At 58.2% G+C, this 56,130-nt stretch carries 61 protein-coding genes (1 of these 61 running past the window's edge); 16 read left to right on the top strand and 45 right to left on the bottom strand.

Annotated features, from left to right (window positions below):
- The 4 genes from DXA43_RS10190 to DXA43_RS05480 form a co-directional block, all read right to left on the bottom strand.
- Positions 1–455, bottom strand: the 5' portion of a protein-coding gene (locus tag DXA43_RS10190; RefSeq protein ID WP_147344724.1) for a hypothetical protein. Its footprint begins 673 nt before the window's first position; the window shows 455 of its 1,128 coding nt (coding positions 1–455); its start codon is at positions 453–455; its stop codon lies beyond the left edge, outside the window.
- Positions 456–735: 280 nt separating this feature from the next.
- Complete coding sequence (ettA, locus tag DXA43_RS05490; protein ID WP_055251458.1) at positions 736–2,415, bottom strand: energy-dependent translational throttle protein EttA; 1,680 nt, start codon at positions 2,413–2,415, stop codon at positions 736–738.
- 184 nt (positions 2,416–2,599) lie between these two features.
- Positions 2,600–3,304, bottom strand: coding sequence for an SdpI family protein (locus DXA43_RS05485; protein ID WP_117806490.1), 705 nt, complete (start codon positions 3,302–3,304; stop codon positions 2,600–2,602).
- A complete protein-coding gene (locus DXA43_RS05480) occupies positions 3,297–3,575 on the bottom strand; it encodes an autorepressor SdpR family transcription factor (RefSeq protein ID WP_117794490.1) in 279 nt (92 codons plus the stop codon). Before DXA43_RS05480 ends, DXA43_RS05485 begins: the two co-directional genes overlap by 8 nt.
- Positions 3,576–3,875: 300 nt before the next feature.
- Between DXA43_RS05480 and DXA43_RS05475 the strand changes: the two genes are divergently transcribed.
- Positions 3,876–4,673 carry a ThiF family adenylyltransferase gene (locus DXA43_RS05475; RefSeq protein WP_117806489.1) on the top strand — a complete coding sequence of 266 codons (798 nt, stop codon included), beginning with the start codon at positions 3,876–3,878 and terminating at the stop codon, positions 4,671–4,673.
- Positions 4,674–4,687: 14 nt separating this feature from the next.
- Entirely contained in the window at positions 4,688–5,470 is a 783-nt protein-coding gene (locus DXA43_RS05470; RefSeq protein WP_117806488.1) for a TatD family hydrolase, read from the top strand.
- A gap of 80 nt (positions 5,471–5,550) precedes the next feature.
- On the opposite strand, the gene DXA43_RS05465 is transcribed toward DXA43_RS05470, so the two are convergent.
- From DXA43_RS05465 to DXA43_RS05395, 15 genes are all read right to left on the bottom strand, one after another.
- A complete protein-coding gene (locus DXA43_RS05465) occupies positions 5,551–7,068 on the bottom strand; it encodes an FGGY-family carbohydrate kinase (protein ID WP_117806487.1) in 1,518 nt (505 codons plus the stop codon).
- Between the two features lie 6 nt (positions 7,069–7,074).
- Positions 7,075–7,884, bottom strand: a complete 810-nt coding sequence (locus DXA43_RS05460) for a BtpA/SgcQ family protein (RefSeq protein WP_233540026.1) — start codon at positions 7,882–7,884, stop codon at positions 7,075–7,077.
- Positions 7,885–7,917: 33 nt separating this feature from the next.
- Positions 7,918–8,346, bottom strand: coding sequence for a secondary thiamine-phosphate synthase enzyme YjbQ (locus tag DXA43_RS05455; RefSeq protein WP_006234356.1), 429 nt, complete (start codon positions 8,344–8,346; stop codon positions 7,918–7,920).
- 2 nt (positions 8,347–8,348) lie between these two features.
- Positions 8,349–9,209 (bottom strand): amidohydrolase family protein, encoded by an 861-nt coding sequence (locus tag DXA43_RS05450; protein WP_233540025.1) that lies wholly within the window; start codon positions 9,207–9,209, stop codon positions 8,349–8,351.
- Between the two features lie 27 nt (positions 9,210–9,236).
- Positions 9,237–10,037, bottom strand: coding sequence for a fructoselysine 6-kinase (gene frlD / locus DXA43_RS05445; RefSeq protein ID WP_117806516.1), 801 nt, complete (start codon positions 10,035–10,037; stop codon positions 9,237–9,239).
- A 121-nt stretch (positions 10,038–10,158) separates the two neighbouring features.
- Positions 10,159–11,022: a PfkB family carbohydrate kinase gene (locus DXA43_RS05440; RefSeq protein WP_117806484.1), complete on the bottom strand. Its 864-nt coding sequence runs from the start codon at positions 11,020–11,022 to the stop codon at positions 10,159–10,161.
- Between the two features lie 14 nt (positions 11,023–11,036).
- Complete coding sequence (locus DXA43_RS05435) at positions 11,037–12,005, bottom strand: SIS domain-containing protein (protein ID WP_022094440.1); 969 nt, start codon at positions 12,003–12,005, stop codon at positions 11,037–11,039.
- A gap of 62 nt (positions 12,006–12,067) precedes the next feature.
- Positions 12,068–12,919, bottom strand: coding sequence for a sugar phosphate isomerase/epimerase (locus DXA43_RS05430; protein ID WP_117629752.1), 852 nt, complete (start codon positions 12,917–12,919; stop codon positions 12,068–12,070).
- A gap of 1 nt (position 12,920) precedes the next feature.
- The gene (locus tag DXA43_RS05425; protein WP_117806483.1) at positions 12,921–14,504 is read right to left on the bottom strand and encodes an amidohydrolase; all 1,584 of its coding nucleotides are present in this window, start codon (positions 14,502–14,504) and stop codon (positions 12,921–12,923) included.
- A 9-nt stretch (positions 14,505–14,513) separates the two neighbouring features.
- Positions 14,514–15,977: a YfcC family protein gene (locus DXA43_RS05420; protein WP_117716559.1), complete on the bottom strand. Its 1,464-nt coding sequence runs from the start codon at positions 15,975–15,977 to the stop codon at positions 14,514–14,516.
- Between the two features lie 218 nt (positions 15,978–16,195).
- Complete coding sequence (locus tag DXA43_RS05415) at positions 16,196–16,939, bottom strand: GntR family transcriptional regulator (RefSeq protein ID WP_117806482.1); 744 nt, start codon at positions 16,937–16,939, stop codon at positions 16,196–16,198.
- 150 nt (positions 16,940–17,089) lie between these two features.
- Positions 17,090–17,749, bottom strand: coding sequence for an HAD family hydrolase (locus DXA43_RS05410; protein WP_370448006.1), 660 nt, complete (start codon positions 17,747–17,749; stop codon positions 17,090–17,092).
- 63 nt (positions 17,750–17,812) lie between these two features.
- Entirely contained in the window at positions 17,813–18,655 is an 843-nt protein-coding gene (locus DXA43_RS05405) for a Cof-type HAD-IIB family hydrolase (RefSeq protein WP_117806480.1), read from the bottom strand.
- A 237-nt stretch (positions 18,656–18,892) separates the two neighbouring features.
- On the bottom strand, positions 18,893–20,587 hold the full coding sequence (gene pgi / locus DXA43_RS05400; RefSeq protein WP_117806479.1) for a glucose-6-phosphate isomerase: 1,695 nt from the start codon (positions 20,585–20,587) through the stop codon (positions 18,893–18,895).
- Between the two features lie 199 nt (positions 20,588–20,786).
- Positions 20,787–21,311 carry an iron-containing alcohol dehydrogenase gene (locus DXA43_RS05395; RefSeq protein WP_099431475.1) on the bottom strand — a complete coding sequence of 175 codons (525 nt, stop codon included), beginning with the start codon at positions 21,309–21,311 and terminating at the stop codon, positions 20,787–20,789.
- Positions 21,312–21,534: 223 nt separating this feature from the next.
- Between DXA43_RS05395 and DXA43_RS05390 the strand changes: the two genes are divergently transcribed.
- Complete coding sequence (locus tag DXA43_RS05390) at positions 21,535–23,040, top strand: DNA repair protein (protein WP_117806478.1); 1,506 nt, start codon at positions 21,535–21,537, stop codon at positions 23,038–23,040.
- Complete coding sequence (locus tag DXA43_RS05385) at positions 23,033–23,458, top strand: hypothetical protein (protein WP_233540024.1); 426 nt, start codon at positions 23,033–23,035, stop codon at positions 23,456–23,458. The genes DXA43_RS05390 and DXA43_RS05385 overlap by 8 nt, the downstream gene beginning before the upstream one ends.
- Positions 23,459–23,484: 26 nt before the next feature.
- Here DXA43_RS05385 and DXA43_RS05380 read toward each other — a convergent pair whose 3' ends face one another.
- A complete protein-coding gene (locus tag DXA43_RS05380) occupies positions 23,485–23,868 on the bottom strand; it encodes a heavy-metal-associated domain-containing protein (protein WP_089573009.1) in 384 nt (127 codons plus the stop codon).
- Between the two features lie 174 nt (positions 23,869–24,042).
- On the opposite strand from DXA43_RS05380, the gene DXA43_RS05375 reads away from it, so the two are divergent.
- Complete coding sequence (locus tag DXA43_RS05375; protein WP_117640804.1) at positions 24,043–24,747, top strand: DUF3793 family protein; 705 nt, start codon at positions 24,043–24,045, stop codon at positions 24,745–24,747.
- Between the two features lie 45 nt (positions 24,748–24,792).
- Positions 24,793–25,212, top strand: a complete 420-nt coding sequence (locus DXA43_RS05370) for a flavodoxin (RefSeq protein WP_117806476.1) — start codon at positions 24,793–24,795, stop codon at positions 25,210–25,212.
- Between the two features lie 115 nt (positions 25,213–25,327).
- Here the strand turns inward: DXA43_RS05370 and DXA43_RS05365 are convergent, their stop codons facing one another.
- The 5 genes from DXA43_RS05365 to DXA43_RS05345 form a co-directional block, all read right to left on the bottom strand.
- Complete coding sequence (locus DXA43_RS05365; protein ID WP_055251428.1) at positions 25,328–26,080, bottom strand: amino acid ABC transporter ATP-binding protein; 753 nt, start codon at positions 26,078–26,080, stop codon at positions 25,328–25,330.
- 12 nt (positions 26,081–26,092) lie between these two features.
- Positions 26,093–27,454 carry an ABC transporter permease subunit gene (locus DXA43_RS05360; protein WP_231501583.1) on the bottom strand — a complete coding sequence of 454 codons (1,362 nt, stop codon included), beginning with the start codon at positions 27,452–27,454 and terminating at the stop codon, positions 26,093–26,095.
- 117 nt (positions 27,455–27,571) lie between these two features.
- Positions 27,572–28,432, bottom strand: a complete 861-nt coding sequence (locus tag DXA43_RS05355) for an ABC transporter substrate-binding protein (protein ID WP_117773776.1) — start codon at positions 28,430–28,432, stop codon at positions 27,572–27,574.
- Between the two features lie 147 nt (positions 28,433–28,579).
- The gene (locus DXA43_RS05350; RefSeq protein ID WP_117806475.1) at positions 28,580–29,446 is read right to left on the bottom strand and encodes a deoxyribonuclease IV; all 867 of its coding nucleotides are present in this window, start codon (positions 29,444–29,446) and stop codon (positions 28,580–28,582) included.
- A 95-nt stretch (positions 29,447–29,541) separates the two neighbouring features.
- Complete coding sequence (locus DXA43_RS05345) at positions 29,542–30,732, bottom strand: aldo/keto reductase (protein ID WP_117806474.1); 1,191 nt, start codon at positions 30,730–30,732, stop codon at positions 29,542–29,544.
- 163 nt (positions 30,733–30,895) lie between these two features.
- Here DXA43_RS05345 and DXA43_RS05340 point away from each other — a divergent pair, with 163 nt between their 5' ends.
- The 3 genes from DXA43_RS05340 (at position 30,896) to DXA43_RS10440 (ending at position 32,126) form a co-directional block, all read left to right on the top strand.
- Complete coding sequence (locus DXA43_RS05340) at positions 30,896–31,090, top strand: hypothetical protein (protein WP_117735789.1); 195 nt, start codon at positions 30,896–30,898, stop codon at positions 31,088–31,090.
- 121 nt (positions 31,091–31,211) lie between these two features.
- Complete coding sequence (locus DXA43_RS10445; RefSeq protein WP_233540023.1) at positions 31,212–31,757, top strand: ketopantoate reductase family protein; 546 nt, start codon at positions 31,212–31,214, stop codon at positions 31,755–31,757.
- Positions 31,758–31,766: 9 nt separating this feature from the next.
- Complete coding sequence (locus tag DXA43_RS10440) at positions 31,767–32,126, top strand: ketopantoate reductase family protein (protein ID WP_233540022.1); 360 nt, start codon at positions 31,767–31,769, stop codon at positions 32,124–32,126.
- 108 nt (positions 32,127–32,234) lie between these two features.
- Here the strand turns inward: DXA43_RS10440 and DXA43_RS05330 are convergent, their stop codons facing one another.
- The 3 genes from DXA43_RS05330 to DXA43_RS05320 form a co-directional block, all read right to left on the bottom strand.
- Entirely contained in the window at positions 32,235–32,441 is a 207-nt protein-coding gene (locus tag DXA43_RS05330) for a hypothetical protein (RefSeq protein ID WP_117735791.1), read from the bottom strand.
- 191 nt (positions 32,442–32,632) lie between these two features.
- Complete coding sequence (locus DXA43_RS05325) at positions 32,633–33,409, bottom strand: hypothetical protein (protein ID WP_117735792.1); 777 nt, start codon at positions 33,407–33,409, stop codon at positions 32,633–32,635.
- Positions 33,410–33,720: 311 nt separating this feature from the next.
- Entirely contained in the window at positions 33,721–35,031 is a 1,311-nt protein-coding gene (locus DXA43_RS05320; RefSeq protein ID WP_117806473.1) for an O-acetylhomoserine aminocarboxypropyltransferase/cysteine synthase family protein, read from the bottom strand.
- A gap of 275 nt (positions 35,032–35,306) precedes the next feature.
- Between DXA43_RS05320 and DXA43_RS05315 the strand changes: the two genes are divergently transcribed.
- The 5 genes from DXA43_RS05315 (at position 35,307) to DXA43_RS05295 (ending at position 38,831) form a co-directional block, all read left to right on the top strand.
- Entirely contained in the window at positions 35,307–36,245 is a 939-nt protein-coding gene (locus DXA43_RS05315; RefSeq protein ID WP_117786325.1) for a LysR family transcriptional regulator, read from the top strand.
- Positions 36,246–36,308: 63 nt separating this feature from the next.
- On the top strand, positions 36,309–36,794 hold the full coding sequence (rnhA, locus tag DXA43_RS05310; protein ID WP_117786324.1) for a ribonuclease HI: 486 nt from the start codon (positions 36,309–36,311) through the stop codon (positions 36,792–36,794).
- A 75-nt stretch (positions 36,795–36,869) separates the two neighbouring features.
- Positions 36,870–37,976, top strand: coding sequence for a Gfo/Idh/MocA family protein (locus tag DXA43_RS05305; RefSeq protein WP_117806472.1), 1,107 nt, complete (start codon positions 36,870–36,872; stop codon positions 37,974–37,976).
- Positions 37,977–37,978: 2 nt separating this feature from the next.
- Positions 37,979–38,389, top strand: coding sequence for an acylphosphatase (locus DXA43_RS05300; protein ID WP_117786322.1), 411 nt, complete (start codon positions 37,979–37,981; stop codon positions 38,387–38,389).
- Positions 38,390–38,450: 61 nt separating this feature from the next.
- Positions 38,451–38,831 carry a Fur family transcriptional regulator gene (locus DXA43_RS05295; RefSeq protein WP_199580532.1) on the top strand — a complete coding sequence of 127 codons (381 nt, stop codon included), beginning with the start codon at positions 38,451–38,453 and terminating at the stop codon, positions 38,829–38,831.
- A 77-nt stretch (positions 38,832–38,908) separates the two neighbouring features.
- Here DXA43_RS05295 and DXA43_RS05290 read toward each other — a convergent pair whose 3' ends face one another.
- The 3 genes from DXA43_RS05290 to DXA43_RS05280 all read right to left on the bottom strand — a co-directional run bounded on the left by DXA43_RS05290 (position 38,909) and on the right by DXA43_RS05280 (position 40,799).
- On the bottom strand, positions 38,909–39,706 hold the full coding sequence (locus DXA43_RS05290; RefSeq protein WP_117806471.1) for an HAD-IIB family hydrolase: 798 nt from the start codon (positions 39,704–39,706) through the stop codon (positions 38,909–38,911).
- Positions 39,707–39,788: 82 nt separating this feature from the next.
- Positions 39,789–40,367, bottom strand: coding sequence for an urease accessory protein UreE (locus DXA43_RS05285; protein ID WP_089572974.1), 579 nt, complete (start codon positions 40,365–40,367; stop codon positions 39,789–39,791).
- A gap of 3 nt (positions 40,368–40,370) precedes the next feature.
- The gene (locus DXA43_RS05280; protein ID WP_035138874.1) at positions 40,371–40,799 is read right to left on the bottom strand and encodes a peptidylprolyl isomerase; all 429 of its coding nucleotides are present in this window, start codon (positions 40,797–40,799) and stop codon (positions 40,371–40,373) included.
- A gap of 120 nt (positions 40,800–40,919) precedes the next feature.
- On the opposite strand from DXA43_RS05280, the gene DXA43_RS05275 reads away from it, so the two are divergent.
- A complete protein-coding gene (locus tag DXA43_RS05275; RefSeq protein WP_117773764.1) occupies positions 40,920–41,933 on the top strand; it encodes a dipeptidase in 1,014 nt (337 codons plus the stop codon).
- Positions 41,934–42,007: 74 nt separating this feature from the next.
- Entirely contained in the window at positions 42,008–42,784 is a 777-nt protein-coding gene (locus DXA43_RS05270) for a M48 family metallopeptidase (RefSeq protein ID WP_231501581.1), read from the top strand.
- Positions 42,785–42,790: 6 nt separating this feature from the next.
- Here the strand turns inward: DXA43_RS05270 and folB are convergent, their stop codons facing one another.
- The 14 genes from folB to DXA43_RS05200 all read right to left on the bottom strand — a co-directional run bounded on the left by folB (position 42,791) and on the right by DXA43_RS05200 (position 55,852).
- Positions 42,791–43,276, bottom strand: a complete 486-nt coding sequence (folB, locus tag DXA43_RS05265; protein ID WP_055251396.1) for a dihydroneopterin aldolase — start codon at positions 43,274–43,276, stop codon at positions 42,791–42,793.
- Positions 43,277–43,319: 43 nt separating this feature from the next.
- On the bottom strand, positions 43,320–43,901 hold the full coding sequence (locus DXA43_RS05260; protein ID WP_172622418.1) for an HD domain-containing protein: 582 nt from the start codon (positions 43,899–43,901) through the stop codon (positions 43,320–43,322).
- A 2-nt stretch (positions 43,902–43,903) separates the two neighbouring features.
- Positions 43,904–44,461 carry a GTP cyclohydrolase I FolE gene (gene folE, locus DXA43_RS05255; RefSeq protein WP_117800884.1) on the bottom strand — a complete coding sequence of 186 codons (558 nt, stop codon included), beginning with the start codon at positions 44,459–44,461 and terminating at the stop codon, positions 43,904–43,906.
- 66 nt (positions 44,462–44,527) lie between these two features.
- Positions 44,528–45,109 carry an anaerobic ribonucleoside-triphosphate reductase activating protein gene (gene nrdG / locus DXA43_RS05250; protein WP_117735798.1) on the bottom strand — a complete coding sequence of 194 codons (582 nt, stop codon included), beginning with the start codon at positions 45,107–45,109 and terminating at the stop codon, positions 44,528–44,530.
- A gap of 426 nt (positions 45,110–45,535) precedes the next feature.
- Positions 45,536–47,758, bottom strand: coding sequence for an anaerobic ribonucleoside-triphosphate reductase (gene nrdD / locus DXA43_RS05245; protein ID WP_117806470.1), 2,223 nt, complete (start codon positions 47,756–47,758; stop codon positions 45,536–45,538).
- Positions 47,759–48,326: 568 nt separating this feature from the next.
- Positions 48,327–48,794, bottom strand: coding sequence for a hypothetical protein (locus DXA43_RS05240; RefSeq protein ID WP_118449081.1), 468 nt, complete (start codon positions 48,792–48,794; stop codon positions 48,327–48,329).
- Positions 48,795–48,894: 100 nt separating this feature from the next.
- A complete protein-coding gene (locus DXA43_RS05235) occupies positions 48,895–50,094 on the bottom strand; it encodes an MFS transporter (protein ID WP_117806468.1) in 1,200 nt (399 codons plus the stop codon).
- A 74-nt stretch (positions 50,095–50,168) separates the two neighbouring features.
- On the bottom strand, positions 50,169–51,281 hold the full coding sequence (gene buk, locus DXA43_RS05230) for a butyrate kinase (RefSeq protein WP_117806467.1): 1,113 nt from the start codon (positions 51,279–51,281) through the stop codon (positions 50,169–50,171).
- Between the two features lie 3 nt (positions 51,282–51,284).
- Positions 51,285–52,292, bottom strand: a complete 1,008-nt coding sequence (locus DXA43_RS05225) for a phosphate acyltransferase (RefSeq protein WP_117806466.1) — start codon at positions 52,290–52,292, stop codon at positions 51,285–51,287.
- Between the two features lie 5 nt (positions 52,293–52,297).
- Positions 52,298–52,531, bottom strand: a complete 234-nt coding sequence (locus DXA43_RS05220; protein ID WP_117806465.1) for an acyl carrier protein — start codon at positions 52,529–52,531, stop codon at positions 52,298–52,300.
- A 116-nt stretch (positions 52,532–52,647) separates the two neighbouring features.
- On the bottom strand, positions 52,648–53,070 hold the full coding sequence (locus DXA43_RS05215; protein WP_117583871.1) for a Zn-ribbon domain-containing OB-fold protein: 423 nt from the start codon (positions 53,068–53,070) through the stop codon (positions 52,648–52,650).
- A gap of 38 nt (positions 53,071–53,108) precedes the next feature.
- Positions 53,109–54,395: a thiolase family protein gene (locus DXA43_RS05210; protein WP_233503833.1), complete on the bottom strand. Its 1,287-nt coding sequence runs from the start codon at positions 54,393–54,395 to the stop codon at positions 53,109–53,111.
- Positions 54,396–54,716: 321 nt separating this feature from the next.
- Positions 54,717–55,334 (bottom strand): TetR/AcrR family transcriptional regulator C-terminal domain-containing protein, encoded by a 618-nt coding sequence (locus DXA43_RS05205; RefSeq protein WP_117806464.1) that lies wholly within the window; start codon positions 55,332–55,334, stop codon positions 54,717–54,719.
- 29 nt (positions 55,335–55,363) lie between these two features.
- On the bottom strand, positions 55,364–55,852 hold the full coding sequence (locus DXA43_RS05200; RefSeq protein WP_158564942.1) for a 4'-phosphopantetheinyl transferase superfamily protein: 489 nt from the start codon (positions 55,850–55,852) through the stop codon (positions 55,364–55,366).
- Between the last annotated feature and the right edge of the window lie 278 nt (positions 55,853–56,130).

Raw genomic sequence — 56,130 nt, 5'->3', positions numbered from 1 at the left:
TTTGTTGTTATTGAACCGTCCAAAGATTGCACACCGAATTCGAATGGATTGATCATTACGACTGGGTTATTGAAAGAATAAGACTCAACACCAAGATCTCCTCCCCGATCCATAGGGCTGACTAAGCCGTCTCCAAAACGATATCCCGTAAGTATTTCATCATCTGAAGCATCTAAAACCAAATAGCCCGCGGCTCTATTGAATGTCACAACCGGAACAATGTAGCCAAGCGGGGACCCATCAACGTCTACAAAAGGAATAGGGTCAGAAGGCGTATACGAAGAGCCGAGGAGTCCCTTTATATATTTATCGGCAAGCTCTTGCGCAATTTCTGAAGTAAATTGTATCTGCTCACCATCAATATTGCCCGTCGAAGCAAAAACCTCTTTCGGACGTGCGGCTAAGGCGACAATTGAAGACGCGACAAGTTGCAGAAAACGACGACGCGAAAGCATATGTTCTTCTTTCTAGAGGAGCGACTTATAAGATACTCCTATTCTATAACCTTTTTTGTAACGTTACAGCACTGGTTATATTTCAATTCGATTTGCTTATGTCCTTGTAACCCAATACGTCTTTACGTTTTAAACGGAATTAGAAAATCACTCATAGCAAAAACGGGCTTTAATCCCAAAGAGATGACTTTGATTATGAATCAAACCAGCAGCCAGGGCATAGCTGCAGTGCAATTGCTACAAGAAAGGCCGCCCTTGCTGGCGGCCTTTCTACTTGCTACTAGTCACGCGTGAGCTTGCGGTGAATACGATGCGGCTGGGCTGCGTCCTCGCCCAAGCGCTCGATACGGTTGGCCTGATAGGCCTCGAAATTGCCCTCGAACCAATACCAGTTGCCCGGATTCTCGTCGGTGCCCTCCCACGCCAGAATGTGCGTGGCGACGCGGTCCAGGAACATACGATCGTGGCTAATGACCACCGAGCAGCCCGGGAACTCGAGCAGCGCCGCTTCGAGCGAGGACAGCGTCTCGACGTCGAGGTCGTTCGTAGGCTCGTCGAGGAGCAGCAGGTTGCCGCCCTGCTTGAGCGTAAGCGCCAAGTTCAGACGGTTGCGCTCGCCGCCGGAGAGCACGCCAGCGCGCTTCTGCTGGTCCTGGCCCTTAAAGCCAAAGCTCGCCACATAAGCGCGGCTCGGAACCTCGGTCTCGCCCACCATCATGTGGTCCAGGCCGTCCGAGACGACCTCCCATAGGTTCTTATCGGGGTCGATGCCGGAACGGTTCTGGTCGACGTAAGAAATCTTGACGGTCTCGCCCACCTCGAGCTCGCCCGAAGTCAGCGGCTCCAGACCCACAATCGTCTTGAACAGTGTGGTCTTGCCCACGCCGTTGGGACCGATCACGCCCACGATGCCGTTGCGCGGCAGCGTAAACGAAAGATCGTCGATGAGCACACGGCCATCGAACTCCTTGTGCAGGTGATGGGCCTCGAGCACCTTGTTGCCCAGACGCGGGCCCACAGGGATGCGGATGTCGGTCCAGTCGAGCTTCTGGCTTGCGCGGGCCTCGGCCTCCATCTCCTCGTAGCGAGCCAGACGGGCCTTGTTCTTGGCCTGGCGAGCCTTGGGCGAGCTGCGTACCCACTCGAGCTCGGCCTCCATGCGCTTGGCGAGCTTGGCGTCACGGTTGCCCTGGGCCTCGATACGCGCGGCCTTGGTCTCCAGATACGTGGAGTAATTGCCCTTGTAGGGATAAAGGTGACCGCGGTCGACCTCGCAGATCCACTCGGCAACGTTATCCAGGAAGTAGCGATCGTGTGTGACGGCAAGCACCGCGCCCTGGTAGTTGTGCAGGAAGTGCTCGAGCCACAGGATCGACTCGGCGTCCAGGTGGTTCGTGGGCTCGTCGAGCAGCAGCAGGTCGGGAGCCTCGAGCAGCAGCTTGCACAGGGCCACGCGACGGCGCTCGCCGCCAGAGAGCACGTTGACCGGCATGTCGGAATCGGGCAGCTGCAGGGCGTCCATGGCCTGGCCGAGCTTGGAATCGATATCCCAGCCGTCGGCGGCATCGATCTCGTCCTGGAGCTTGCCCATCTCGGCCATAAGGGCGTCCATGTCGCAATCCGGGTCGCACATCTCCTCGCCGATCTTATTGAAGCGATCGACCTTGGCGATCATATCGCCAAACGCCATGCGCACGTTCTCGATGACAGTCTTGTCGTCGTCGAGCGGCGGCTCCTGCTGCAGGATACCCACGGTGTAGCCGGGGGTGAGCCTGGCATCGCCGTTGGAGACCTCCTCAATGCCGGCCATGATCTTGAGCAGGGTCGACTTGCCCATGCCGTTGGGACCCACGACGCCGATCTTGGCACCGGGGTAGAAGCTCAGGGTCACGTCGTCAAGGATTACCTTGTCGCCATGGGCCTTGCGAGCCTGATACATCTGGTAGATAAACTCCGCCATATGTCTGTCCTATCCTTTCTACCTGCTGTTTCCCTATTCTTGATTCGCTTTAGTGGAAACGAAATGAGAAAACCAGCTCTGAAACTTAACGAAAAAGGGGCATGGTTGCCCACACCCCCTAATACTACCTGGGAAAAGTCCCCCGGAACATACTATGAACTGCGTACGCTAGTTTTCCGCAACCTTAGCGAACGGCTCGCTGCGATTTACGCCACAGCAGATACGAATAGGCGTAGGCAGCTCCGGCCGAACCAAACGCCAGAGCCGCAATCACCGCGGCGACGACTTCACTCGAAAGCACGCTGCCCGCCACGCCCATCACAATCAGGCCAACACCCAGCACCATAAAGCAGGCACCGCCAAAGCGCTGCGTACGGCGCCAGTTCTCGGGATCGGCAAGCGCCCAGGGCGTCTTGATACCGAGCGTATAGTTCTGCTTCACACGCGGCAAGTAGTTGCCTACGCCGATGAACAGCAAACCGACAGCACCGGAAATCAGCACGTTGACCGAACCGACCGCCGGCACCACGCCCCAGACCGTAAGCTCTCCCAGCCAGCTTATGGCGCACATGAACAAGGTGAAGGCAATTACGAAGCCCTGATAGAACTTACCCGAGGTTCGATATGCCTCACCTTTGGGATCGATGCGCGGCACCACGCAGAACATTGCGAGAAGCGCCAGAGGCAGCACGCCGAGCGCGGAGGCCATCCAGCTAGGACCCCAACCATCGACGGCGCCGTTCGCGCCCCAGTGCGTGGGAATCTGTGCAGGCAAGCTCGGCATCACCATGAGGTGCGCTACGACATTGGCGACGCACAGAACGACCAGCGCAATCCACACGCGCGACGATACCCCCGTGGGGTGAATGCCCTTGTTTTCGTTATTCATCCTTATCACCTTCCGTGTTTGTAAAGCCCATAAACCAGCCAATCAAGTCCTGCATGACGGTGGTGTTTAAGCTGTAAACGATGTTTTGGCCATGGCGCTCGTCGGTCACCAACCCGGCGTTTTTGAGCGTCGCCAAGTGATGGCTCAATGACGGCTTGCTAATGTCAAAATGCTCGGCAAGCTCCCCGGCCGTACAATTGCCCTCGCGCAGCAGTTCCAAAATGTGACGTCGTGTAGGATCGGCCAGCGCTTTAAAACCCTCTCCCGGCATAGGACCTCCTCTCACTATCTCTCACGACGCGCACACTATACTCGTTATTTAGATGTTTGTCTAACTATCTAATCTTGTACTCAAAAAAAATAGCCGCCTCCGCGTAATGCGAAGACGGCCACTTCTCACGCCATAAACGTGTTTCGGAGTTGGCTAACCCGCGGCAACGGGTGCCATCTGCTTCATCTTATGCGAATCCCGATCTCATTTCAACAAGCCCCTAGGGCCCAAATGGAATCGTGATAATCCCTATAATGGCGATAGCCCAAACACGATCCGCTTCCCCATCGGAGGACATCTATGACCGAAACCGCAGCCGCAGCTCCCGCCGAGACACGCGACACCAAGCTCGAGATCATCATGGGCCGCGAGGCGCTCAATAAACTCGCCAACGCCACGGTGCTGGTGCTGGGCTGTGGCGGCGTGGGATCCAACTGCTGCGAAGCGCTCGCGCGCGGCGGCATCGGCCATTTTGTGATCCTGGACAAGGACATCATCGCGCCCAGCAACATCAACCGCCAGGCCATCGCCTTTCATAGCACCATCGGCAAGCGCAAGGTTGACGTGATGGAAGCCATGATCCACGACATCAATCCCGCCGCCAGCGTTATCAAGCGCACCGAATACCTGCTGAGCGACAACATCGATGATTTCTTCGCGAGCGTTTTGGAGCAGACGGGCGGCAAGCTCAACTACGTCGTCGACGCCATCGACACCATCTCGGCCAAGCTCACCATTGCCAAATATGCTCAGGACCATGGCATCCGTTTGGTTAGCTCCATGGGCGGGGCCAACAAACTCCATCCCGAGTGCCTCCGCTTTGCCGACATCTTCGATACGGTACGTGACCCCATGAGCCGCATTATGCGCAAAGAATGTAAGAAGCGCAGAATCAAGAGCCTACATGTACTGTTTAGCTGCGAGGAATCGGTTAAGACACAGCCCCGCGACCCTTCCAACATCCACGAGCGCACCGAGCTGGGAACTGCCAGTTTTATGCCGCCCATCATGGGTCAAATGATTGCCGGCGAGGTTATCCGCCAGATCAGCGGGCGCGGCACCGAACGCGTACGCTCCGATGGCCAGCGCCTGGACTAGCAGGATGTCCTGCGATGGAACCGCGATTCTTTGACACGCATTGTCATCTTGATTTGATGCTCAGCCCCGATGCTGCAGCCAGCGAGTCGGCGGCGTTGGGTCTGGGGCTCTTTGACTGCGGGGTCGACCCACGCGACTTCGCGGCAGCAAAAAAGCGGGCCAGCCGCCACCCAAACATTATCGCGGGCGCCGGCCTCCATCCCTGGTGGCTCGCCGACGGCCGCTGCGGTCCTGCCGAAGTCAATCTGCTTTGCGAAGTTGCTGCCCAAGAGCGCTATATCGGCGAAGTCGGACTCGACTTTTCCGCGCGCTTTGCTGGAAGTGAGCTGCTACAAATACAGGCACTTAACCGGCTCTGCGATACACTCGTGCAGCATCCTCTTACCGGGCGCGTGATATCAATTCACGCCGTTCGTTCAGCGGGAGCCGTACTGGACGTCCTCGAATCGCATGGACTACTCATCCCAAACTCCGACTCCCCCGTTATCATCTTCCACTGGTTTAGCGGCACTTCGGACGAACTCGTCCGCGCGCGTAATGCGAGCTGTAATTTTTCCGTCAACGAACGCATGCTTGCGTCTAAACGTGGACGTGAATATGCCCGACAGATTCCACTCGACCGTCTACTGCTCGAGACCGATGCGCCGGCCGAGCCAAACACAGAAACAAGCGCGCAGTCGCTCATCAGATCGCTCACAAGGACCTCGGAACACATCGCCTCACTCAAAAACTGTGACATAAAGCGCATCGAATCGGCAGTTTTAGCAAATGCGCACTCTGTATTTGACCTTCGCTAACCCCTGTGGGCAAAAAATGCCAAGGGACATGCGAATCACACAACGCAGTCCCTATTGGAAGGCAGTACAATTCGGCAGCATTACACCAATTCGTGCATGAGATCACAGTTGCGTGCATACAATTCGTCAAAGATATGACGACGCGACGCATATAACTCGTGGGCAGCCATATCGGGCACGATTGTTTGCGCAACGCCAAGGACTTGGGCGAGTTCATCCCATGATGCATAGGCGCCACCTGCGAGAGCTGCCATGATGGCATCACCGAAGCATGCGCCCACCGTAACCTTGGCAACCGAGACCTCGCGCCCGCATACGTCGGCGATAGCCTGCATCCAAACTGGATTCTTGGTTCCACCTCCGACAAGCATAATGCGCCCAATTGGCAGTCCATGCTCTCGCTCGATAATGTCGACATGGGATGCAACGGTATACGCGACGCCTTCCAAGGCGGCGCGAACCATATGGGCTCGCGTATGCCTTCCGGTCAGGCCAAAGAAGACGCCACGCGCCTCGGGATCGTTGAGCGGAGTACGCTCCCCCGCAAAGTACGGCAGACACACGAGCCCATCGGCACCCGGCGCCACATCGGCGGCATCATGCGCCATAACCGAATATGCATCGGGGCCACCGTGGCCCTCGGCCTCCACGGCGTCGCGATACAGCTCTTGGCGCAACCACGATGTGAGCGCACCCGCCGTATTGGTCCCCGCGCAGATCCCGTAAGTTCCGGGAATGATAAACGTCCCTGGCCACAGGCGGGCATCATCGACCATATGATCAGCTAGGTAGATGAAATACGCCGCGCTCCCCAACTGAACCATCATATCGCCGGGACGAAATACACCCGTCGAAATGGCCTCGGCACCAGAGTCGCCCGTTCCCACTAAGACAGGTGTCCCTGCCGCGAGCCCCGTCGCCTCAGCCGCACACTGCGTAATCACCCCGGCAATATCGGTAGCCGACATTACCTCCGCCATCTGGTCAGGCCGGCAGAAACGAGCACATTCCCGAGCATCAACCTTCCAAGTGTAGCGGTCATATAGGGGAAGAAAATCCTCCGCTAAATAACGGTCCACCGTAAAACGCCCCGTCAACTTTGCGCATAGAAACGATGACGCCGTCAGGAACTTCGCGGCACGTTCGTGCACCTCGGGCATATTCTGCTTAAACCACAAGATCTTGGGAGCAATATCTGACGAACAGGGATCGTGCCCGAAAAGCTCGCGTGCGCGATCTGACCCATATTCGGAAAGGAGCTCGTCAATCTGCGGCTTCGAACGTGCATCGACTCCATACAAAATCGCGGGCGCCAGCGCGTTGCACTCGGTATCGACCGGCACGCAGTCGCAACCCAATGCGGAAAGGCCCACGCATCCAATCTGCGCCGCGTTAACCCCCGATCGCACCACCAGCTCGCGCGACAAGCGGCAAAAATCGCCCCACCAAACTGCCTCCGCATCATGCTGATACCATCCATCACGCGGGTTGTCCGTCTCGTGTCCACAAGAGGCTTGGCAAACGATGTTGCATCGATCATCGATTAAAACGCCTTTAGAGGCGCTTGTCCCAATATCAATACCCAGATAGAGCGCCATAGGTGCCTACTCCCCTCGCGCCGCACGAGCGGCAGCCATAAAACGAACTACCCGCTCAACATCAACCGGGGCATCCAGCTTTCCGTCGCGCTTTAAGCACGTGCCGACAAACGCGCCATCGTAGTGAGCAAATACGTCAGCCACGGTATTTTCGCGACAACCGGTGCCACATACCACAGGTACTTCGCCAACACGCTCGCGGACCTCATCGGCAAGCTCGCCCGAAGCGCCACGACCGGCAGCCGAACCGCCGATGACCATCGCATCCGGTAGGCAATTAAAGAGAAGTGAATCGGCAATGTCCGCAGTCGTGCGGTCGTTGAGATAAACCTCCCCCTCGCTCGTGATGAAATGAAAAAGCTTGAGGTCGTCCAGGCGCAGCGCCGCCTTGCGACGCATGGTGTGAGCGAAATCTCGGTTAATCAGCCCGAGATCACCGGCCCAGGCACCGCAAAAATTGCAGCGCGTGAACTGCGCATCGACGGCAGCGCACAGCTCGATTGTGGCATCACCATCGTAAATTGCCTCAGCTCCCCAAGGGGTCGACAAATCATGGGACAGAGTCCCGATTACATGGCCCATCGATGCAAGGGTTGAGGGAGAAACGTGCTGCTCATAGGGCATCGAGAGCTCATTGGTAATCAAAATGCCATCGACACCGCCCTGCTGCAACGCCTCGAGATCGCGCTTGGCGGCTTCCACGACCTGCGATACGCTTCCGCCCGGGTAATACAGCGGATCGCCCGGCAGAGGACGCAGGTGCAGCATTCCGATAACCGGCTTTTCGTTCTTGAACATCGAAGTTAGAAACGACATAACGTGCTCCTTCATAGGGTTATTGCAGGGACGTTACTCCCCCAGCACCTCGACGTACACCTTTCGCTTCTGCGGACCGTCAAACTCCGCAAGATAGATGTTCTGGGCACTTCCGCACACGATGTGGCCATCTTGGACGGGAAAGAAGCAACTGTTTCCACAAATCATGCTCTTGATATGCCCACAGGAGTTGTTGCCGGTGGCTCCATAGCTCGGCAGGAAGTGTGCATGCGCATAGGGGGCATCGAGTGGGGCGATGCGATCAAGCGTCTCCATAAGATCCGTCTCCACGCAGGGCAGCCCCTCGTTTACCACGATTCCACAGGTCGTATGCGACAAAATAATCGCCGCCAAGCCATTGGTCACCGAGCTGCGTTCGATGGCAGCGTGCACGTCTTCGGTAATATCGATGAACTGGTCCGGAGCAGTCGATAGATAGCTCAATGTCTCGAGCGTCACCATGTTTACTCATCTCCTTCAAGAAAACGCAGGGCATTACCCCAGTAGAGCCTTTCTCGCGCATCATCGCGCATGGGCACGGTATCGAGCGCCCGCTTGAGTTTGAATGCACGGAAGCGCGGCGTATTGCTGGCGAACATCACTTGATGCGATAGCGCGCGCTCATACCACAGCGGCCCCATATCGACCGTGAAAAGACGCTGCATCATCTCCTCGGGCGAATCGATGTAAGTGATAGAAGTGTCCGTGTAGCAGTTGGGATACTTGAGCAGCATCGCCACGGTCTCGCGCACCCAGGGCCAGCCAAAGTGGGTCAAACTAAAACGCACATTTGGATGCGTTGCGATTGTGTGCTCAAATGCAAGCGGGTTACTGCGCGAGAGCTCTGCACCCGGCTCCCAAGACATACCGGCATGAAAAACCACCGGCTTGTTATAGCGCTCGCACAGCTCGTAAAGCGGCTCGGCCACGGCATCTTCGGGGGCAAAACCCTGCTTTGCCGGATGCAGGCAAAGCCCCTTTGCCCCCAACTCGGTAAAGGCGCGCTCCAATTCGCCTGCGGCACCGCTCACCTGCGGATCTACGCTCGCAAATCCCCACAGACGATCGGGATGCGCGGCAACCAGCATGGCAATCTGGTCATTGGTGCCAAAGTGCCCTCCGCATGCCGTGGTTACATCGAGCGGCATGAGCACGCTCTTCTGCACGTCGCAGACGTCCATCTCGACTTGAAGCTCATCCCAATCCATGGGGCCCATATGCCCCATACCAAATTCTCGTGACCAAAAACCGAATCCATCAGGCTCATCACCCGGCGTACAGATCTCGCCGTAGAGCATAGGATGGACCAACATGTCGATAACCATTTCGTACTCCTTTCCAGGCATTTGACCCTAGTACGGCTCAAACGAACCAATCACTCGGGACGACAGCTCAGCGCCCGCCTTCATACACGCCGGAATATCAAGGCCATCGATCACGCCCTTGGTAAACCCGGCGATATACGAGTCGCCGGCACCCACGGTATTAACGACCTTCTCCGCCGGCACGATCCCGCACTCATAGAAGCGCTCACCGTCATAGGCAATGCTTCCCTTCTCGCCAAGCGTGGCAACCGCAACGCGCGGCCCCAATTCCTGCGCGTGACGTACCCAGTCCCGCAGCTCCGGAGTGTCATCTTCAAACGACATAAATGCGTAGTCAACGTAGGGAAAATGATTCTCGCAGGCATATTCGGGATCCTGGCTGAACACCGAGAAGTCCATAACCACCGTCTTGCCCGCATTATGCCACTCGGGCAGGAGGTCCAAACAATTGCCAAACAGATCGGTATGAATGATGTCATGCTCTAGGATAAACGCCCGGTCATCTTCATTCGGACGATATGTCTCCATTACGCCATCGATTGCCTCGAGATGCACGCGATCGACGCCGTCTTTCAATGCCATGAGCATCACCGAGGTGTCGCCATCCTCCACCCGCAGATGAGAGATATCAAACCCCTCGGCGGCCAGCGCCTCTCTCATCTTGTCTCCGTACTCGTCCTTGCCGACAACCGACACGGCGGATACCGAAACGCCCATTCGTGCAAGATGGATACCCCAGTCAATGCCATTACCAGTCGGATAGAACACGCCGATGTTTTGATAAACGTCCGCACAGCAAAAACCAGCCGCACACGCTTTAATACCCATGGTCTTCTCCAATGTTCAAAAGGGGACCCACCACATGGCGAGCCCCCTTTTCGCGTTTCGCTTATTGTTTTGCATCGGCTGTCCAAGGCCTCATAGCCAGACCGCCGTACGCTTTCTTAAGCTATTCGACGATTGGTGCTCCGTGGCCCCAAGAACCTTCCATGCCGCACACGGTCGAGGCAAACCCGGCAGCAAAGTCGAGCGCGCGCTCGATGGCCTCGGCGCCACCCTCACCACGCTTGGCGGAATCGAGATAGCACATCAAAAACGAGGTGAGGAACGAGTCGCCCGCCCCCATGGTGTCCTTCATGTCCGTTACCGGTTTAGCCAGCTGGCGGTAATAACGCTCGCCGTCGTAAGCGATGCAGCCCTCGGCGCCCGCCGTAGCCGACACAAAACGCGGACCCAGATCCTTCACCCATGCCAGACGCTCGCGAATCTCGTCCTCACTCGCGGCATCCGCCGCACTAAAGAAAGCAAAATCGACATAGGGCGCAATCTGCTCGTAGTACTCGTCGGTGGAGTCGTCCGAAAAGTCAAAAGAGACCGTGACGCCCGCAGCCTTCAACTTGGGCAGCTCGCGCTCGGTGAAGCAATAGTTGCCCGAATGAACCACATCGAACTGCTTCATGTACGAAAGGTCAAAGCGATCGAGAACATAGCGCGCATCGCCACGGATACCGCCCTCGTTGGAGCCGAGGAAGACACGGTCACCGTCAACGACGGTCACGCGAGCCGCTCCGTTCTCGCCAATCATCTGCTCGCACTTGTCAAGCTCGATACCCTCATCCTCGAGGCTTGCAATGACATGCTCGGCAGCGGCGTCATTGCCAAAAATGCCCATGTATGCAGAGCGTGCGGCACCGCATTTCTTGGCATAAACGGCGAAGTTCACCGCATTGCCGCCGGGATACATGGTGTGGATATGCTCGTAGCGATCGACGACGTTGTCGCCAAATCCGAGCGCGTTAACGTTAAATGCCATGGCCTTTGCCCCTTCTAGTACTCGACAACACCCATATAGCGACGGAAATCGGGATCGTGATCAAACACCTTGCCGCGTGCAGCACGCAGCTCGCAGTTCATGGCGTAGAACAGCACCGGGTCCAGATAGGCACGGACACTCGCCGGCACGGCTTCCATACCGTACTCCTTGGCATCGAGCACCATCAGCGTATCGGTATGCGTCTTAAGGAACGCAAGGGCGCGCTCGTCCATAGCACGGCACTCGCTGGAGCCCATCTGCAGGAAGTAAAAAACGCCATCCTGAGTAGCCTCGAAGGGGCCGTGGAAGTACTCGGCAGAGTGGATGTAGCTGCAGTGCTGCCACTGCATCTCCATAAGAGAGCAGATAGCGAAACCGTAGGTCTGGCTAAAGTTGGGACCGCTGCCCAGAATGTAGAAGAACTCGTGCTCCTGGCAAAGCTTGGCAAAACGATCACCTAGCTCGGCATTTACCTTCTCACGTGCCGGGGGAAGAATCTTATCCATCTCGGCGATACCGGCATACATATCGGCAAGATCGGCGTAGCCCTCCTGCTGATCGAGCAGCTCGGCCGCAAGCGACAGCGAAATGCCAGCGGGGACCTCGGCCTGCGGCACGCCCTCGCCCCACGGGTAGACCCACGTGGTCCACTTGCCGGAGTCAATCTTGGATCCAGCGTTGTCGGTCTGGGCGATCACCGTAGCGCCGGCAGCAAGGGCAATCTCGCAGCCCTCGACGACCTCGGGGGTGTTGCCACTGTGGCTGCAAGCAATGACCAGGGATTTCTCACCCAAGCGGCGCGGGCGCATGATATCAAACTCGCGAGCCGTATAGATATACGAAGTGAAGGTGGTTGCCTCGCGCTGCAGAAGCTCATGAGCCGGGATCAAATCGATCATGGAGCCACCGCAAGCAATCCAGTAGACGCTGTCGAACTTGCCCTTCTCGGCAATTGCCTCTTTGATCAGATCGTGTGCGTTCATATCCAGTTCCTTTCTTGTTTGGTCCGCAATCAATGACGTTGGCTGCGTGGCCGATAGTTGTTTTAGTCAATCAGATATTTCTCGAATGCGGCCATGTTCTTGGCATCTGCCGCCGCCGGGTCATCGTAGTAGCGCCCGTCCGTGATTTCCTGGCCCAGCATGCCATCGAAACCATGGGCATTAAGCGTGGCGACGAAGGCGTCCATATCGTGCTTGCCATCGCCCCACACCAGATGGCCATACGGGTCACCGTCGATAAAGTGCATCTCGTGAATTGCCCCATCACCAAAGGCGGCAAACCAGTCCTCGAGCGTCTCGCCCGCAACGCCCATCGCGGTTGTATCAACCATGGGCTGTAAGTACGGGCTCGCGACCTCGTCAATCATGCGCTTCGCATCGGAAACCGTCGTTACAAGGTTGCTCTCCTCGGGACGCAGGCTTTCCATCGTAAGCACCAGACCGTGCTCACCGGCATACTCCGCCAGAATGGACAAGTGCTCGCGGCTGCGCTTCCAGGCTTCCTCGCGGTCCTCGTCCCAGTCGCCCCAGCCCGAGTTGACGGACATACGGTCGCACCCAAGTACCTCGGCAAGCTCAATGCCGTGCTTAAAGTACGCCAGGCTGCGCTGTTCATGCAGCGGTTTGCGTGCGCAGTACTGCCAAGGATAGACAACATTCTCGGGGCACAGAGTACGATACCTAAGCCCACGGTCTGCAGCCTTTTTCGCCAGGACCTCAGCCTCAAAGTAGCCCGTGTGGTCGAGCGTCACATGCGGCTCCGCACACCACAGCTCAATGGACTCAAAGCCCAAACGCTGCTGCACATCAAGGAAGTAATCGAGCGACCACATGATGTAGTGGATATTCATGCCCGCAATCTGTTCGCGGCGCAGCGTCGGTTTGGATTCAGACATCTTATGCCTCCTTTTTTCGATCGAACACGATTTGTCCGTCCGACATCGTCATATCAACCGAAAGATCGCGTGCGTCGCGATAATCGAGGTCGAACACATCCCGATCGAGCACGCAGATATCGGCAAGCTTGCCGACCTCAAGCGTACCCAGTTCGTCTTCGCGCATCAGATCGTACGCGCCCCCGGCAGTCCAAGCACGCAAGAGCTCGACAAGCGTCAGCGCGTTGGCCTCATTCACGGGCAGTCCATCGTCGAAGTATCCACCGCACGCGCTGTAGATTGACTCGCCCAGGCTCGGAATCAGCAGTGGCAAATCCGTACCACAGCACACCGTGCATCCGGAATCTTCCATGCCGCGGCGATTCCAGCTGTGCATAAGTCGCGTCTCGCCAATTTGTCGACGCATCATCGACAGGCAATCCTCGCGCCGGTCCAGCGTCAAAATCTGCGGATAGACCTCGCAAATTCCACCTAACTTGCCAAACTCGACAAGATCGGTCGGATCAGAGTTCTCGAGATCGGTAATCGCATGGCGGCGAAGCAACCGTCCATGCTCGTCTCGAGGCAGCGAGGCATAGAGCGCCACGGTGCGACGAACGGCGCCATCGCCCTGGCAATGCAAGGAATATCGGAAGCCGTCAGCATCAATTGCGCGCAGCTCGTTCTCAATCAGATCCCACTCGGGCTCCTCGACAACCGTCTTGCCGGCAGCTCCCGCATCGGCCGTGTCCTCATAGGGGTCAATCATCTCGGCAAGCCCCGCCCATACGCCGCGATCGGTCATACGGTTGAAGCCAGAAAAACGAACGAACGGTCCCCGGAAGCGCTCTCGTGCCTCGCGAGCATACGACAGATTTGCACCGGCACCCACCGGCTGCGACATCATAGAGACGCGAACCGTCAGCTCGCCAGATTCTTCACGGCGAGCCATTTCGTCGGCAAAACCGTAGTAGTCATCAAACGCCATCTCCTTGATGGCGGTAACGCCGCGCTCGTTAAGCATGCTCATGTAGTCCGAATACCCCACACGTACCTCGGACAGCGCGAGGAAATCGTTCATCATGCGCCAGATCTTCTCGGCATAGCACGCCTGGGGCGTGAAGCCGTATCGCGCACTGGCGGCAGCATTGAGAACGCAGGTCTCCGCACCCGGTGTAAAGCAGACGACAGGGATATCGCCAAAACAATCGTCAAACACAGCCGCCGTATTTGCGTTCTCGGCATCCGATGCCAACGTTTCGGGTAGGTTGTGGCCAAAAGCCGCCGCGCAATCCGGATGATCTTCTTTCCATGCACGCAAGAGCGACACGGCCTCTTTGGCATCAGCGATGCCGGACAGATCAGGCCCCAACGTCCGCAGCGCCCAGCCTGTATAGAAGGTATGCACATCGATCAGGCCAGGCATGACGGTGCGGTCGCCCAGGTCAACTACCTCGTCCGCCTGGGTCAAATACGAAGCTAGCTCACACTTGGTGCCAACAGCCTCAATTCGATTGCCACGGACCGCTACGAAACCTTCAAACGGCAGGTCCCCCGTACCGGTAAAGACGCTCTTAGACGTCAGGACCGTCAAACGATCAGACATCACAACCACCTACGCCGGAAGCATGCCAGAAATTGCCGTTACGATCAGGCCAAAGACGACCATGAAGATGAAGAACTTCCAAATGGTCTTCCACCATTGGCCAAACGAAATCTTAGCCACGCCAAGGCCGGCAACCGTCATGCCCGCCACGGGACTGATGGTGTTGATGGTCTGGTTGGCAAACTGGAGCGCGGTAACGGCCGCCTCGGGATTGAGGCCCATGAGCTCGGTCAGGGGGCCCATAACAGGCATGGTGAGTGCCGCCAGGCCAGAACTCGAGGGAACCAGCAAAGAGAGCAGGCCAAGGACGATATACATAAACGTGGTGTAGACGGCGGCGGGTGCACCGGCGAGCGCAGTAGCGAGCGCCTGGAGGATGGTGTCGATGATCATGCCGCCCTCGGCGATGACCAGAATACCGCGAGCGATACCGATAACGATGGCGGCGTACGCAAAGTCGGCGAGACCTTTAACGAACTCCTCAGCAATCGTCTGCTGGTCAAGACCGCCCAGGATACCGGCAAGCAAACCCATGCCAAGGAACACGGCGGAAATCTCATTCATGTACCAACCCTGGGTCACAAGACCCCAGACGATAATGCCCATACCGCAAGCAAAATCGATAAGCACGAGCTTCTGACGGGTAGTGAACTCTTCCTCGATGGAGGCATCGGTCACGGAAAACTCAATACGCTTGAGCTTATCGTCCTCGTACGTAATGGACGACTCGGGGTTTTTCTTGACGCGCATGGCGTAGCGCATGGCCCATGCGATACCGACGGCAGTGAAGATGACCCAAGAAACGGCGCGCAGCCACAGTTGCGGATTGCCCTCGATGCCAATGATGCCCTGGGCGATCAAAACATTAAACGGATCGATGGTCGAAGCGCAATATCCCAGGTTAGGACCAAGGAAGCAGATGATGAATGCCGTCATCGAGTCATAACCGATACCCATCATGATGGGAATGAAGATGGCATAGAACGGCAGGGCTTCCTCAGACATACCAAACGTGGTGCCGCAAATGGACAGCAACGTCATCGTGATGGGAATGATGAGGATGTCCTTGTTCTTGAGCTTTTTAATCACACGGCTCATGCCGGCATTCAAAGCGTTGGTCTTGGTGATGATTGCGAACGATCCGCCAATCAATAAGACGAACGCAACGACGTCGGCAGCCTCCTGGATGCCCTTAGTGGGCGCTTGCAGGACCGCGAAGATATCCTGCCCCAGATTGATGGTCTCGCCGGTCTCGGAATCGGTGTAGTTCTTATCGACCTGTTCATAGGTTCCAGCAACGGCGACTTCACGCTCGCCCGCCGCTGTCGAAATCGTCTTGCGCTGATACTGACCAGAGGGAACGATCCAAGTCAAGACCGCAAAGACAACGATCAGCAAGAACATGATCGTATAGACATGCGGTAATTTGAACTTAAAACGTCTGTTTGTCTTCTTCGCCTTCGTATCTGACATAGATACCTCCAAAGAACTCGAGACTGCATCGCATCTCGCTTCAACGTTTGCATAAGACAAACGTTCTATGACGTTCTATAGGTTACCAGCAGCTTTTCTCGCCATCAAGATAATTTCAAACTGATTGCCGCAACGCGGTTGAACGGTTGCGTTTGCGCCGTGAACGGTATGGAAACGCCCGGTGAGATGATCCACCGGGCGCTTTCATACGCAATGTCCTAGATGTCAAAAACGTAGCGAGACCCAACGATCCGCTGACGACCGATGAAAAACGGCCGCCGCTGCTCATCGAAAAAGAAGGCTTCCATATAAAACAAGGGTTCGCCAACGGGAACTGCCAACAACCGAGCGACCTCGGGCGACGCACACGCGATCTCAAGCGTGCATGGGTCGGTAAACGCGGGCGTGCGGCCCGTCCGGTTGCGCACGAACTCAAAAATGGATTGGTTAGATAGAGGTGCCGTTGATAGATAGGCGTTGTCCTCGTAAACATATATGTTGTTCTCGAGCATGACGGGGACGCCATCGGCAGTACGCACGCGCTCAACGCAGATCAAGTCAGTTCCAACGGGAACACCAAAGAACTGTGCTTCGGTGGAATCCGCCGGCAGCATCTTTCTCGAAATGACACGCGCCCCTGGTTCCATTCCGTTAACGCGGCATGCGTCCGAAAAACTCTGGACGTCATCCTTCTGGCGAATCTTGCGCTTGAGCTTGGGGGCATTGACAAACGTGCCTTTCCCCTGTCGCTTCGTTAGATAACCCTGTTGGACGAGCTCCTCAATAGCGCGTCGCACGGTAACGCGGCCAACTTTATAGCTCTCAGCCAATTCGAATTCGTTGGGTATCCGCGCACCTGCCTTGTAGGCACCGGAGTTGATTTCGTTTTTGATGATATCGATAACCTGTTGGTACAGCGGTATCGCTGCTTTACCGTCAGTTAGCCCTTCAGTCGGTGGCATATACCCTCTCCAAGCACAATTAAGTCTAAAACGGACTTAGGGGCATTCAACAAGTCCTTAAGCCCGCATTAGCTTAAAGTATGCTAGGTGTCGCACCAAAATGTCGGCTATTTACTCATCAGACCCGAAAAACGCGCAACTACCGCGCTCCTAAGAAAGCTCCAGCAGCTCCGGCAGCTGGTCGATGATCTTGTCCGCGGCATCCTGGCTAAAGCCAAAGCGCTCTTCGCGCTTGGCAATGACCGTCAGGCCGGCACGCTTGCCGGCAGTGATGCCAGGCACCGAATCCTCAACGCAGCAGCAACGGACCGCAGGCAGCCCCAACAGGTCCAGCGCATGCAGGTAGATGTCGGGCTCGGGCTTGCTCTCCTTAAACTGCTCGCCGCTCACCACATACTCAAAGGCATCCGACAGCCCGCATGCATTGAGCACTTCCTCGATGCTATCCATGGGAGACGAGCTGGCAAGCGCCACGCGAACGCCGCGGCGCGGCAGCTCGCGAATCGTATCCACGGCGCCCGGGTTAATCAAAGCCTGGTAGTCACGCGGACGCTTATGCGCCCACTCGTCCCAACGGGCCAATGCTTCCTCGCCAGTGAAGTGCCCTTTACCGGCGCGCTCAAACCAATCGACCAGCATATGCAGGAAGAACTGATGTGAGGTACCAACCTGCCCGTTCAACTCCTCTTGGGTCAGATTCAACCCAAGCTCCTTGGCAAACGCGGCAGTCTCGCCCAGGTAGTAATACTCGGTATCGACAATGACGCCGTCCATGTCAAAGATAACGGCGTCGAACGGAAATGCGGACACGGCACCCTCCCTAGCAAAAGGGCGCCCGCAAGCGGACGCCCGAACCATGCACTATCGGCGATTCTAACCCAGCAGTTGGTCAAGTGCTACCGCGATACCGTCTTCGTTGTTGTTGGCGGTCACCATCTGGGCCACGGCCTTGACTTCATCGACAGCGTTACCCATGGCGACGCCGGTACCAGCCCACTCGATCATGGACTTGTCGTTCTGGCCGTCGCCAAACGAGACGACCTCGCTGGCATCGATGCCGAGCTTGGGCAGGGCACCCTCGAGCGCGCGGGCCTTGTCGATACCGGGCGCCGTGTACTCAAAGTACCAGTCAGCCGTAAACATGCCCGAAAGCGTCTGCTTAAAGGGCGCATACATCTCCTCGTGATGCGCCTGCAGGTAGGTCGGATCGCCCGCCGTCAGCAGCTTGTCCACGGGATAAGCATCAGCGACCTCATGCAGGCTCTCCACCTCGCGAATCTTAAGATCGCACGCGTCGCGCTCATACTTGACGATATTCTTCTGCGAGCCGTCAGGCAGCGTGATCATGCAATGGTACGAGTCCTCGACGTGCAAATCGCGACCGAGCGAAATCATAGGGATCACGTCATAATTACGCAGGTGATCAATCAGGCGATGCAATTCGTCGGCAGGCATAGCCTGATCGAACAGCACCTCGTCGGTCTGGGCATCGACCACATGCGCGCCATTAAAGGCAACTAGCAGACCGTCATGGTTTTGAAGGTCGAGCTCCTGCGCCAAGGCGTGCAGCCCCCATGCGGGACGGCCCGAAGCCAAGATGAGCTTAATGCCCGACTCCTGCGCCGCGAGCAGCTTCTCGCGCGTACGCGGGCTGATGACCTTTTGGTCGTTGGTGAGCGTACCGTCGATATCCATTGCGATGGCTTTGATTGCCATATGTGCCTCCCTGTCATTGAGCAACCTTGTCTGAGCCATCATACAGAACACCCACGGCGGCGCTGTTTGCAACGGGAAAAATGTCACATTGTCCCAAACATGAACGGCGTGCCTTCGACGATTGCGATGCCCGTCGAGGCGCCTCCCGATACATTCCATTCTATCCAGATAGCAAAGGGCCCGCATCCCAACGGATACGGGCCCTTGTCGGCTATGCGTTAGTTTTCGCAGCGAATCCTACTTGCGATGCGCGCGATAGAACTCGATGAGCGCCTGGGTCGAAGCGTCCTGCTCAGCCTTGGCGGCGTCGTCGTGGAAGGCAGGAGTGATCTGCTTGGCAAGCTGCTTGCCCAGCTCGACGCCCCACTGGTCGTAGGAGTCGATGCCCCAGACCGTGCCCTCGACAAACGTGATGTGCTCGTACAGAGCGATGAGCTCGCCGAGTGCGAACGGGGTCAACGTGTCACCGAAAATCGAGGTCGTCGGACGGTTGCCCTCAAAGCAGCGAGCCGGGACAATCTGCTCGGGCGTGCCCTCGGCACGAACCTCGTCGGCCGTCTTGCCAAAGGCGAGCGCCTTGGTCTGGGCCAGGAAGTTGCCCAGGAACAGCTCGTGCACGTCCTGACCGCCATCGGTCGCAGGGTTGGCGGTATTGGCGAAGGCAATGAAATCGGCCGGAACCACCACGGTGCCCTGGTGCAGCAGCTGGTAGAAGGCATGCTGGCCGTTGGTGCCGGGCTCGCCCCAGAAGATCTCGCCGGTGTCGGAGGTCACGGCGCTGCCGTCCCAGCGGACATGCTTGCCGTTGGACTCCATGGTGAGCTGCTGCAGGTAGGCCGGGAAACGGTGCAGGTACTGGCAGTACGGCAGCACGGCGTGGCTCTTGGAACCGAAGAAGTTGACGTACCAGACGTTGAGCAGGCCCATCAGCGCGACGGCATTGTTCTCGAGCGGCGTGTTGCAGAAGTACTCGTCGATGGCGTGGAAGCCCTCGAGGAACTGCTGGAAGCGCTCGGGACCGAGCACGACGATCAGCGACAGGCCCACGGCGGAGTCGACAGAATAGCGGCCGCCGACCCAGTTCCAGAAGCCGAAGGCATTGGCGGGGTCGATACCGAAGGCCTCGACCTTCTCGAGTGCGGTGGAAACGGCGACGAAGTGCTTTGCCACGGCCTCGGCGTTCTGCTCATCGGAGCCGTCGATGGCGCCCTGAGCCTTGAGCTGCTCGAGCATCCAAGTCTTGACCTCGCGGGCGTTGGTGAGGGTCTCGAGCGTGGTGAAGGTCTTGGAGACGATGATCACGAGCGTGGTCTCGGGATCCAGGCCGCGGAGTTTCTCTGCCTGGTCGTTGGGGTCGATATTGGAGATATAGCGGCAGTCGATACCGGCGTCGGCATAGGGACGCAGGGCCTCGTAGGCCATGACCGGGCCCAGATCGGAGCCGCCGATGCCGATGGACACCAGATGCTCGATCCTCTTGCCGGTAACACCCTTCCACTCACCGGAGCGCACGCGCTCGGCGAAGGCATACATGCGGTCGAGAACCTCGTGCACGTCGGCGACGACGTCCTGGCCGTCGACGATGAGCTGGCCCTTCTCGCTTGCCGGGCGGCGCAGCGCGGTGTGCAGGACGGCGCGGTCCTCGGTGGTGTTGATGTGCTCGCCGGAGAACATGGCGTCGCGGCGCTCCTCGAGCTTCACCTCGCGGGCAAGATCGCACAGCAGCTTGACGGTCTCATCAGTCACCAGGTTCTTGGACAGGTCGAAGTGCAGGTCACCGGCGTCAAAGCTCAGCTTGTTCACGCGCTCGGCATCGGCGGCGAACCAGGCCTTGAGGTCGATACCCTCGGCCTCGAGCTTCTCCTGATGGGCCTCGAGCGCCTTCCAAGCGGCAGTCGACGTAGCATCGATAGGTGCGGCAACAGTTGCCATAGAGTCCTCCTCAGCATACGGGCGCACGCCTCCATGCGCCCGGACATTCAGATGCCACTATTCTAGCGCAGGTCAAGACTATAATCAGCGAGCGTTGCCAATCGGCCCCCAAACGGCAACCGACCAAAAAGGGACAGGTTTAATTTGGCAGGTCAAACGCTTTACCAATCAAAAATAACCTATCCCTTTATGCCAAATATTAGGCCGCAGCGCAGACGCTACCGAGCAACTCACGCAGAGGAGACCCGATGCCCTCCAGCAGTTCGGGCGCGATGATGGCAAAAACGGGAACCTCGCCGGCCCCCACGACGGCAGGCACCTTGCCCTCCGAGACGATACATCCATAAGGGACAAAACCGTCTTCGCCGACATCGAGCGCCGCCATGCGACGGGCGAGCTCGCGCGCAAAGCCGGCAGTATCGGCATCGCCAATCGCCAAGACAAAGTCCACGCCTTCGTCGGTCGCCAGGGCCACGGCTTCGTCGATCAGCTCGTCTCCTCCGTCGCCTTCAACCGAGCCGCAGCGGAAAAGCACGCGCTCGAGCAGGGCGCGATCGAGCGAGCCCAGCGCCGCCGAAACGAGCTCATCACGCGTGTGCTTGTCGCCTCCCAGCACGACCAGTGCCTTGGTGCCGCCATAGTGGGCAACCAATCGCCCGCACCAGCGAGCCACATCCCCATCCGCAACCAAGCGCGTCGGCATACCAAACCCATAGTTGACCATTATCCCCACAACCCTTCCGTGCTTTATGGTGGTATCAATCGTTAGCCTCATGCTACGAAGCGAGCTTTTCCGAGCTGTTACGCACTCTTTAGGGCTGCGTTAAAAACCCGATGCAGCCGCACGACCATACCTGCCAAAAAGGGGCAGGTTTTGACGGTGTCCGGTCGAGCAGGTATTATCGAACAGGTATTCGATAAGAACATGTGTTTGATGGGAGGCACGGATGGCGCACGAGCAGCACACCTACATCTGCATCGACCTCAAGACGTTTTATGCCAGCGTCGAATGCGTCGATCGTGGGCTCGATCCGCTCACCACCAACCTGGTCGTTGCCGACGAATCGCGCGGACGCACGACTATCTGTCTCGCTATCACGCAGGCTATGAAGGACTTAGGGATTCACAACCGCTGTCGCCTGTTCGAAATACCCGATGGTATCGACTACATTAAGGCCGTACCGCGCATGCAGCACTACATGGAGGTGTCGGCGCAGATCTACGGTATCTACCTGGAATACGTCAGTCCGCAAGACGTTCACGTCTACTCAATTGACGAGTGCTTTATCGACGTGACACCCTATCTGGACCTCTATCACACCGATGCGGAAGGCTTCGCCCGTATGTTGCGCGATGAGGTCCTCGCGCGCACCGGCATCACGGCGACGGTCGGCATCGGCCCCAACCTATTCCAGGCCAAGGTAGCACTCGATATCACCGCCAAGCATGTGCCCAGTCGCATCGGCACACTCGACGACGAGACCTTTCGCAAGGAGATCTGGCCCCATCGCCCCATCACCGACATCTGGGGCATCGGCCCCGGCGTGGCGGCCCGTCTCGAGAAATACGGCGTCTACGACCTGATGGGGGTCGCGGCGCTCGACGAAAACCTGCTCTACGACGAGCTCGGCGTCAATGCCGAGTATCTTATCGACCACGCCTTCGGGCGTGAGCCGACAACCATCGCCGATATCCAAGCCTATCGCCCGCAAGCGACTTCGACCACCACAGGGCAGGTGCTCTCGAAGGGCTATGCCTACGAGCAGGCCTACACCGTCTTGCGCGAGATGGTCGACAACGCCGTGTTGGACCTAGTCGATAAGCACGTGGTCTGCGACAGCATCTCGCTCTTTGTGGGCTACGCAAGCGAGCGCGCCGACATACGCCGCCTCGACGCCAGCGGTACAGCGCAATATGTGGACGGATGCGGGCACCTGCGCTCGAGCACGTCGAGTATCGAACCCACCGCAACCGCCGGCCCTGAACTCGCGCCCCGTGCGCCCAAGCCCGTCCAGCGCGATGACGAACGACGCCGCCTGGTGCGGGAGGCGCAGGCTATCGATGGCATCTTTGTGGGAGAGCATGGCGGCAAACCGCGCGGTGGCTATGCCGCACTCTTTGCGCACTCCAACGCCTCGCGCAAGCTGCCCGAGCGCACCAATTCGTTTAAGAAGATCATGGGCTATTTCGATGAGCTCTGGGCGCAGACTGTCGATCCCAAACGACCAGTCAAGCGCATCAACCTGGGATTTGGCAACCTCATGCCGGAGGAGTTTGCCACCATCGATCTGTTTAGCGACGTCGAGGCCGATGAGCGCGAGCGCGACCTGGCCCGTGCCGTCCTGGCCGTAAAGGGCAAATACGGCAAGAACGCGCTGGTTAAGGGACTGAGCTTTACCGCCGGCGCCACCGCACGCGAACGCAACGATCAGGTAGGGGGGCACCGTGCCTAAGCCCCAACAGCAGCCGATGCGGCCACCGACACCTTTTGAACGCCTAGCGGACCCCGAGGGAAGACGTCGCTCCGCCGACCCCAAGCTCACCGCTAACGGCGCCGTCCGTGCCGGCCGTGCCGCGCAGTTTATGCCCTTTGCCGCCCTCACGGGATACTACGAGCTCGTGCGCAAACAAGAGATCACTGTTGAGCCCAAATGCGAACTCACAGAAGAAAAAGCCCTCGAGCTTTCGAAAAAGCTCGAGGGCCTCAAACGCGGCGATTTGGTGCGCGTCACCTATTACGATACGTACGGCTATCGCTCCCGCACCGGCATCCTGGTCGAGGTGCTGCCGGCATACAAGCTGCTCAAACTCAGGGATATCGCCATTAACTTCGACGACATTCAAGACATCGAGCTACGCGGCCGAGCCTAGCCAAGGAAGCGCACCCAGAGCGACGCTTACAGCGTCATGACGTAGTAACCCGCATCTCTCACGGCAGTCTCAAGGACACCGCGATTGATCGGCCGCTTGGAGCGCACACGCGCTGTGTGGTCCGCGTACGTTACCGTAGCCCACACACCATCCAGCGCATTGAGGGCATTGGCTACGTTCTGAGCGCAGCCTTCACAGCTCATGCCGCCGATGAGCAGCTCATCGCTATAGGGATAGTGTGACGCATCGGTATCCACCACAACAACCTTTTTGGCCTTCTTGCCGCTCGCACCATCGCTGCAACAACTCTTCCCGTGTGTCGAAGCGGCAATGCGACGCAGTCCAAAAAACATGCCGACGGCAATGACGGCCAGCACGATGAGATTCGCAGGGTTGAGCAAGTCACTCATGCGCTCCCCTTTCAAGTAGCACTATCTAGATACCCCCATGGGGTGTCCCCATCTTAACCCAAAATCATGTCTGTTCGGTCAATTAGTTTCCCTCTTCAAACTTTTTTGTTGACCATGGCTTACTTTCGTGTATAAGTTTTCCTAGGCTAACAGTTTAGATCCGTAAGGAGCGCCGTGACTCGAACCATAGACATCCCAACGTTTCAGGCAGCAGTCGTGCGCAACTGCTCTCCCACGCTCGCGGGCATCAAGCCGGCATCGCTCTTTACCTATCCAGGCACCTACGCCCACGGGGACGGCTCGACCACAACCGAAACCATCGCAGAACGCCGCGCGCGCCTGCTCAACGTTATCGCCCAGTGCAATCGCGAGCTTGACCCGCTCGGCATCCACCTGAGTGTTTTGGTCTGGCGGCCCTGCGGAGCACTCGTGTACGTGTACCGAGCCAAAAGCCTCGCCACCTATTTCGCAGACCCTCGCGCCCAAACAGCGCTCGCCTCGGAAGGCTACGACACGAGAGACCTTTCGACATGCCTTGTGCATTTGGCATCACGCATCACGCTCGCGAGCAATAACATCGCGGAATGCGCTTGTAGCCAGACTCGATGCGCACTACCCCAGCAAGCTAGCTGCAGCAACGACTGCACCTGCGAGTTTCCGCACGAAATAGGCTACTTCCTTGGATATCCCTACGACGACGTGCACGAGTTTATCGTCCAGCGCGGCGAGAACTACAAGGTCTTTGGAGCTTGGAAGGTCTACACGAATGTCGAGCAAGCGCTTGCGATGTTTGACGCCTACCGTGCCTGCACTCAATACCTCACCTTTGTCTATCAGCAGGGCTGCAGCTTGGCGCAACTTGCCCAGGCAACCCGATAGAACATAGAAGCCGCGGCAACTGCCGCACAACTGAAAGGACTTAACATGAGCAAGATCGCCGTCGTCTACTGGAGCGGCACGGGCAACACCGAGGCCATGGCAAACCTCGTCGCCGAAGGCGCCACGTCCGCGGGTGCCGAGACCGAGGTCATCCCCTGCGCCGACTTCTCTGCCGACAAGGCCGCCGAATATGATGCCTTCGCCTTCGGCTGTCCCGCCATGGGCTCCGAGGAACTCGAGTACGATGAGTTCCAGCCGATGTGGGACGAGGTCAAGGAGACTCTCGGCGACAAGAAGGTCGTCCTCTTTGGCTCCTATTCGTGGGCCGAAGGCGAGTGGATGGACAACTGGAAGGCCGACGCCGACGAGACCGGCGTCAACGTCGTGGACTCCACCATCTGCTACGACGCGCCCGACGACGAGGGCGAGACCGCTTGCAAGGCCCTCGGAGCCGAGCTCGCGTAACGAGCCCGGGGTCTCCAAGAGAGCCTGCATCAAAGCGCATCCCCATCCCTACAAAAGAGCGGGGCTGGATTCAAGTCCAGCCCCGCTCTTTTGTAACGGCAGTTACATCAGCCGGCTACGAAATATTGCCCAAGAACGCCTTGGTGCGCTCGCTCTTGGGGTGGTCGAAGACCTCACTCGGCGTACCCTCTTCCACAATGACGCCGCCGTCCATAAAGACGACGCGGTCGGCGACATCGCGGGCAAAGCCCATCTCGTGCGTCACGACGATCATGGTCATGCCGTCGCGCGCCAAGTCGCGCATGACGCCCAGGACGTCGCGCACGAGCTCGGGGTCGAGCGCCGAGGTGGCCTCGTCAAAGAGCATGACGTGCGGGTTCATCGACAGGGCGCGAGCGATGGCAACGCGCTGCTGCTGGCCGCCCGAGAGCTGGCTCGGCATAAAGTCGATACGCTCGGCAAGACCGACCTTGGTCAGCTCCTCGACGGCAATCTTCTCGGCCTCTTCCTTGCTGCGCTTGAGTACCTTCTGCTGCGCGAGCATGACGTTCTTTTTGACTGAGAGGTGCGGGAACAAATTGAACTGCTGGAACACCATACCCAGATGCGTACGTACCTTGTTAAGGTCGACACCCTTGGCGCACACGTCCACGCCCTCAACGACAATCGAGCCACTCGTGGGATGCTCCAGACGGTTGATGCAGCGAAGCATCGTCGACTTGCCCGAGCCCGAGGGGCCCAAGACCACAACGACCTCACCCTTGTGCACATCCAGATCGATATCGCGCAGGACCACGTTGTCGCCAAAGGCCTTCTGGAGGTTCTTGATACTGACGACGACCTCGTTCGAGTTATTGGTTTCGCTCATGATAGGACCTCCTTACAGACCGGCGATGTGATCGGCGGGCGTCGCGACAACCTGTCCGGCGCTCTTGGCGGGACGCTTCTTCTTGGTCTCGGCCGTGCCCAGAAGCCTCGCCTCAAGACCGCTCACCAAGCGAGCGAGCGGCAGGGTGATGACCAGATAGAACAGAGCGGCAACCACGTACGGTGTAATGGAGCCCGTCGTGGCCACGATGGTACGGGCGTTCATGACGATCTCGACCACACCCACGGCGGCAAGCAGCGACGTATCCTTGTAAAGCAAGATAAACTCGCTGGTCAGCGTAGGCAAAACATTGCGGAACGTCTGCGGAATCATAACGTAGAGCAGCGTCTGGAAGGCATTCATGCCCAGAGAGCGAGCAGCCTCGTTTTGGCCCTTGGGGATTGATTGAATACCGGCACGGAAGATCTCGCACAGGTACGCAGACGAGTTCATGGCCATGACGATAACGCCCAAGACATAGTCGTCCACCTTGACGCCGGCCAACGGCAGACCGAAGAACGCGATGTAGATCTGCAGGAACGCCGGCGTACCGCGAATGATATTCACGTAGATGCCGGCGAGGCAGCGCAGGATGCGCGACTTGGAGATGCGCATGAGCGACAGGGCAAAACCGAAGGGAATTGCCAGCGGAAACGCCACGAGCACGATCGAGAGCGACATGAGGAAGCCCTTAAAGACGATCGGCAGGCTCTGGACCAAAATGACCGGGTTCAGGAACAGGCGCAGGAACATATTGGAGTTCCAGGCCTCGACCCACGGCTGCTCTTTAAGGTCGGCCAAGAAGTTATCGAAGGCCGTCACGCCCTTGATCTCCACCGACGGAATCTTGGAGATCTTCTTGGTCGACCCGTCGGCGAGCGTATAGGTGCCGCTAAAGGCCTCATCGCCGCCCTCGACGGGGAAGGTCACGCCGTAAACCTCGACACGGAAAAAGCCGCCGGCAGGCGCCGTCTCGCCAAAATCGATCTTGAGCGTCTGGCCGTCAGCCTTGCACGTGGGTTTCATGGGCGTACGATCCATGAGGTCCTCGCCCGAGAGCATCGTCAATCGCGTGTCATCGGTACCAAACGTCGTGCCGTCGACAAACGTCAAAGAAAGACCGCTCAGCTCCTCGTCGGCATCGGCCTGAACTTCCCAGGTAATGCGCGTCTCGGTGCCGCCGACCACAGCGCTGCCCGAACCGGTGTTGGGTCGGGCGGTAATCTTTGCGGTCTCAAGCGCCTGGGCGGTCGTGGGCGCATATGCCCCCGCGCACACCAGCGCGAGCGCCACGGCCATGACGCAGGCTAGCTTTTGGAGCAAGGCGGGCAGTGAAAAACGCTGCTCCGCGGCCCCTTTGTTCAGTCGAGACAAGGTGGCTCCTATCGTAGAAGTTGCCGGCAAAACGAGACGGAAACACTCTCCGTCAAGAGAAGCGCAAAGGCCCTCTCCGCAAAACGGAAAGGGCCCGCGCACAATCAAGTAGCTATTTTACTTGATGTTGTACTTAGCCATGAGGGCGTCAACGGTACCGTCATCGGTCAGGTCCTTGATGGCCTGGTTGATGTCGTCCTTGAGCTTGGTGTTGCCCTGGTTGATGGCGATGGCGTACTCCTCGCCGGTGCTGATCTGCTTGATGGTCTGGCAGGTGTTGAACTGCTCGGCGGTCAGCTGGCTGGCAACGGAGCGGTTGGTGACTACGGCGTCACCCTTATCGGACTGCAAGGCGCTGAAGCACTCGGTAGCATCCTTGTAGGGGACGATCTTGGCCTTGGGGAAGTTCTCCTGGGCAAAGGCCTCGGCGGTCGAGCCAGACTGGACGATGATGGTAGCGTCGGCGTTGTTGAGCTTCTCGCTGTAGTTGTCAGCCGTGATGTCGGCGTTATCGACCTTGGTCACGATGGCCTGATCGTCCATGTAGTAGGAATCGGAGAAAGTGACTTCCTTCTCACGCTCGGGCGTGTCAGTGATAGCCGCGATGGAGACGTCATACTTGGCACCCGAAGCGACGCCCGGAACCAGCGTGTCAAAGTCATTGTTGACGTACTCGACATCCAGGCCCAGCTTGTCGCCGATAGCCTTGATAAGCTCAAGGTCAAAGCCCTGATAATCGCCGTTGTCGTCCTTGTACTCAAACGGGGCGTACTCGGCAGAGGTGCCGACGGTCAGCGTGCCGTCCTTGACGAGTGCGTACTCCTTGGAGCCGTCGACCTTCTCGACCTTAGCGTCGTCAGAGCTGCTGGAACCGGCATCAGAACCAGAGGTGGCGTTGGACGAGCCGCAGCCCGTCAGAGCAAGGGCGAGCGCCATGGCACCCGTGGCGGCAAATGCGCCAAGCTTCTTGAGCTTCATAATCAGTCTCCTTCCGGTGACCTCGTTTGATTCAGAGGTCTGCAAAAACTGTTGGCTATTATGCACCCGGAATTACGAATCTGCAATGAGAAAACTGATTGAAACAAACCCATAACGTGAATGGAATACTCTACTTTATGACAGTCATTACTGCTGCAATGACCTTAATAGTCTAATTTCAGCTGCATAACCTGCAAGTTCGTTCGGAGTCTCCAAAATAAACGGCAGTGAACGCAAACGGCCATTCGATACAATATTCTGCATAACCTGCATACCGCCACCAAATTCCTCGCTGCCAAGGTATCCCTTGCCGATGCACTCGTGACGATCTTTATGGGCGCCACAAGGGTTCTTCGAATCGTTGATGTGTACAGCATGCAAGCGATCGATACCCACCACGCGATCGAACTCGTCGAGTACGCCGTCCAGATCATGGATGATGTCGTAGCCGGCATCGTTCACATGGCAGGTGTCCAAACAAACGCCCAGCTTATCGGACAGCTCTGGGCACTTGGCGGCAACGCCCTCGATAATGCACGCCAGCTCCTCAAAGCTGCGGCCCACCTCGGTGCCCTTGCCGGCCATGGTCTCGAGCAGCACCGTCGTCTGCTGGCCCTCAAACATCACCTGGCACAGGGTGTCGACGATCATCTGAATACCGGCGTCGGGGCCCTTCCCCACATGCGCACCGGGATGGAAATTGTAGTAGTTGCCGGGCAGCGCTTCCATGCGCCGCAGGTCCTCTGCCATGGCCTCCAGGGCAAACTCGCGCGCCCGCTCTTTGGCCGAGCAGGGGTTATAGGTATACGGGGCATGCGCCACCAGCGGTCCAAAGTCGTTTTGTGCCATAAGCTCGCGCAGAGCCGCCACGTCATCCATGTCAAAGTCTTTTGCCTTGCCACCGCGCGGGTTGCGCGTAAAGAACGCAAAGGTATTGGCGCCAATGGACAACGCCGTCTCCCCCATCGCCCGATAGCCCTTCGTCGTCGAAAGATGACACCCGATCGTCAGCATCTCCAACTCCCCCTCATCAGTTGCGGTGAAATACGGTCTATTGGTGCCTTATTTTGGCGCAAACAGACCGTATTCCACCGCAACTTATAAAAGGGTCATGAGGAGCGCGTTTTGTTGAAGGCCTTAAGCACCGCCGTCACGGGACCAGGCTGAAAACGGCGGCGTACGTCGTCCAAGCGCCCGGGGATATCGATGTGCTGCGGACAATGCCGCGCGCATTTGCCGCATTTGACGCAATTGCTCACCAACTTGGACTCGCTCGTGCGCACCGCACTCGCCGTAAAGTATTGTGACAGCCCCGTAAACCAGCTGTGCGCATAGCTCGCGTTGTAGGCGGCAAAGCAGCCGGGAATGTTGATACCCTTGGGACATGGCATGCAGTAGCCACATCCCGTGCAGGGCACACGGTTCGATTTCTCAAACTCCATCAACACGCGCGCAATCGTGTCGAGCTGGTTGGCAGTCATCGAATTCGGCAACGCGAGGTCTGCCAGTGACGAATTCTCGTCCACCTGCGCGGTATCGGTCATGCCCGAAAGCAGCATCGTCACCTGAGGATGGTTCCACACCCACGAAAGCCCCCAGGCGGCAGGAGTACGCAGGTGCGGGTCACGGGCGTCGTCGAGCACAGCGCGAGCCCGCGGCGGTAGCTTGCCCGCCAGACGCCCGCCCAGCAGCGGCTCCATCACAAACACCGCGAGCCCGCGCTCCGCGGCCGCCATGAGTCCTGCTGTTCCCGCCTGATATCGCTCTCCAGCGTAATTGTACTGGATCTGGCAAAAGTCCCACTCATATGCATCGAGCATCGTCATGAAATCCGCCGCGCTGCCGTGGTACGAAAAACCAATCTGGCGAATGCGCCCCGCCGCCTTTTGACGCGCAATCCAGTCCTCGATGCCCAACGCCACCACACGTTCCCACTGGGCGGGCGAGGTAATGTTGTGCATGAGGTAATAGTCGATACGGTCGGTCCGCAGGCGACGCAGCTGCTCGTCGAAGAACCGATCGAAATCCTCCGCGCATTTGCACGAAGCATGCGGCAGCTTGGTTGCGAGCAAAACCTGGTCGCGCAAGCCCAGGCGCTCAAGCGACGCCCCCACGCACGCCTCGTTGCCGGGATAGAGATAGGCCGTGTCCAGGTAGTTAATCCCCTGCTCCACCGCACGGGAGATGATGGCGTCGGCAGTCTTCGCATCCGGGCGTCCCGGCGCACCGGGAAACCTCATGCAGCCCAGCCCCAACGCCGAGATACGGTTGCCGCTTTTGGGGTCAACGCGGTATTGCACGGCCCCTCCCTTCGCCATCAGCGCCCCGGCAAGGCGAAACACAATGGTCACGCAGCCGAAACATCGTGGAATCGCAATCGAGAACGTATCGTAACGCAGCAGAAATCGAGCTGTCACGGCACCGCATTAACATCAGCAAAAAGCCCGATGAAAGGAGCCAAGCGTGACCACACGCGAGGACGTCTACCTCTACCCCGGCGAGCAGTACATCCTCTCGGTCGACCGCTATCAGATCGAAGTCATGGACCATCTGGACGAGCTTCCTGCCACAAGCGCCGTCATCTTCTGCACCTTCCCCAAGGTGCGCGATGGCGTCGGATTCCTCGCGCGCGTTTTTGCGGTCTGCCCTGCAGCGTAGAGCCCAGGCAAACGTTTCTTTTTCATAACAGCCGCCCCGCGCACCCAGCAATCACCCTGGCAGCATACAATCCATCAGGCGCCCCTTACGCGGGCGCCTTTTATATGGGGAGATGATTCACATGCAGATCAACAAGGTTGCCTTTATCGGCAAGGGCGGCGTCGGGCTGCTCTATGGCAGCATGATTGCCAAGACGCTCGGCAACGATGCCGTCGAATACATTATGGACGACGCTCGCTTTGAGCGCCATGCGAACGACGCGCTCACCGTCAACGGCAAGCCCTGCGATCTCACGTCCGTCCGCGCCAGCGAGGCGACACCCGCCGATCTGGTCATCCTGACGGTCAAGACGACGGGGCTCAACCAAGCACTCAAGACCATGGAGCGCGTCATGGGACCCAACACGCTCATCGCCTCGCTGTGCAACGGCATCACCAGCGAGCAGAAGATTGCCGAGCGCTTTGGCTGGGAGCACACCGTCCTCGGAATCTGCCAAGGCATGGACGCTGTGTTTCTCAACGGCGCGCTCACCTTTACCAATGCGGGCGAGATCCGCTTTGGTGCGGCCGCCGGCACCGACCCCGCGACCGTCACCGCTATCGACGGGCTCTACACGCGCTGCGGCATCGCCCACACCGTCGAGGACGACATCGCCCACCGCATGTAGGCAAAACTTATGCTCAACGACGGCATCAACCAGACCTGCATGGCGTACGGCGGGACCTACGGAAGCGCCACGGAGCCGGGCTCCGAGCAGCGCCGCTGCTTTGTTTCCGCCATGCGCGAAACGCTTGCGGTCGCCAACGCCGAGGGTATCGAGCTCACCGAGGCAGACCTAACGCAAATGGTGCGTCTCATAAAAGGGCTCGACCCCGCCGGCATGCCCTCGATGGCGCAGAACCGCGTCGCTCAACGCAGAACCGAGGTCGAGGAATTTGCGGGTACCATCTGCCGCCTCGCGGCCAAGCACGGCATCCAGGTGCCGCAAAACGAATGGCTCTATTCGCGCATCCGCGAAATCGAGGGCAGCTGGTAGCGCCCGGCGTGCTACAGCCTACAGCCTCAATAGCAAAGCCGCCGCAAGGGGCCCTCCCCTTGCGGCGGCTTCCTTCTTCATCTATGGGCAAAACCAGCTTCACAACGGCTAGCGCCGCACCTGCGGCATCTCGTCCTCGTCATCGCGGCAAAGGGTCACGCCCGCGCTTCCCAGCAGCGCTGCTGCGATGAGCGCGCCGACCACAATAGGAGCAGCCCCGCACGAGCCCTGCATGCCTACGACAAGCGCAGCTGTAGGGCCAAGACAGCCAAGTACCAATGCGACGGCGGCGATAGCGATATCTCGAGCGTTCATGAGACCACTTCCTCCACGGGAAAGACTTTGTTTCTCATGACTTAGTGTGCCCCGCGCCCATATGCCCAACGTAGTGCCACGGTAAGGGCTCTGTTAACCCAAATACAAATATAAAACGAGCGCCTTTACGTTGCCCGAAAGCTCGATAAAGACGCCCGCCCATCATGTGCCTATTTTGCTCTGATGGCAGATTACCAACCGGTGTAGTAGTCGGTGGTTCCGGCGGCGCAGCCGGAGTCATAGACCTTGCAATCACCCTTGGAGCCCGTAAAGGTCGAGCCCTGGGCCATATCGCCCGCGGCAACAACGTAATAGCCGTCGGAATCGCGCCAGAAGCCCTCAGAATCCTGCGTCCATTCGCCCGTGCGGTGGTGATACAACACGTTGCTGCTGTAATAGGTCTCACGGCGCCCGTTGTAGTTATTGACACCCGCAGAGCGCGTCAGGCCCGATCCGTTCGCGTAGGACGCGGCAGACGCGTAGGACGGAGTGTAACCGGCGTTGTAGTACGAAGCCTGGGCGGCCTCGGCAGCCTCCGCCTCGGCTGCGGCGGCCTCGAGCGCTTCGCGCTTGGCATTCTCAAGCGCAGTGCGCAGCTCATCGAGCTCGGTCGACTTCGCGTCGACCTCCCCCATCGTCAACAGACTACCCGCACCGTCGATACAACCCTGCAGCACAGCGCGCTCGTCATCGGTAGCATAGTCGCCATACATATTCATAATGATCTGAGCGCGCATCTCAAGGGAATCGCGCTTGGCCTCCATCGAGGCGTTCCACTCCTGCATGGAACCATAACCATCGCCGCGATAATCAACGGGCTGTACCAGCGTCGCCTCGGACGGCGTAGATCCAACCGTATCGGACAGTGTTGCCGCGTGGGCATCAGTTGCGCCGGCGCCTGCCAAAAGTGCCACGGTCAGAGCGGCGGAAAGGGCAGCGGCTTTCGGTTTTCGTGAATCGATCCTCATGTAGCTGGAAACCTCCGTAGTGCGTTTTTGCTGCGTTTGAGCTGCGTGTGATTCGATCGCGCTGCATAGTACCTCGAGCAAATCGCGACCTGCGGTTTTACTCAAAAGGCGCACGTCAATTGCGTAAAACTCACATCCTCTCAACAGGAGTTTTCCACAACTCAAATGCATAAAGCATGCCAAAAACCCTGTAATAGCGCCCTTCCTATGCAAAAAAGACGCCTGCGCAACCATTGCTTGCGCAGGCGCCTTGAGCAGGCATTTATGCAGTTATACCTATCGAGTCGCAAGGGGTCCTTGCACAAGTCGCCTTACTCGTCCAGCACGGCGAAGGCCTGCTTCAGATCCCAAATGATGTCCTCGGCGTTCTCGGTACCGATGGAAAGACGGATCGTGGAGGGCGTGATGTTCTGCTCGGCGAGCTCCTCGGCAGAGAGCTGGGAGTGCGTGGTGGTAGCCGGGTGCACGACGAGCGACTTGACGTCGGCCACGTTGGCGAGCAGCGAGAACACCTGCAGATGATCGATGAACTTCCAGGCAGCCTCCTGGTCACCCTTAATCTCAAAGGTGAAGATCGAAGCGCCGCCGTTGGGGAAGTACTTCTGATAGAGCTCGTGATCGGGGTGCTCAGGCAGGCTCGGGTGGTTCACCTTGGCAACGCGGCTGTCGCCGGCAAGGAACTCAACGACCTTCTTGGTGTTCTCGACATGACGGTCAACGCGCAGCGACAGGGTCTCGGTGCCCTGGAGCAGGACCCAGGCGTTGAACGGGCTGATGCAGGCACCCTCGTCACGCAGCAGGATGGCGCGGACATAGGTTGCGAAGGCGGCGGGACCGGCAGCCTCGGCAAACGAGACGCCATGGTAGGAGGGGTTGGGCTCAGCGATCTGGGCGTACTTTCCGCTCGCCTTCCAATCGAAGTTACCGCCGTCGACGATCACACCGCCCAGCGAGGTGCCGTGGCCGCCGATGAACTTGGTTGCGGAGTGGACAACGATGTTGGCGCCATGCTCCAGCGGACGGAACAGATACGGGGTGCCGAAAGTGTTGTCGACGACAACCGGCAGACCGTGCTTCTTGGCGATCTCGGAGATGGCGTCGATGTTGGGGATGTCAGAGTTGGGGTTGCCGAGCGTCTCGAGATAGATGACCGTGGTATTGTCCTTGATGGCACCCTCAACCTCTTCCAGGTTGTGGGCATCGACAAACGTGGTCTCGACGCCAAACTGGGAGAGCGTATGCTCGAGCAGGTTGTAGGAACCGCCGTAGATGGTCTTCTGAGCCACCACGTGGTCACCAGCCTGGGCAAGAGCCTGCAGGGTATAGGTGATGGCAGCGGCACCGGAGGCGACGGCAAGACCGGCCACGCCACCCTCGAGCGCGGCGATACGGTCCTCAAAGACGCCCTGGGTGGAGTTGGTCAGACGGCCGTAGATGTTACCGGCGTCGGCAAGACCAAAGCGATCGGCGGCGTGCTGGGAGTTGCGGAACACATAGCTCGTGGTCTGGTAGATAGGCACGGCGCGGGAGTCGGATGCGGGGTCGGCGCTCTCCTGGCCAACATGAAGCTGCAGGGTATCGAAACCAAAGGTGTGCTCGGGGTTGTTGATGAACTGGCTCATGATGATCTCCTTGATCGAACGAAAGTAAATAAAAAAGAGAGAAGTAAGTCGCTGTCTCCTGATCACGCCGACGGGCGCAAACAGGAGCCCGGCATTCGTCTTGGTAAGCAGTTCATATGCGGTCCTCCTTTTGACATCCCGGTTCCGTGGTCGGCTTAATTACCTACCGCCTTTGTGTGTTTTGAATAGTACGAGCATTGTTTCGCTCGGTCAATCACTTAAAAGCGCTAACCTGTTATCGGTTTTTTAGATAGCTATCGAAAGGACGGGCACCGATGACACTCCAGCAGCTTCGTTTTCTTATCGCCGTGGCAGAGTCCGGCTCAATCAACGCCGCAGCTCAGCGCCTCTATACCGCTCAGTCCAACATCTCAAACGCCGTCAAAAGCCTAGAACAAGAGCTCCATCTGGAGATCTTTACGCGCTCCAGCCGCGGCGTCACGCTCACCAACGACGGCACCGAGCTTTTGGGCTATGCGCGCCAGGTCGTAGAGCAGGCCGACATGCTCGAGGCACGCTACGAGGACGGTGGCACCCCGCAAGCCCGCCTCGCCATTTCCGCCCAGCACTACGCCTTTTCGGTCGAGGCCTTTGTCAACGTAGTCGAGCGCTGCCGCGACAGCAAGTTCGAGTTCATCATGCGCGAGACCACCACATCGCAGATCATCGATGACGTCCGTGCGTTTCGCAGCGATATCGGCATTCTGTATCTGGATGACTTTAACGCCCGCGTTCTGCAGAAGGCCTTCGCCGATGCCCGCGCAAGCTTCCATCCCCTATTCGACGCGACGGTCCACGTCTTCGTTAGCGAGCGCCACCCGCTCGCACGCCGCCCGCAGCTGTCCCTTGCCGACCTCACGCCCTATACGCGCTACAGCTTTGAGCAGGGAACCTCAAACTCCTTCTATTACGCCGAGGAACCTTTTAGCTATATCCCTTGCGACCGCAACATACGAATCTCGGACCGCGGAACACTTACCAACTTACTTATCACGTCGAACGGTTACACCCTGTCGACCGGCGTCCTCTCCAATGAAATGCAATGGGGTATGGCATCGATCCCGTTAGCAGACGCCCCAACGATGCACGTAGGCTATATCATGCACGACGAGCGCAAGCCCTCTCCCCTCTTGCAACAATACCTCGACGAGCTCAACCGCATCATCCATGCCAACCAACTGTCGGAAGACGGGGCAGAAATCATAGATTGCTAGCCCCCGGCGGGCATGGCGCTACAATGGTCACTCACATGAAACGCACTCAACGAAAGGAAGCCCGTGAAGGTCATCATCTATACCGACGGCTCGGCCCGATCAAATCCGGGGCGCGGCGGCTACGGCGCCGTGCTCAAATACACCAACCCCGCCGGCAAGACCTTTACCTCCGAGCTTTCGCGCGGCTACGCCAAGACCACCAACAACCGCATGGAACTCATGGCGGTTATCGTGGCGCTCGAGGCACTCAACCGCCCCTGCGAGGTCGAAGTCCATTCCGATTCGCAATACGTCGTCAACGCCTTCAACAAGCACTGGATTGACGGATGGAAAAAACGCGGTTGGAAGACCGCCAACAAGCAGCCTGTCAAGAACCGCGATCTGTGGGAGCGCCTACTCACCGCCAAAAGCAAACACAAGATTGAGTTCATCTGGGTTAAGGGTCACGCCGGCCATGAGCTCAACGAGCGCTGCGACGAACTTGCCACCACGGCGGCCGACGGCAGCAACCTCGATATCGACACTGGCTTTAACGAGAGCGACCTGTAACGGCGTTTTCGCACGCTATTTCCTGCCTCCTCGCGCTACACTCATCCTGTAAACCGAACGGCACGAGGGGGATACATGCTGCGTATAGCGACCATCGGCACATCCATGATCACCGACGACTTTATCCAGGTCGTCAACGCCAACGACCAAGCTGCGTTTGTGGGCACGCTCTCGCGCGATGCAGATCGCGGCGCCGCCTTTACCGCCGAGCGCGGTGGCGAGCGAAACTTTACTTCACTCGATGAGCTCGCGGCAGCCGCCGACGTCGACGCCGTCTATATCGGCAGCCCTAACGCACTTCACTACGAGCAGGCCCTTGCCTGCATCGCCGGTGGCAAGCACGTCATCGTCGAGAAGCCCTTCTGCGCCACCGAAGCGCAGGCGCTGGAAGTCTTCCGCGCTGCCGAGGCAGCAGGTGTCGTGGCCCTCGAGGCCATGCGTCCCCTCCACGACCCCGCCTTCCACGCCATCGAGGACGCCCTAGGCGAGATCGCCCCCATCCGCCGCGCCTCATTGCGCTTTGGCAAATATTCCTCGCGCTACAACGAGATTCTCGCGGGACGCGCCACCAATATCTTCGACTGCAATATGGCATCGGGTTCCCTCATGGACATTGGCGTCTACACCGTCGAGCCCATGGTCGAGATTTTCGGCATGCCCTCCGGCCTTACGAGCATGGCTACTCTGCTCGACCCCGCCACGCGACAGCTCACGCACGGCCCCATCGACGGCTGCGGTTCCATCCTCGCCAGCTACGGCGGTGGCCGTATCTCCGTCGAGCTCGCGCACTCCAAAATAACGAATGACCTGCTGCCCTCGCAGATCGAAGGCGAGCGTGGCACTATCCAGATCGACCATCTGTCCACGCCCCGCAACGTCCGCATCGACTATCGCGGCGATGTCGTACGCGGCTCGGCGACCGAGGCACCGCGCGAACAGGGCGACAACGGCCGCGTGCTCGACCTGCCCAAATCGAGCAACACTATGGAATACGAACTCACAGACTTTATCACCGCCATCGGCGGCATCGATAACGTTAAGGAAGAGATTTGGGAGACCCCGGCGGGACGTCACGAACTTGGTCACTACCGCGATGTCACGCTCGTCTCGCTGCGCATCATGGATGCCGTGCGCCAGCAGGCCGGCATAACCTTCCCGGCCGACGCAGGCAAGCAGGCATAGCGATGGGCCTCTTCGATACGTTCTTCTCCAGCGTCACCGGCGGCAGTCGAGAACCTCAAAAACCATCAAACGTCGAGCTCGAGCTGCGCCGCAGGCTTACTGTGCTCGCAAGCGACGAGGCCACTCAAGACACTCCCCTGCGCTATTTCCTGCGCTGGGCGGGGCAAGTCCAGGGCGTTGGCTTTCGCTTTACCAACACCAACCTCGCGCAGGCACGCGCGCTCACCGGCTGGGTGCGTAACATGGAAGACGGCTCAGTCGAGATGGAGATACAGGGAGCTCCGGCAAATATCCTATCTCATCTCGAAGCGCTTCATGCCTCCTACGAGCGCATGGGAACGCGTTTTCGCCTCGCAGACGCCCAGGCTCGAGCCCCACTTGCCAATGAAGACGGTTTCACGCCTCGTTATTAGTATTGTGTGCTAAATACGGTATCATTTACCTACGACCGTTAATAGAAAAGAGGCGAGGCGCATGGCGGTGCAAAGAAGGAATACCAGGCAGCGAAAGCTGGTTCTTGACGCCGTGCGCCAAAGCTATAACCATCCCACCGCCGACGAAATCTACAACGTCGTGCGCGCGCAGGATGACAAAATCAGCCGCGGTACGGTCTACCGCAACCTCAATCTCTTGGCCGACGCCGGCGAGATTCTCTCCATCAAGACGCCGGGCGGAAGTCGCTTCGATCGCACCATCGAGCCGCACGCACATATCATCTGCACCTCGTGCAGCCGCGTCATCGACGTACCGCTCCCCTTCGATGCCCAGATCGACGCCAAGGCGTCCGAGCAAATCGGCTGGCACGTCACGTCGCACTACACCATCTTCGAGGGTCTCTGCCCCGACTGCCGGTAAATGTTTGGAACATGCCTTAAAATCCACCTTTCTGCACTCTGCAGCAAAAAGTCGATTTCTAGGCATGCCACATATATCTACTCGGCGAGCAGGCGATGCAGTTCCTCTTCGACCGTGCGCACGTAGCGGACACGGTCATTGACACCGCGCATGGTAGGGTTGCAGCTCTCCATCAGATAGGGATGGCCCACGACGTTGAGCATGTCGCGATCGTTCTCATTGTCGCCAAACGCCATCATCGCATCGGGCGAGATCCCCAGGGCACGACCATAATCGGCAAGCGCGGACCCCTTGCCCGAGTCAAAGCCGATAAAGTCAGTCCATTCGGTTCCCGACGTCATCACGTCAACACGGTCGCTAAAGAGGCGCTCGAAATACTCCAGGGCCGCCGGCTGATCCACCTCGGGCATCTGGAAGGCAATCTTAATGACGTCCTCGTCGATGTCCTCGGGACGGCCGACCACCGCCACATCGCAGTGGACCTCATAGCGCAAATGGTCGACGAACGCATCGTTGCCGCTTATGGTGTAGAGGTGCCCCTCGCAGGAAAGGGTAACGTCGGCATGGGGGTAGGCGACCACGGCATTCGCGATATCCATCGCCAGGTCACGCTCCATAGAGCGCTTGACAACGGCACGCCCCTCGCTCATCACCAGGGCTCCGTTTTCGCATACATAGGCGAGCTCATCGGCCACCGGGGCAAACAGGTAGCGCAAGCTCGCATATTGACGGCCGCTCGCCGGCATAAACACGATACCGCGACGATGCAGTTCATCGATGAGTTCAAAGGCCTCGGAACGCGGCTCGCGCTCCCCCGGATGCAGCAACGTGCCGTCCAAATCGCATGCAATCAGCTTGATTCCCTCAAGACCCATATGCTTCCCCAAAGCCTCCTATCAACAGCAAGACGGACCTTGATTGGTCGCCCCTCAAAGCCCGCCTTGCGTATATACGCGCTTAGCCGCGCGTCTTTTTTACGATGGTAAAGTCGGGAGCCATGCTCACGACGGCCTCCGCCGCACTCGATGCAAAGCGCCGGTCCGCATCGAGTTCACGGGTAACCACCGAGAGCCGAACACCCTCGACGCCCCGGAGCATGCGGCCCAAAACAGGCTGCACCGGCGTATACATGCGCACGGTATGCTCGTCCGAATCGCCTCGGAAAAGCGGCGCGTGCATATTGCCGATCTCCCAGCACGCATGCGCGAGCGCAATCGGATCCATGCGGTCGACTTCGACCAAATAAACCTCGGCGCTGCGCAGGCGCACGACAACCGCCACGGGCACCATGCCCGAACGGTCGATGGCGAGCACGTCGCCATCGGCAAGACGACCGCCGTCGGCAGCATCCAGCCGAACATCGATCGTGCGCCCCAGCTCCGTCACGCCCGCAAACGCGCATACATCAGCCCGGTCCCAATCGAACAGTAGCTCGTCAACTTCAAAGACGCCGCCCAACTTCCGGCGAAGCAGGAGTTCATAGGACGGATCGTTGAGATTTCCCAAGCATGTCGTCGAAACCAAGCGTTCAGGCATACTCTAACCCTCGACCTCAACGAGCTCGATATCAAAGTTGAGGTCCTTGCCGGCCAGCTCGTGGTTGGCGTCGAGCGTCACAGCCTCGGGCGTTACGTCGATGACCACGGCGGGAACGGGCATACCGCTCGGCGTGGACAGGAAAAGCTTCATGCCCTTCTCGATCTGCTCGATGTTGGGAACCTGTTCGGCCGGGAAGGTCAGAACCATCTCGGGATTGTGCTCGCCGTAGGCATCGGCAGCAGGAATGTGCACGGTCTTCTTCTCGCCCACCTGCATGTCGACAACAGCGGCGTCGAAGCCCTTGATCATCTGACCGGCGCCGCAGGTGAACTCCAGCGGCTCGCCGCGATCGTAGGAGCTATCGAACTGCGTGCCGTCATCGAGCGTGCCGCGATAATGGGTCTTGACCTTCTTGCCCTGGTTGGACATGGTAACCTCCGTGATAAGGGCGGCGCACAACGCGGGCCGCCGTGAACATATGGCGCTAACTATACCCTAGTCATACAATTCAATGACAGTTTGCAAAGAAACGCTGCAACCGGAGGAACCATGGCATATCCCGTATTTGACCTACACTGCGACACTGCCGACCGAATCGGCTGGGCCACGCTCGATCTCGACCTGCGCTTTACCGCCGGCACCGACGGTTATTTCCCCGGCGACGAAACGCATCCGCAAGATTTCGACCTCATCGAGGGTAACGCCTGTGCCATCTCGCTCGCAAAGATCGGCAACACGCCGTGGGCACAGTGCTTCGCCACGTTTGTCCCCGACGAGATTCCCACCGCCCACGCCGCGCGCTTCCAGGCGCAGATCATGGCGCATATGAGCGGCCAGGCAATGCTCAACCACGACCGTATGGTCAACGTGCGCAGCGCCGCAGACATTCGCCCCGCGCTCAAGGACGGCAAGGTCGCTTGCATCCACACCATCGAAAACGCCACGTTCTTTGCCGAGGACCCCGCGCTGATCGAGGTGCTCAAGAGCCTGGGCGTGCTTATGTCGTCACTCAGCTGGAACGCGCAGGGACCGCTCGCGAGCGGCCACGACACCCACGCCGGCCTCACCGCCGCCGGCATCGAGGCGCTTACGCAGATGGAGCACGCCGGCATGGTGCTCGACGTCTCCCACCTCAACGATGAGTGCTTTGACGAGGCCGCCGCCCGCGCCACGCGTCCCTTCGTCGCCAGCCACTCCAACTCCCGTGCGGTTTGCGGCGCCAAACGCAACCTTACCGACGACCAGTTCCGCACCATTCGCGACATGGGTGGCATCGTCGGCCTCAACTACTGCAGCGAGTTCCTTTCCAACGACGCAACCGACAAGACCGCCGCAGACGTCACCTTCGACCAGCTGGCGGCGCATATCGAGCACTGGCTCGACCTGGGCGGCGAGGACGTCATCGCGCTCGGCGGCGACTGGGACGGCGCCACGGTGCCCGCTTTCCTCTCCGATGCCAGCAAGATGCCCGAGTTCCAGAACATGCTTTCCAAGCATTTTGGCAAGACCGTGATGCAAAAGCTCTGCAGCGACAACGCGCTTGCCTTCTTCGAGCGTTATTAATTTCACATCCCTTGAGCGGGCCGGCATGCCGAACGGTCGACATGCCGGCCCGTCCCCGATCTGAAGGACCGCTTTTGACGCAGCAGTTTACGATTTCCGCATCCCGACCGGATGGGACGACCATCCCCGTCGTCGTTACCAAAAAGCGCGTCAAGAACTTCAACCTACGCGTCACATCGAGCGGCGAGGTCCACGCCAGCGCACCGATCGGCGCCAGCCGCGAGCGTATCGAAGCGTTTGTGAAGCGCAACAGCGCCTGGATTATCAGCCGACTTGCCCAGCGCGAGCAACGTCAGGCGACGGCACGAGAGCCGCTCAGCCCCTCGTCCATCATTGCACTTTGGGGCAAGCCCATCACGGTACAGGATGCACTCGATCACAACTTTGCATCACCCGCACCGCGACCCAAACAGGCCACCTTCGCAAGTTTTATGGGTACCGATGAATCGGACGAAGGCCCACAGGCCAAGCGGCACGCAATCCTCGACGGCCTAACGTCCGATGAGCTCCAAGCCCGTATCGACCAGCTCTATGCAACCGAGGTCACCACGGCACTGTACGATATGGTGCACGCGTACGAAATCGCAATGGGCGTCACCGTGGCCCGCGTCTCCGTGCGCAGCATGAAAACGCGCTGGGGATCATGCACGCCCAAGACCGGCGCCATTCGCATCGCGCGCGAGCTCGCCGCCTACCCTGTCGAATGCCTCGACATGGTTGTCGCCCACGAGCTCGTCCATCTGCTCGAGCCGAGCCACAATCAGCGCTTTCACGCCCTGCTCGACACGTACTGTCCCAACAATAGAGCACTGTCTCAGCGGCTCAAGCAGCCACCCCTCAACAAGCTCTAGCGCCGACTAGCGCACGCGCTCGATCTCGACGCCGCAGCTTGCCAGGGGCAGGCCAACAGGAGCCCACGGCTTATCGAGCTTTATGCGCACACCAAGCAGCGAGGGATAACGGCGCAGCAGCATCTGGGCTGTCCCCTCGGCTGCCGCCTCGATGAGCTTAAACGTATGCTCGCGCAGATAGCCATCGACATCGTGGCACACCGAGCCGTAGTCAATCGAGGCATCCAGGTTATCGTGCTCCCCCGCCGCGCGCAGGTCGGCATAGAGCACCAGAGAAACGATGAACTTCTGACCCAGCGCGTTCTCCTCGGGATACACGCCATGGTTGGCAAAAACCTCAAGGCCGTCAATGACAATACGATCGGCATGGCGCAGATCGTCATAGCTCACGTGAGGCACCGCCGTTGCGGTGGATATTTCGCCCCTTCCACGGCGGGCGAGCTCAGCACCTTCAGTCTTGGTTGCATTCTCGGGCAGTTTTTTGTTACTCAACGCGATCGTCTCCTTCGTTTAGAACCCCGACCGCGCAAACTAACTACACGCGAATCGACAGGTTCTTTTTATCATCGCTCCAGTTGCAAGCATTGCGCGCGGGGCATGCAAAGCAGGCGCGCGACGCTTTGTCGGCTGCATAGAGCAGACGCTCAAGCGGTTGGCTGTTCACGCGCAGCTTTCGATGGCCCAGAATGGCCGTCTTAATGGCTGCGGCATCGGCCGGCTCAAACGCCACGTCATCGGGCATGCCGCCGAGAATCGCATCAGCGACGCGTTCGCTTGCAACATCATGGGATATACCCGATTCATACTGTTCATCTTTGCCGATATCGTGAAGAAGTGCCGTGGCGTAGATGACCTCGCGGTCAAATTCGAGCTGTTCCTCGAGATTCTTGATCCACATAATGCGAGCGACATCGAGCAGATGGTCAATACCGTGGCGGCAGAAGATGCGCCCCGATTCCAACTGTACGATGTTGCCCAGGTGCCGCCGGAACAGCCCGTTGGCACAAATGTAATCAATGCGAGGCATGGCACCAAAGGGGGCCAGGCCCGAAGCCATAAAGCCGCGACGCGACGTCCCCTCATCGGTCTTCGATGTAAAGTCGTTGACGACTCTCATGGTTAGCGGCCCAGCATCCTAAAGAAACGCTCCTCGAGCGCGGGATCGGTCTCAAAGACGCCGCGGCGAGCAAGCGTCACGGTCTTGGTGCCGGGCTTTTGCACGCCACGCATCGTCATGCACATATGCTCGGCCTCCATCAACACAATCGCTCCCTGGGGAGCGAGATAATCCATGAGGGCATCGGCAACCTGTGCGCACAGTTGCTCCTGCAGCTGAAGACGGCGGGCATAAACCTCAACCGTGCGGGCGAGCTTGGAAAGCCCAGCCACCCGACCGTTAGGGATATAACCAATGGCGGCCTTGCCATAAAACGGCAGCAGATGATGTTCGCACAGCGAGTAGAACGTGATGTCGCGCTCGATAACCAAATCGTTCGAAGCGACGGCAAAGGTTTTGGACAGGTGTTCCTCGGCACTCTGGTCCATACCGCCGGCAATCTCACCATACATACGGGCAACGCGCGCCGGGGTCTCCAGCAGGCCCTCACGAGCTGGATCCTCGCCTATGCCCTCAAGCAACAGCTCAATGGCGGCCTCGACTTTTTCCTGATCGACCATCTGGGCCTCACTTTTCCGATTTCACGTTCGCGCTATGGTACCACGCCCTTCGGCATCGACCACAAGCTACATAGTATGGGTCGAATAGACCGGATCATCACGCCAAAGTTCAACCGCATCACAAAGCGCAACGCCCTCACGCTCAGCACGGGCGCGCGTAGCGTTCATATCGATCACGCGCTGGTTACTCGAGCCCCTAAAACGCAATGAGATATCATACAGATCCTGAACAAACGGGCCATCCACCAACATGTCGAGACAGGCAAGGATACGGTCCGTGACCTCGGTATGGTGGCGGCCTCCCGGCATAAGCTCCTCGAGCACATCGCCGGTGAAGCACCAAATAGTCTTCCCCGACCCCGCTGGATAGGCCGCGCGAACACGCTCGACAAAATCAACGAGTCCCGCCTGATTCTCGGGCTCCATAGGCTCGCCGCCCAGAATCGTCAGGCCGTCAATAAAGGGATGATCGAGGCTCTCGATAATCTTGTCCTCGACGGCACGATCAAACGGCTCGCCCGCGGCAAAGTCCCACGCGACGGAGTTAAAGCAATTCTTGCAGCCACGACGGCACCCGCTCACAAACAGAGAAGTGCGGACGCCTTCTCCATCAGCAATGTCGAAATACTTAATGTTCGCGTAGTTCATAGGTAACTCTCCCGGGAGGCCGGGACATATCATCCCGTCCTCAAACATTCTCGGCCTGCGGCCTGCGAAACTGCGGGCGGGACGATATGTCCCGACCTCATGCAAAGGGTAACTCAATGAACGAAGCGAACATCGAGTATAGGGTTCGTGGTCTAATAAAAACTGAGTTGCGGCTCAACCGCCATCGCAAGTAAATCGCAGCTGCAGCCCGAATTATTTCCGCTAAGAACTTCGAGGAGTGAGCAGACCGCGTACTGCATCTCAGCTACGTCAACTTGGCTGCCCCGTAGCGAGGCCCCGGACCTTTGCTCGATATGAGTTCCACACGAACAGGAGGCGCCAGTGGCGCCTCCGTCGTGAGTCAGGACTGTCCGAAATAGCGAGTAAAGGTCCGGGGCCTCGCTACGGGGCAGCCTGGGATGGTTATTAGAGATGCAGCACGCGGTCGCGGATCTCCTCGGTTCGGCCCTGGTTCCAGAACTGGGTACCGATGTAGCCGCACGTACGACGAGCGACGTTCATCTTCTCCTGGTCTCGGTTGCCGCAGTTGGGGCACTCCCACACCAGCTTGCCATCGTCCTCAACAATCTTGATCTCGCCATCGTAGCCGCACACCTGGCAGTAGTCGCTCTTGGTGTTGAGCTCGGCGTACATGATGTTGTCGTAGATGTACTGCATCACGCGAATGACAGCCTTGAGGTTGTCCTGCATGTTGGGAACCTCAACGTAGGAGATAGCACCGCCCGGCGAAAGCTGCTGGAACATGCCCTCAAACTTAAGCTTGTCGAAAGCATCAATCTCCTCGGACACGTGGACGTGATAGCTGTTGGTAATGTAGCCCTTGTCCGTCACGCCCGGAATAATGCCAAAACGACGCTGCAGGCACTTGGCGAACTTGTAGGTCGTCGACTCCAACGGCGTACCGTACAGCGAGAAATCGATATCGCTTTCGGCCTTCCACTCGGCGCACTTGTCGTTCATGCGCTGCATGACGGCCATGGCAAACGGCGTGCCTTCCTTCTCGGTGTGGCTGTGGCCCGTCATGTACTTGACGCACTCATACAGGCCAGCATAGCCCAGGCTGATGGTAGAGTATCCGCCCACGAGCAGTTTGTCGATCGTCTCGCCCTTCTTCAGACGAGCGAGGGCGCCGTACTGCCACAAAATCGGTGCGGCATCCGAAAGCGTACCCATCAGGCGCTCATGACGGCACAGCAGGGCACGGTGGCACAGCTCAAGGCGCTCGTCGAAGATCTTCCAGAACTTGTCCATGTCCTGATGCGAGCTCAGCGCGACATCGGGCAGGTTGATGGTCACAACACCCTGGTTAAAGCGGCCATAGTACTTAGGTTTGGTCGGGTCATAGTTCAGCGCGTTGGCGACATTGTTAAAGCCGTTGCCCGAGCGGTCGGGCGTCAAGAAGCTGCGGCAACCCATGCAGGTGTAGCAATCGCCGTTGCCGGCGGTCTCGCCCTTAGACAGCTTGAGCTCGCGCATCTTCTTCTCGGAGATGTAGTCGGGCACCATGCGCTTGGCGGTGCACTTGGCAGCCAGCTGGGTCAGGTAGAAGTACGGGGAATTCTCGTGAACGTTATCGTCCTCGAGTACATAGATAAGCTTGGGGAATGCCGGGGTAATCCACACGCCGGCTTCGTTCTTAACGCCCTCGTAGCGCTGACGAAGCGTCTCCTCCACGATCATGGCAAGGTCGTGCTTCTCCTGCGCTGAGCGAGCCTCGTTGAGATACATGAAGACCGTCACGAACGGCGCTTGGCCGTTGGTGGTCATAAGGGTCACGACCTGATACTGAATCGTCTGGACGCCGCGACGGATCTCGTCACGCAGGCGGTCCTCAACAACCTCGCGGACCTTTTCGGGAGATGCGGAAACGCCGAGCTCCTCGAGCTCGCGGGCGACCTCGCCGCGAATCTTTTGACGGCTCACCTCGACGAACGGGGCAAGATGGGTCAGCGAAATCGACTGGCCACCGTACTGGGAGGAAGCAACCTGGGCGATGATCTGCGTCGCGATGTTGCAAGCCGTCGAGAAGCTGTGCGGCTTCTCAATCAGCGTACCCGAGATAACAGTACCGTTCTGGAGCATATCCTCCAGGTTCACCAGGTCGCAGTTATGCATGTGCTGGGCAAAGTAGTCCGAATCATGGAAGTGGATCAGACCCTCATTGTGAGCATCCACGATCTCCTGGGGCAGCAGCACACGCTGAGTCAGGTCCTTGGAAATCTCGCCGGCCATGTAGTCACGCTGAACGGAATTGACGGTCGGGTTCTTGTTGGAGTTCTCCTGCTTGACCTCTTCGTTGTTGCACTCGATGAGCGACAGAATCTTGTCGTCGGTCGTGTTCTTCTGGCGCTTCAGGCTCTGAACATAGCGATAGATGATGTAATGGCGAGCGACCTCGTAGCAGTCGAGACGCATGATCTCGTCCTCGACCAGATCCTGAATCTCCTCGACCGACACGGTGTGGCCCGCGTTCTCGCATGCCTCGGCGACGTTTTGCGCCGCATAAACCACCTGGCGGTCGGTAAGACGAGAGCCCTCCTCGACCTCCAAGTTGGCGGCGCGAATCGCATTGACGATCTTATCGATGTCAAAGACAACCTCGGTGCCGCTGCGCTTGATGATCTTCATCCTCTTGCCTCTTTCGCGTCGTAGTCTCATTGCGTTTCAGAGCCAAACGATGCCCGGCAGGGCTTGCCCCCGTCTTGCGGCGCCGTCGCGCAATCTGTGTTCTCGATAAACCATAAGCCTCCATGCGGACATTCCCAAGAGCCGATCAAGCGGCTCAAGGACACGTTCAAAAGAGGCAGTTAAGGTCTTCGTTCTCTGTCCGCCATCTATCATACGACAAAGAGGCATCTATATCCTGTATTCTTTTTTTAGGTCAAACACAACATATAGTGTTTCAGCAGGTCAAAGCAATTAGTCATTTTGCAGACGCATTAAAAATGAGGGGTATTTGACAAGTCGGTAAAACGTTACCAACACGGCTACCTGCATGGCAGTTATAAAACCCCCTTAGTCAAGCCGCTGACAAATCCTACCAAAACCAAGCCGCTCACGCCAAAAGAATCCAAAAGATTATGCTTGACCAACATGTTGCGGTCGAATGCCGGCGGACGGAGCGACAGGACTGTAAACGCTCGGAAGACTACAGCCCCGGCGCCCCGTCCGCCGGCATTCGATAGGCGAGGATCTATTACTTCTCTTCGCGAACTATCATGCGGCCGAGAGCCGCTGTAAAGGGATCGAGCAGCACGCCGGCGATAACCACAAAGGCCCATCCCTTTGTGACGAGGCCGGCCCAACGCGCGAAGAACGTACGGCCTTCAATCGTTCCGAATCCTCCCTGGAAGGCAATCTCGCCAAAACCGATCACCATAAAAAGGAGCGTGGCACCGATGACAGTACCGGCGATCTTGTGTGATGCACTCCCCTGCTCAAAACCAAAAAAGTCCAGGCACATACCAACTGTTTTGCCAAACAGCGGGAGTGCGCTCAGAACCTCGGCGATCACCGTGGCCACGATGAGTTGTCCCCAAAAGCCCGTGGGGCCCGTCAGATCCAAGCCAGGCGCCCCTTCAATGATGGGGAGAAACGCGCAGAGCAATAGCGGGTTAAAGAAGCCGTTGAGAATACCGATAACGCGCCTGACAGGTAACTTCATAGCCGTAAACCTTTCAAAGTCATTGATAGAAAGAGGGCCGCCGGCATATGTCGGCGGCCCCGATAAAACATGATGTACGGCAAAGCAACTACTCGAGCGGCTACTCCGCCTCGCCGCCGGCCGCCATCTTCTCGGCCTCGGCAAGCTGGGCCGGGGTGAGCTTGCGATACTTAATGGCGCCAAAGACGACACAAGCCGCACAGACGATCATGCCGGCGATGAACTTCTGGTCAATCGTTGCACCAAACGGCGACGTCACGGCCTCAAACACAATGGGAGACAGTGCCATGCCAAAGTTGATGCCTGCCATGCCAATGGCAAGGTTAAACGCACGTCCCTCGGGGGCAGAGTTGCCGGCGGCAAAATTGCCCTCCAGCGGCACATAGGTCTCCTTGCCCAGCGCAACGACAAAGCCCGCAACGCACAGTACCATAAAGGCGGGCGCAACCAGCGTCAGGCCCAGGCCAACGAGCGTCACGCCCCATGCGATCGGCATAGCCAGGTTCTTGAACTTGGCAAACAACGGACCGACCAAAAGACCAGCCGCAATACCGGCAACGGTCATAACGGTAGAGGCAAGACCGGCCTCCACGGTACCGCCAAAGCCGCGACCCACAACAAGCAGCGAAACGTTGGAGCTGAAGAGCTGGAACGTGAGTACGAACACAAAGCTCATGAGCGTGATAATCGCGACCTCTTTAGGCATATTGGCAAACACGTTGACCTTGCGCTTGGGCTCAAGATGACCCTCGGGAAGGCAAACAGCCTCGATCACGATGAAAATGATCATGATGAAGTACGCCGCATAGCTGTGGAACCACCCGGCAGAACCCAAGATGCCGGAAACCATCGTCCAGATAATGCCGCCCAGTGCAACAAAAGTGGAGTAGATGCCCATGACGAACGAGCGCTGCTTTCCGCCAAAGTAATCCGCAATAAGAGCGTCCGTTGAATTCTGCACGGCGCCGAGACCAAGGCCCATGACAGCAGAAGCCGCCAAGACTTGGCCGAGCGAGTCGTGGAACACCAGCACCGAGGCGCCTGCCAGCATCACGATAATGTGACCGACGAGCGTCGTCTTCTTCTTGGACACGCGAGAGGCAAGCTGTGAAGAGACGAGCATGGCGGACAACGCCATCATCAACGGGATGATGCCGATGATCATCTGGACGGCAGCGATGTTTTCGTTGGGAAATGCCGCCGCAACAGAGGCCACGATAGGGACGGGCACGAGCATGCCCATGATGCACATGGCGGCTGCGTAAATGCCCACCAGGTACTTGATCTTGGTTTTATCCATGATCCATCCTTACACTTAAAGAAAAGGGTCGGAGCGGCCAGGCATCACCAGCGGCCGCCCCAAACACAGCACTATCAGTCGTTGAATCCGGTGAACACGGGTTCTCCGCTGTACACGAGCGCTTCCTCGACACCATCGAGCACGCGGCAGGCGCCAGACGCCATCGCCTCGAGCTCAAACTCGCCGGGATAAGCCGATACGGGAGCGATCCAAGAGCAGCATTCCTCAATCGAAGCAACGAGCTCCTTGCTGTGGACCATGCCGCCTCCGAGCAAGATGCCGTCGACGTCGCCCTTCAGCACGCAGGCCATCTCGCCAATCCACTTGCAGATTTGGTAAACCATTGCATCCCAGGCGCGTGCTGCAGCCTTATCGCCCGCAGCGGCACGTTCACACACCTCGATGGCATCGGACGTACCCAAAAGGTCAACGAAGCCACCGGTCTTCATGCAATGGGCGCGGGCGACGTCGAGGCCATGTTCCGCCGTATACTTCGCGACCTCGATTGCGGGGACCGAGCCACAGCGCGTCGGCGCCATGGGGCCCTCGCCGCCGACGATGTCGTTGCCGTCGACCATCTTGCCCTTAAGGTGAGCCGAGATAGAGATGCCGCCGCCAATATGGCAAACGATGAAGTTGCACTCATCATAGGGGCGACCGAGCTTTGCCGCATGGCGGATGGCGGTCTCTTTAAGATTAAGGGCGTGCAGGTGCACGTTTCGATACACGCCCTTAATGCCCGTCATACGTGCGAGGTCGCACAGCTCATCGGTATCGGGAGGATTCACCACAAAAGAGGGCTTGCCCGTCTTTGAAGCGAACTCATGGGCAATCTGGGGACCCAGCTGCGCCGGGTGCTGAATGCCGTTCGCACCGACGCGGGCATGCTCGAGCATGACCTCATTGATGGCATACGTGCCGCCGGGCAGCGAAAGCAAGCCGCCGCCGCGACCGACAAATGCATCAAAGTCCTCGAGCTTCAGGCCCGCCTCATCCAGTGCTCCAAGAATCAGATCGCAGCGATACGGCATCTGAGCCGAAACCCCATCGAACTGGGCGAGGTCCTTCGCATCGTGCGCAACGTTCTTGCTGAGCTTGCACTCATCACCCTCAAAAACGCCCACCTTCGTGGAAGTGGAGCCCGGGTTGATTACCAGGATGCGCCAGGGAGTCTTTTTATCGGACATATCTTAAGCCTCCTTAAGCGCTTGGGCGCGCACGCAGCTCATCACCACGTTGCCGACGATCTCGTCGACGGGCGCAGAGCGCGAGCAATCGCACACGATCTTCTTGAAGCCCTGAAGCATGGGGCCGTAAGCATTGGCGCCGGTCAGGTTCTGGATGATCTTGACGCCGATATTGCCCACGTTGATATCGGGCCAGATGACCACATTGGCCTGTCCCGCAACAGCAGACTCGCGATGAACCTTCTTGGCCGCAACCTTGTGGTTAATCGCCGAATCAAACTGGAACTCGCCGTCGATGGCAAGGTCGGGACGGCGATCGTTGGCAATCTCGCGAGCGCGACGTACTTTGTCGACAAGCTCGTTATCCATCGAGCCGTCAGTCGAATGCGAAAGCAGCGCGCAACGGATATCCCATCCGGTCAGCGAGCGTACCGTTTCGCTCGACGAAATCGCGATCGAGGCAAGCTCCTCGCTCGTGGGGTCAACGCAAACGGCGGAATCGCCAAAAGCCAAAAGGCCACCTTCGCCGCCGTTCCAGTTGGGAATGTCGGCGATACCGCACGAGCTCACGGTGTCCACCCCGTCGGCAAGGCCGACGATGGTTTGACCCGCCAGGATGATGTCGCCCGTGGCGTTATCGATGCCGGCGAACATTACGTCGACATCGCCGAGCACCTGCAAAATCAGGGCGCGCTCAAGCGGACGCGTCATACGGCGCGCGGCGCCCTTGGGCTTAAACTTGCAATCCGGATGCGAAAGATAGCGCTCGCAGCAAGCGGTGTTCGCCTCCTCGTCGGTCACATCGACAATCTCGATGCCGTCAAGGGAGATGTCGCGCTCATCGGCAAGCTCCTTGAGCTTACCGCCGTCGCCGACCAGCACACATTCGGCAAGATGCTCGGCGGCGATCTTTGCGACCGCCTGCATCATGGTCTCGTTTTCGCCCTCGGGAAAAGCAACGCGCATAGGCTTGGCGGCAGCCTGCTCGCGCAGGGTCTGCATCAGGTCCATGGCAGCTACTCCATCTCTTCGGCAGTGCGCTCGATAAGCTCGCGGATGGTCTTCATGACCATGACCTCGCGAACGGGGACCTCGGCATCGAGCTCGTTCTCGATCATGGAGGTCAGGGCGATCATCTTCATCGAGCCCTTGCCCAGGGTCTCAAACGTCGTCTCGGGGGTCACATCGCCATCGTAGTTGTAAGCGGACTTGGCAAAATCGCAGATCTGCTGAGTGAGTTCTTCGTTCATGATGGTGCCTTTCTAATTAAAAAGAGGGGTAGCCACGGCGGGCTGGAGACATGGGTCCCGCCGTGGCCTAAGAGAGGAAGCGAATTGTTATAGGGGTGAAAGCCTAGTGTGAAAGCCTAGTCGTCAAGCTCGAACGTGAGCTCTTTGTAACCCGGTCGATCGATGACCTTGGCATGGACACCAACGGTCTCGCCCGCCATGAGCTTGGCGCGGATCTCGGGGGCCTTCTTCTTGGTAATGCCGTAGATGACGTAGGTGTACTGAGAACCCTCGTCAATATCGACGGCGCCGTAGGCGTACTTGCCATACTCCTTGAGGTAGGGCTTGTCGTTCTGCGGACCAGGCAGGGTAAAATCGATCAGATGGCCGTGACCGGAAACCTGGACCCAATCGGTCTTGTGGTAGCCGCAGGCATTGCAGGCAAGGTGAGGCGGAAACTCGACGGCTCCGCACTCGGGGCACTGACGTGCCCAATAGATGCCCTCTTCAAGACCCGTGTAGAACTTCTTGACCACGGGCTCCATATCTTTGAGTTGCATGAGAATACTCCTTATGGGAAATCGAAAACCGCGGTCGCTTAGGCGACGGTACGAAGAATCTGGCAGCGCACATTCTGAGAACCGCCAAAACCGCGCAGGAAGGCCGTCTCAGGAATCTTCTTCATCTGGGTTGCACCGGCGACGCCGCGCATCTGCTTGACGGCCTCGACGATATCGGCGATACCGGATGCGCCATGAGCGTGGCCGAAGTTGCAACGGCCACCGTGCGGGTTGATGGGCTTATCGCCGTCAAAAGCGGTGCGGCCATCGATCGCATACTTCCAAGCCTCGCCGCGCGGAATATAGCCGCACTCCTCGGCCGAGACGATCTCGGAAGCCAGGAAGAAGTCATTGCACATAAACAGGTCGATCTCATCGGGGCTCACGCCGGTAAGGTCGTAGACCTGCTTGGCAGCAAGCTCGGTAGCCCAGTGCTCGTTGTGAAGCAGGCCGGCTTCGACGGCAGAGGCGCCCGTGCCCAGAACCTCGATAGGTGCATACGGGACACCCATGGCCTTGGCCTTCTCCGTGGGCATCACGACAACAGCGGCGGCACCGTCGCACTTCTTCTCAAAGCCGGTAACGCGCAGGTACTGCGTAACGCGCGGGTTGTACATGCTCTTGAGATACTCGTCGGCGGTATCGAACCCAGCTGCCTTCGCATCCTCCTCGACCGTGGTCTCGTACCAGGCAAGGGGATTCAGGACGGCACCGCGGCGAAGGCTCTTGGTAAGGCCGTTCAGGGCGTCATCGATCTGATCGGCAGTAAGGTCGTACTGCATCGAATACTCGTTGATCCAGTTGTCGAACGACACGCCAAAGGCACCATCGAGCGGGCGACCATACGCGCGGTCATAGATCTTATCGAGCGAGGGAATCATGACGTCGAGCGTAAAGTCCTGGCGAATATGCGAGGGCATGTGCTCAACGGGAAGGGTCGAAGCCAAATCGCAGGCACCCGTAAGGACGACATCGTAGGCACCGGAGGCGACTGCCATCACGGCCTGCTCAAGGGCGACGTAGCCCGTGCAGCAAGCCTCGGAATGATGGACGGAACCCTTGGCGCGAACGCCAAACCAATCGGCAACCTGCATGTTGGGGGTAATGCAATCGCCAACGAGATAGGGATTGGCGCTGCCGTGATAGAAAAAATCGATATCGCGGGGCTCAAGACCGGCATCGGCAATTGCCTCGAGGGCCGCATAGCCAAACGCCTCGCCCTCGCCAATACCCTGGGTCTCGGGATGCTCCTCAAAATCCTTGAACGGGGTGCAGCCTACGCCTACAATCGAGACGCTGCGCATGTTCTTTCCGAGCGTAACCACTGAATATCACATCCTAATCATGTGAAGGTGTACGGAGTGATGGCGCAGTCCGGCCGCGAGCGAAGGTGAGAGAGCGCTCGCGGCTTTTCTGTGCCGTCACACGTTGAACTACTGCAGTGGTTCTCTTGAACGTGACTTTAGTTTACGAGGGGCAAGACAGGACGTATGGGACAAAAAGGCCCTATGTGTCCCATCATTTGAGACCCATAGGGCAAAAGCGTTCCAAATAGCAGGTAAATGGTCTTATCAATAATGCAAGGATTCGGCAAATCATTATGACACCGCCATGAATCTAACCATTTACCCGTAAATAGCGACCGTTCATCCGAGCGTATTATCGAAATCAGGGATCCGCGGATGCCAATGGCGCGATGCATCGTCGACAAAGAGCGGTGCGTAGAACATGCGATTGAGCGCGGCGGCAACGGTTCGTGCCTCAAGGTCAGGCCGGACTTCGAGCCAATACTGGATGAGGTTATGGTGGCCCGCAAGCGCAAAAGCAAGATACAGATCGAGGTCCGTCTCGTCCGAAAACGTCGACCGCAAACGATCGCGAAAATAGTCATGCATGAAGATCGTTGCCTTGTGTGCAAACACGGGATCACCGTTATCGCTGTTAAGCGCCAGGACTTTCGAGCGATTGGCCTTGAGGATTTCCATGCGCTTGATCATCGTGGGCGTGGGATCAAGCTGCGCATCACCAAAACGAGCCTCAAGGGCAACGTCGTTAATGTCTTGCATGTTCTGGAGCAGCTCATCTTCAAAGCGCTTGACCACATCATCGACAGAGCGGTAGCAACGATAGAAGGTTGATTTTGATGTATGGGCAAGACGGAGTACGTCGGTGACCTTAATCGATTGCACAGGCGTTGTCGCCATAAGTTCAAAGACGGCGCCTTCGATCCGCGAAGCAATATCGTTTTGAGCGTTCAGTGACATAGAAGGCCTCCCCTGTTGGCGATTGGCTACTATGCTACCCGAAAGGCATGCTCCTCAATAGCGATATGGGGCATAGAACGCGCTGCACAAGAGATGACACACTGGCCAAACACCACCGAGGAAGTAAACCATCCGCTCGGCAACCCGTCTTTGCGGGGATCGATTGAAAAGCCGGACCCCTCCGCCTTCAGGACGGCTTCGATACGCGTCCAAACCCGACACAGCCGAAAGGCGCGTTCCCGCGAATCTGCCGCAGCGTCAATCCACGCCCGTTCCCTTGAGCTCGCCATACGCTCAACCGCAATAGGTACAATCTCATCGACCGCCTCGATATCCACGCCAATAGGTCCTCCGACCGACCGAGCAACATCGGAAACAGCGAGGACGGCCACGCTTCCGCCATGTGAAATGGAAATAGAGGGGGCCTCCCCATCCGCAAGCTCGATCTTGCCGAAAGCAAAACGCGCAAGCTGGGTGTCGTCGAAGACACCCAGGGCGTCGCGAAGCAGCAGACCCACGCCCGCAGCTTCCCTCCGAGACGCAATGGGGAGATCTCCATTGGAGGCACGCGAGGCATAACGTCTCGCGATTGATGCCATATCAACGGTCTCGCCGGGATCGATCGCAGAAACGTCAACGAGATGCATGGTTATGTTCAAAATGGTCAACCCCCACTCGATTGAGATGACAAGGCTAAACTGACGTTCAGAACCGCTCTTTCATGAAGCGAGGTACCTTTTGCCGGCGATTTGGCGACCTATTTGGCGACCAAAACAAAACAGCTCAGAGGCTAAGC

This window comes from Collinsella sp. OF02-10 (assembly GCF_003463445.1).
Taxonomy (GTDB): Bacteria; Actinomycetota; Coriobacteriia; order Coriobacteriales; family Coriobacteriaceae; genus Collinsella.
This window is presented reverse-complemented; position numbering and strand designations above follow the sequence as displayed.

Excerpts from the sequence above, each read along its gene's own strand:
- DXA43_RS05280 (WP_035138874.1), bottom strand. The coding sequence starts at position 40,799 with ATGTCCAACCAGGGCAAGAAGGTCAAGACCCATTATCGCGGCACGCTC.
- DXA43_RS05285 (WP_089572974.1), bottom strand. The coding sequence starts at position 40,367 with ATGCCTGAACGCTTGGTTTCGACGACATGCTTGGGAAATCTCAACGAT.
- DXA43_RS05395 (WP_099431475.1), bottom strand. The coding sequence starts at position 21,311 with ATGGTCAACTATGGGTTTGGTATGCCGACGCGCTTGGTTGCGGATGGG.
- DXA43_RS05455 (WP_006234356.1), bottom strand. The coding sequence starts at position 8,346 with ATGGTGACGCTCGAGACATTGAGCTATCTATCGACTGCTCCGGACCAG.
- DXA43_RS05435 (WP_022094440.1), bottom strand. The coding sequence starts at position 12,005 with ATGAACGCACACGATCTGATCAAAGAGGCAATTGCCGAGAAGGGCAAG.
- DXA43_RS05475 (WP_117806489.1), top strand. The coding sequence starts at position 3,876 with ATGACCGAAACCGCAGCCGCAGCTCCCGCCGAGACACGCGACACCAAG.
- DXA43_RS05465 (WP_117806487.1), bottom strand. The coding sequence starts at position 7,068 with ATGGCGCTCTATCTGGGTATTGATATTGGGACAAGCGCCTCTAAAGGC.
- pgi (WP_117806479.1), bottom strand. The coding sequence starts at position 20,587 with ATGGCAACTGTTGCCGCACCTATCGATGCTACGTCGACTGCCGCTTGG.
- DXA43_RS05415 (WP_117806482.1), bottom strand. The coding sequence starts at position 16,939 with ATGCCACCGACTGAAGGGCTAACTGACGGTAAAGCAGCGATACCGCTG.
- DXA43_RS05235 (WP_117806468.1), bottom strand. The coding sequence starts at position 50,094 with ATGGATAAAACCAAGATCAAGTACCTGGTGGGCATTTACGCAGCCGCC.
- DXA43_RS05380 (WP_089573009.1), bottom strand. The coding sequence starts at position 23,868 with ATGAGTGACTTGCTCAACCCTGCGAATCTCATCGTGCTGGCCGTCATT.
- DXA43_RS05460 (WP_233540026.1), bottom strand. The coding sequence starts at position 7,884 with ATGTCGTTTCTAACTTCGATGTTCAAGAACGAAAAGCCGGTTATCGGA.
- DXA43_RS05485 (WP_117806490.1), bottom strand. The coding sequence starts at position 3,304 with ATGAATAACGAAAACAAGGGCATTCACCCCACGGGGGTATCGTCGCGC.
- DXA43_RS05260 (WP_172622418.1), bottom strand. The coding sequence starts at position 43,901 with ATGAGAGTCGTCAACGACTTTACATCGAAGACCGATGAGGGGACGTCG.
- frlD (WP_117806516.1), bottom strand. The coding sequence starts at position 10,037 with ATGGGTATTAAAGCGTGTGCGGCTGGTTTTTGCTGTGCGGACGTTTAT.
- DXA43_RS05440 (WP_117806484.1), bottom strand. The coding sequence starts at position 11,022 with ATGGCATTTAACGTTAACGCGCTCGGATTTGGCGACAACGTCGTCGAT.
- DXA43_RS05370 (WP_117806476.1), top strand. The coding sequence starts at position 24,793 with ATGAGCAAGATCGCCGTCGTCTACTGGAGCGGCACGGGCAACACCGAG.
- DXA43_RS10445 (WP_233540023.1), top strand. The coding sequence starts at position 31,212 with ATGCAGATCAACAAGGTTGCCTTTATCGGCAAGGGCGGCGTCGGGCTG.
- DXA43_RS05305 (WP_117806472.1), top strand. The coding sequence starts at position 36,870 with ATGCTGCGTATAGCGACCATCGGCACATCCATGATCACCGACGACTTT.
- DXA43_RS05240 (WP_118449081.1), bottom strand. The coding sequence starts at position 48,794 with ATGAAGTTACCTGTCAGGCGCGTTATCGGTATTCTCAACGGCTTCTTT.
- ettA (WP_055251458.1), bottom strand. The coding sequence starts at position 2,415 with ATGGCGGAGTTTATCTACCAGATGTATCAGGCTCGCAAGGCCCATGGC.
- DXA43_RS05320 (WP_117806473.1), bottom strand. The coding sequence starts at position 35,031 with ATGAGCCAGTTCATCAACAACCCCGAGCACACCTTTGGTTTCGATACC.
- DXA43_RS05430 (WP_117629752.1), bottom strand. The coding sequence starts at position 12,919 with ATGTCTGAATCCAAACCGACGCTGCGCCGCGAACAGATTGCGGGCATG.
- DXA43_RS05350 (WP_117806475.1), bottom strand. The coding sequence starts at position 29,446 with ATGCTGACGATCGGGTGTCATCTTTCGACGACGAAGGGCTATCGGGCG.
- folE (WP_117800884.1), bottom strand. The coding sequence starts at position 44,461 with ATGGTCGATCAGGAAAAAGTCGAGGCCGCCATTGAGCTGTTGCTTGAG.
- DXA43_RS05390 (WP_117806478.1), top strand. The coding sequence starts at position 21,535 with ATGGCGCACGAGCAGCACACCTACATCTGCATCGACCTCAAGACGTTT.
- buk (WP_117806467.1), bottom strand. The coding sequence starts at position 51,281 with ATGTCCGATAAAAAGACTCCCTGGCGCATCCTGGTAATCAACCCGGGC.
- nrdD (WP_117806470.1), bottom strand. The coding sequence starts at position 47,758 with ATGAAGATCATCAAGCGCAGCGGCACCGAGGTTGTCTTTGACATCGAT.
- DXA43_RS05420 (WP_117716559.1), bottom strand. The coding sequence starts at position 15,977 with ATGTCAGATACGAAGGCGAAGAAGACAAACAGACGTTTTAAGTTCAAA.
- DXA43_RS05215 (WP_117583871.1), bottom strand. The coding sequence starts at position 53,070 with ATGCAACTCAAAGATATGGAGCCCGTGGTCAAGAAGTTCTACACGGGT.
- DXA43_RS05470 (WP_117806488.1), top strand. The coding sequence starts at position 4,688 with ATGGAACCGCGATTCTTTGACACGCATTGTCATCTTGATTTGATGCTC.
- DXA43_RS05425 (WP_117806483.1), bottom strand. The coding sequence starts at position 14,504 with ATGTCTGATCGTTTGACGGTCCTGACGTCTAAGAGCGTCTTTACCGGT.
- nrdG (WP_117735798.1), bottom strand. The coding sequence starts at position 45,109 with ATGAACTACGCGAACATTAAGTATTTCGACATTGCTGATGGAGAAGGC.
- DXA43_RS05220 (WP_117806465.1), bottom strand. The coding sequence starts at position 52,531 with ATGAACGAAGAACTCACTCAGCAGATCTGCGATTTTGCCAAGTCCGCT.
- DXA43_RS05315 (WP_117786325.1), top strand. The coding sequence starts at position 35,307 with ATGACACTCCAGCAGCTTCGTTTTCTTATCGCCGTGGCAGAGTCCGGC.
- DXA43_RS05300 (WP_117786322.1), top strand. The coding sequence starts at position 37,979 with ATGGGCCTCTTCGATACGTTCTTCTCCAGCGTCACCGGCGGCAGTCGA.
- DXA43_RS10440 (WP_233540022.1), top strand. The coding sequence starts at position 31,767 with ATGCTCAACGACGGCATCAACCAGACCTGCATGGCGTACGGCGGGACC.
- DXA43_RS05405 (WP_117806480.1), bottom strand. The coding sequence starts at position 18,655 with ATGGCAATCAAAGCCATCGCAATGGATATCGACGGTACGCTCACCAAC.
- DXA43_RS05225 (WP_117806466.1), bottom strand. The coding sequence starts at position 52,292 with ATGGACCTGATGCAGACCCTGCGCGAGCAGGCTGCCGCCAAGCCTATG.
- DXA43_RS05275 (WP_117773764.1), top strand. The coding sequence starts at position 40,920 with ATGGCATATCCCGTATTTGACCTACACTGCGACACTGCCGACCGAATC.
- DXA43_RS05290 (WP_117806471.1), bottom strand. The coding sequence starts at position 39,706 with ATGGGTCTTGAGGGAATCAAGCTGATTGCATGCGATTTGGACGGCACG.
- DXA43_RS05205 (WP_117806464.1), bottom strand. The coding sequence starts at position 55,334 with ATGTCACTGAACGCTCAAAACGATATTGCTTCGCGGATCGAAGGCGCC.
- DXA43_RS05480 (WP_117794490.1), bottom strand. The coding sequence starts at position 3,575 with ATGCCGGGAGAGGGTTTTAAAGCGCTGGCCGATCCTACACGACGTCAC.
- DXA43_RS05365 (WP_055251428.1), bottom strand. The coding sequence starts at position 26,080 with ATGAGCGAAACCAATAACTCGAACGAGGTCGTCGTCAGTATCAAGAAC.
- DXA43_RS05325 (WP_117735792.1), bottom strand. The coding sequence starts at position 33,409 with ATGAGGATCGATTCACGAAAACCGAAAGCCGCTGCCCTTTCCGCCGCT.
- DXA43_RS05450 (WP_233540025.1), bottom strand. The coding sequence starts at position 9,209 with ATGGTTATCGACATGTTGGTCCATCCTATGCTCTACGGCGAGATCTGT.
- DXA43_RS05355 (WP_117773776.1), bottom strand. The coding sequence starts at position 28,432 with ATGAAGCTCAAGAAGCTTGGCGCATTTGCCGCCACGGGTGCCATGGCG.
- DXA43_RS05330 (WP_117735791.1), bottom strand. The coding sequence starts at position 32,441 with ATGAACGCTCGAGATATCGCTATCGCCGCCGTCGCATTGGTACTTGGC.
- DXA43_RS05295 (WP_199580532.1), top strand. The coding sequence starts at position 38,451 with ATGGCGGTGCAAAGAAGGAATACCAGGCAGCGAAAGCTGGTTCTTGAC.